This window comes from Stenotrophomonas maltophilia group sp. vghtpe118, assembly GCF_052605195.1.
The window spans coordinates 1,579,715-1,636,666 of record NZ_CP199672.1 but is presented as its reverse complement, the minus strand read 5'-3'; the positions used below and the strand labels follow the sequence as shown (position 1 = coordinate 1,636,666).

The 56,952-nt window shown below is 66.9% G+C and carries 46 protein-coding genes and 1 riboswitch (1 of these 47 running past the window's edge); of the genes, 25 read left to right on the top strand and 21 right to left on the bottom strand.

What is annotated here, in order from left to right; all coding sequences use genetic code 11:
- The 7 genes from acnD to pbpC form a co-directional block, all read left to right on the top strand.
- Positions 1–806 carry the final stretch of a Fe/S-dependent 2-methylisocitrate dehydratase AcnD gene (gene acnD / locus ACUDTM_RS07660; protein WP_088496814.1) on the top strand. 1,813 nt of this gene lie to the left of the window's left edge, so 806 of the gene's 2,619 nt are visible here — the last part of the coding sequence; the start codon falls outside the window, past its left edge; it ends in the stop codon at positions 804–806.
- A 100-nt stretch (positions 807–906) separates the two neighbouring features.
- Positions 907–1,164, top strand: a complete 258-nt coding sequence (locus ACUDTM_RS07655; RefSeq protein ID WP_019338677.1) for a type II toxin-antitoxin system ParD family antitoxin — start codon at positions 907–909, stop codon at positions 1,162–1,164.
- Positions 1,151–1,477, top strand: coding sequence for a type II toxin-antitoxin system RelE/ParE family toxin (locus tag ACUDTM_RS07650; RefSeq protein ID WP_072168582.1), 327 nt, complete (start codon positions 1,151–1,153; stop codon positions 1,475–1,477). The genes ACUDTM_RS07655 and ACUDTM_RS07650 overlap by 14 nt, the downstream gene beginning before the upstream one ends.
- A 23-nt stretch (positions 1,478–1,500) precedes the next feature.
- A complete protein-coding gene (gene prpF, locus ACUDTM_RS07645) occupies positions 1,501–2,679 on the top strand; it encodes a 2-methylaconitate cis-trans isomerase PrpF (protein ID WP_088496825.1) in 1,179 nt (392 codons plus the stop codon).
- 102 nt (positions 2,680–2,781) lie between these two features.
- The gene (locus ACUDTM_RS07640; RefSeq protein WP_088496815.1) at positions 2,782–4,242 is read left to right on the top strand and encodes a bifunctional 2-methylcitrate dehydratase/aconitate hydratase; all 1,461 of its coding nucleotides are present in this window, start codon (positions 2,782–2,784) and stop codon (positions 4,240–4,242) included.
- A 160-nt stretch (positions 4,243–4,402) separates the two neighbouring features.
- Positions 4,403–9,310, top strand: a complete 4,908-nt coding sequence (locus ACUDTM_RS07635; RefSeq protein ID WP_445391237.1) for an alpha-2-macroglobulin family protein — start codon at positions 4,403–4,405, stop codon at positions 9,308–9,310.
- Between the two features lie 49 nt (positions 9,311–9,359).
- Positions 9,360–11,741, top strand: coding sequence for a penicillin-binding protein 1C (gene pbpC / locus ACUDTM_RS07630; RefSeq protein WP_072168585.1), 2,382 nt, complete (start codon positions 9,360–9,362; stop codon positions 11,739–11,741).
- A gap of 120 nt (positions 11,742–11,861) precedes the next feature.
- Here the strand turns inward: pbpC and ACUDTM_RS07625 are convergent, their stop codons facing one another.
- Together ACUDTM_RS07625 and ACUDTM_RS07620 are read right to left on the bottom strand one after the other, a co-directional pair.
- Positions 11,862–12,437, bottom strand: coding sequence for a ferritin-like domain-containing protein (locus tag ACUDTM_RS07625; RefSeq protein WP_072168586.1), 576 nt, complete (start codon positions 12,435–12,437; stop codon positions 11,862–11,864).
- A gap of 29 nt (positions 12,438–12,466) precedes the next feature.
- Positions 12,467–12,949 carry a peroxiredoxin gene (locus ACUDTM_RS07620; protein ID WP_072168587.1) on the bottom strand — a complete coding sequence of 161 codons (483 nt, stop codon included), beginning with the start codon at positions 12,947–12,949 and terminating at the stop codon, positions 12,467–12,469.
- A 262-nt stretch (positions 12,950–13,211) separates the two neighbouring features.
- Between ACUDTM_RS07620 and ACUDTM_RS07615 the strand changes: the two genes are divergently transcribed.
- On the top strand, positions 13,212–14,099 hold the full coding sequence (locus ACUDTM_RS07615; RefSeq protein ID WP_061478849.1) for a DnaJ C-terminal domain-containing protein: 888 nt from the start codon (positions 13,212–13,214) through the stop codon (positions 14,097–14,099).
- A gap of 80 nt (positions 14,100–14,179) precedes the next feature.
- Here ACUDTM_RS07615 and pilH read toward each other — a convergent pair whose 3' ends face one another.
- Positions 14,180–14,551, bottom strand: coding sequence for a twitching motility response regulator PilH (pilH, locus tag ACUDTM_RS07610; protein WP_005410644.1), 372 nt, complete (start codon positions 14,549–14,551; stop codon positions 14,180–14,182).
- An 88-nt stretch (positions 14,552–14,639) separates the two neighbouring features.
- Positions 14,640–15,635, bottom strand: coding sequence for a YhdH/YhfP family quinone oxidoreductase (locus ACUDTM_RS07605; RefSeq protein ID WP_088496826.1), 996 nt, complete (start codon positions 15,633–15,635; stop codon positions 14,640–14,642).
- A 153-nt stretch (positions 15,636–15,788) separates the two neighbouring features.
- Between ACUDTM_RS07605 and hflK the strand changes: the two genes are divergently transcribed.
- From hflK to ACUDTM_RS07580, 5 genes are all read left to right on the top strand, one after another.
- Positions 15,789–16,922, top strand: coding sequence for an FtsH protease activity modulator HflK (gene hflK / locus ACUDTM_RS07600; protein WP_072168589.1), 1,134 nt, complete (start codon positions 15,789–15,791; stop codon positions 16,920–16,922).
- Entirely contained in the window at positions 16,919–17,782 is an 864-nt protein-coding gene (hflC, locus tag ACUDTM_RS07595) for a protease modulator HflC (protein ID WP_019660037.1), read from the top strand. Before hflK ends, hflC begins: the two co-directional genes overlap by 4 nt.
- Before the next feature lie 67 nt (positions 17,783–17,849).
- On the top strand, positions 17,850–18,035 hold the full coding sequence (locus tag ACUDTM_RS07590) for a DUF2065 domain-containing protein (protein ID WP_005410640.1): 186 nt from the start codon (positions 17,850–17,852) through the stop codon (positions 18,033–18,035).
- A gap of 317 nt (positions 18,036–18,352) precedes the next feature.
- Positions 18,353–19,645 (top strand): adenylosuccinate synthase, encoded by a 1,293-nt coding sequence (locus ACUDTM_RS07585; RefSeq protein WP_005418326.1) that lies wholly within the window; start codon positions 18,353–18,355, stop codon positions 19,643–19,645.
- A 132-nt stretch (positions 19,646–19,777) separates the two neighbouring features.
- A complete protein-coding gene (locus ACUDTM_RS07580) occupies positions 19,778–20,446 on the top strand; it encodes a hypothetical protein (protein WP_445391236.1) in 669 nt (222 codons plus the stop codon).
- On the opposite strand, the gene ACUDTM_RS07575 is transcribed toward ACUDTM_RS07580, so the two are convergent.
- Entirely contained in the window at positions 20,376–21,056 is a 681-nt protein-coding gene (locus ACUDTM_RS07575) for a M23 family metallopeptidase (RefSeq protein WP_111007831.1), read from the bottom strand. The two genes, ACUDTM_RS07580 and ACUDTM_RS07575, sit on opposite strands and share 71 nt — an antisense overlap.
- A gap of 4 nt (positions 21,057–21,060) precedes the next feature.
- On the bottom strand, positions 21,061–22,023 hold the full coding sequence (locus tag ACUDTM_RS07570; RefSeq protein WP_088496827.1) for a L,D-transpeptidase family protein: 963 nt from the start codon (positions 22,021–22,023) through the stop codon (positions 21,061–21,063).
- A gap of 233 nt (positions 22,024–22,256) precedes the next feature.
- On the opposite strand from ACUDTM_RS07570, the gene ACUDTM_RS07565 reads away from it, so the two are divergent.
- On the top strand, positions 22,257–24,383 hold the full coding sequence (locus ACUDTM_RS07565) for a methyl-accepting chemotaxis protein (protein ID WP_005418317.1): 2,127 nt from the start codon (positions 22,257–22,259) through the stop codon (positions 24,381–24,383).
- An 88-nt stretch (positions 24,384–24,471) separates the two neighbouring features.
- Here the strand turns inward: ACUDTM_RS07565 and ACUDTM_RS07560 are convergent, their stop codons facing one another.
- On the bottom strand, positions 24,472–24,762 hold the full coding sequence (locus ACUDTM_RS07560; protein ID WP_032954416.1) for a hypothetical protein: 291 nt from the start codon (positions 24,760–24,762) through the stop codon (positions 24,472–24,474).
- Positions 24,763–24,776: 14 nt separating this feature from the next.
- Positions 24,777–25,289: a hypothetical protein gene (locus ACUDTM_RS07555; RefSeq protein WP_242015793.1), complete on the bottom strand. Its 513-nt coding sequence runs from the start codon at positions 25,287–25,289 to the stop codon at positions 24,777–24,779.
- A gap of 168 nt (positions 25,290–25,457) precedes the next feature.
- Between ACUDTM_RS07555 and ACUDTM_RS07550 the strand changes: the two genes are divergently transcribed.
- Positions 25,458–26,198: an alpha/beta fold hydrolase gene (locus ACUDTM_RS07550; RefSeq protein ID WP_072168594.1), complete on the top strand. Its 741-nt coding sequence runs from the start codon at positions 25,458–25,460 to the stop codon at positions 26,196–26,198.
- Positions 26,199–26,207: 9 nt separating this feature from the next.
- On the opposite strand, the gene ACUDTM_RS07545 is transcribed toward ACUDTM_RS07550, so the two are convergent.
- Together ACUDTM_RS07545 and ACUDTM_RS07540 are read right to left on the bottom strand one after the other, a co-directional pair.
- Entirely contained in the window at positions 26,208–26,684 is a 477-nt protein-coding gene (locus tag ACUDTM_RS07545) for a hypothetical protein (protein WP_072168595.1), read from the bottom strand.
- A 22-nt stretch (positions 26,685–26,706) separates the two neighbouring features.
- Entirely contained in the window at positions 26,707–28,788 is a 2,082-nt protein-coding gene (locus ACUDTM_RS07540) for a catalase (RefSeq protein ID WP_088496820.1), read from the bottom strand.
- 114 nt (positions 28,789–28,902) lie between these two features.
- Between ACUDTM_RS07540 and ACUDTM_RS07535 the strand changes: the two genes are divergently transcribed.
- From ACUDTM_RS07535 to ACUDTM_RS07525, 3 genes are all read left to right on the top strand, one after another.
- Entirely contained in the window at positions 28,903–29,625 is a 723-nt protein-coding gene (locus ACUDTM_RS07535) for a helix-turn-helix transcriptional regulator (protein ID WP_005418296.1), read from the top strand.
- An 82-nt stretch (positions 29,626–29,707) separates the two neighbouring features.
- Positions 29,708–31,075, top strand: coding sequence for an amino acid permease (locus ACUDTM_RS07530; protein ID WP_088496821.1), 1,368 nt, complete (start codon positions 29,708–29,710; stop codon positions 31,073–31,075).
- 186 nt (positions 31,076–31,261) lie between these two features.
- On the top strand, positions 31,262–31,672 hold the full coding sequence (locus ACUDTM_RS07525; RefSeq protein ID WP_005418291.1) for a VOC family protein: 411 nt from the start codon (positions 31,262–31,264) through the stop codon (positions 31,670–31,672).
- 93 nt (positions 31,673–31,765) lie between these two features.
- On the opposite strand, the gene gcvP is transcribed toward ACUDTM_RS07525, so the two are convergent.
- On the bottom strand, positions 31,766–34,633 hold the full coding sequence (gene gcvP / locus ACUDTM_RS07520; RefSeq protein WP_072168600.1) for an aminomethyl-transferring glycine dehydrogenase: 2,868 nt from the start codon (positions 34,631–34,633) through the stop codon (positions 31,766–31,768).
- Between the two features lie 62 nt (positions 34,634–34,695).
- Positions 34,696–34,798: riboswitch (glycine riboswitch) on the bottom strand.
- Between the two features lie 299 nt (positions 34,799–35,097).
- On the opposite strand from gcvP, the gene ACUDTM_RS07515 reads away from it, so the two are divergent.
- From ACUDTM_RS07515 to ACUDTM_RS07505, 3 genes are all read left to right on the top strand, one after another.
- Positions 35,098–36,324 (top strand): multidrug effflux MFS transporter, encoded by a 1,227-nt coding sequence (locus tag ACUDTM_RS07515; protein ID WP_072168607.1) that lies wholly within the window; start codon positions 35,098–35,100, stop codon positions 36,322–36,324.
- 141 nt (positions 36,325–36,465) lie between these two features.
- Complete coding sequence (locus ACUDTM_RS07510) at positions 36,466–37,362, top strand: siderophore-interacting protein (protein ID WP_072168601.1); 897 nt, start codon at positions 36,466–36,468, stop codon at positions 37,360–37,362.
- Between the two features lie 68 nt (positions 37,363–37,430).
- Positions 37,431–37,823, top strand: a complete 393-nt coding sequence (locus tag ACUDTM_RS07505; RefSeq protein ID WP_005418286.1) for a hypothetical protein — start codon at positions 37,431–37,433, stop codon at positions 37,821–37,823.
- An 82-nt stretch (positions 37,824–37,905) separates the two neighbouring features.
- Here ACUDTM_RS07505 and ACUDTM_RS07500 read toward each other — a convergent pair whose 3' ends face one another.
- The 4 genes from ACUDTM_RS07500 to ACUDTM_RS07485 form a co-directional block, all read right to left on the bottom strand.
- Positions 37,906–39,870: a M2 family metallopeptidase gene (locus tag ACUDTM_RS07500; RefSeq protein WP_088496823.1), complete on the bottom strand. Its 1,965-nt coding sequence runs from the start codon at positions 39,868–39,870 to the stop codon at positions 37,906–37,908.
- Positions 39,871–40,473: 603 nt separating this feature from the next.
- On the bottom strand, positions 40,474–42,123 hold the full coding sequence (locus ACUDTM_RS07495) for a phosphoethanolamine transferase (protein ID WP_088497634.1): 1,650 nt from the start codon (positions 42,121–42,123) through the stop codon (positions 40,474–40,476).
- The gene (locus ACUDTM_RS07490; protein ID WP_088497635.1) at positions 42,120–42,887 is read right to left on the bottom strand and encodes a phosphatase PAP2 family protein; all 768 of its coding nucleotides are present in this window, start codon (positions 42,885–42,887) and stop codon (positions 42,120–42,122) included. The genes ACUDTM_RS07495 and ACUDTM_RS07490 overlap by 4 nt, the downstream gene beginning before the upstream one ends.
- Positions 42,888–43,000: 113 nt before the next feature.
- Positions 43,001–44,704 (bottom strand): ArnT family glycosyltransferase, encoded by a 1,704-nt coding sequence (locus ACUDTM_RS07485; RefSeq protein WP_227837260.1) that lies wholly within the window; start codon positions 44,702–44,704, stop codon positions 43,001–43,003.
- Between the two features lie 130 nt (positions 44,705–44,834).
- Between ACUDTM_RS07485 and ACUDTM_RS07480 the strand changes: the two genes are divergently transcribed.
- The 3 genes from ACUDTM_RS07480 to ACUDTM_RS07470 all read left to right on the top strand — a co-directional run bounded on the left by ACUDTM_RS07480 (position 44,835) and on the right by ACUDTM_RS07470 (position 48,193).
- Positions 44,835–45,548: a response regulator transcription factor gene (locus tag ACUDTM_RS07480; protein ID WP_072169171.1), complete on the top strand. Its 714-nt coding sequence runs from the start codon at positions 44,835–44,837 to the stop codon at positions 45,546–45,548.
- Positions 45,535–46,821, top strand: a complete 1,287-nt coding sequence (locus ACUDTM_RS07475; RefSeq protein ID WP_088497636.1) for a sensor histidine kinase — start codon at positions 45,535–45,537, stop codon at positions 46,819–46,821. The genes ACUDTM_RS07480 and ACUDTM_RS07475 overlap by 14 nt, the downstream gene beginning before the upstream one ends.
- A gap of 121 nt (positions 46,822–46,942) precedes the next feature.
- The gene (locus tag ACUDTM_RS07470) at positions 46,943–48,193 is read left to right on the top strand and encodes a DUF819 family protein (RefSeq protein WP_072169169.1); all 1,251 of its coding nucleotides are present in this window, start codon (positions 46,943–46,945) and stop codon (positions 48,191–48,193) included.
- Between the two features lie 117 nt (positions 48,194–48,310).
- Here the strand turns inward: ACUDTM_RS07470 and ACUDTM_RS07465 are convergent, their stop codons facing one another.
- Together ACUDTM_RS07465 and ACUDTM_RS07460 are read right to left on the bottom strand one after the other, a co-directional pair.
- Positions 48,311–48,535 carry a YbdD/YjiX family protein gene (locus tag ACUDTM_RS07465; RefSeq protein WP_005410613.1) on the bottom strand — a complete coding sequence of 75 codons (225 nt, stop codon included), beginning with the start codon at positions 48,533–48,535 and terminating at the stop codon, positions 48,311–48,313.
- On the bottom strand, positions 48,535–50,616 hold the full coding sequence (locus ACUDTM_RS07460; protein WP_005418274.1) for a carbon starvation CstA family protein: 2,082 nt from the start codon (positions 50,614–50,616) through the stop codon (positions 48,535–48,537). The genes ACUDTM_RS07465 and ACUDTM_RS07460 overlap by 1 nt, the downstream gene beginning before the upstream one ends.
- A gap of 215 nt (positions 50,617–50,831) precedes the next feature.
- On the opposite strand from ACUDTM_RS07460, the gene ACUDTM_RS07455 reads away from it, so the two are divergent.
- Positions 50,832–51,683, top strand: coding sequence for a pirin family protein (locus ACUDTM_RS07455; protein WP_053499689.1), 852 nt, complete (start codon positions 50,832–50,834; stop codon positions 51,681–51,683).
- Between the two features lie 128 nt (positions 51,684–51,811).
- Here ACUDTM_RS07455 and ACUDTM_RS07450 read toward each other — a convergent pair whose 3' ends face one another.
- From ACUDTM_RS07450 to ACUDTM_RS07435, 4 genes are all read right to left on the bottom strand, one after another.
- Positions 51,812–52,270: a hypothetical protein gene (locus ACUDTM_RS07450; protein WP_049414687.1), complete on the bottom strand. Its 459-nt coding sequence runs from the start codon at positions 52,268–52,270 to the stop codon at positions 51,812–51,814.
- 197 nt (positions 52,271–52,467) lie between these two features.
- On the bottom strand, positions 52,468–53,187 hold the full coding sequence (gene aqpZ, locus ACUDTM_RS07445; protein WP_134972113.1) for an aquaporin Z: 720 nt from the start codon (positions 53,185–53,187) through the stop codon (positions 52,468–52,470).
- 121 nt (positions 53,188–53,308) lie between these two features.
- Entirely contained in the window at positions 53,309–54,172 is an 864-nt protein-coding gene (locus tag ACUDTM_RS07440; RefSeq protein WP_005410608.1) for a pirin family protein, read from the bottom strand.
- A gap of 659 nt (positions 54,173–54,831) precedes the next feature.
- Positions 54,832–56,895, bottom strand: coding sequence for a 3-hydroxyacyl-CoA dehydrogenase NAD-binding domain-containing protein (locus ACUDTM_RS07435; RefSeq protein ID WP_445391235.1), 2,064 nt, complete (start codon positions 56,893–56,895; stop codon positions 54,832–54,834).
- Positions 56,896–56,952: the final 57 nt, after the last annotated feature.

Here is a 56,952-nt window from a genome sequence, read left to right as displayed (position 1 = left end):
CCCTGTACGACTGGCGCCCGCAGAGCACCTACATCCGCCGTCCGCCGTACTGGGAGGGCGCACTGGCCGGTGAGCGCACGCTGTCGGGCATGCGCGCGCTGGCGGTGCTGCCGGACAACATCACCACCGACCACCTGTCGCCGTCCAACGCGATCCTGGCCTCCAGTGCCGCCGGTGAATACCTGGCGAAAATGGGCCTGCCCGAAGAGGACTTCAATTCCTACGCGACCCACCGCGGCGACCACCTGACCGCGCAGCGCGCCACCTTCGCCAACCCGAAGCTGTTCAACGAGATGGTGCGCAACGACGACGGCAGCGTGAAGCAGGGTTCGCTGGCGCGCGTGGAGCCGGAAGGCAAGGTGATGCGCATGTGGGAAGCCATCGAGACTTACATGGAGCGCAAGCAGCCACTGATCATCATTGCCGGTGCCGACTACGGCCAGGGCAGCTCGCGTGACTGGGCCGCCAAGGGCGTGCGCCTGGCTGGTGTGGAGGCGATCGTGGCCGAGGGCTTCGAACGGATTCACCGTACCAACCTGATCGGCATGGGCGTGCTGCCGCTGGAGTTCAAGCCGGGCACCACCCGCCTGACCCTGGGCATTGATGGCACCGAAACCTTCGATGTGGTCGGCGAGCGCACCCCGCGCGCCGAGCTGACCCTGGTCATCCACCGCCGCGACGGCCAGGACGTGATCGTGCCGGTCACCTGCCGCCTGGACAGCGACGAGGAAGTGGCGATCTACGAAGCCGGTGGCGTGTTGCAGCGCTTCGCCCAGGACTTCCTGGAAGGCGCCAAGGTGGCGTGATACCGGCCTGAATGCCTGCCCCCGGAGGCCGGGGGCGGGCTTGTCCGACACCTGGGCAGGGCGCACACTGACTTGGCAAAAACTGCCATTGGAGAGTCTCATGGCCACCATGAACATTTCGCTGACCGACCCGCTCAAGCAGTTCGTGGACGAGGAAGTGCGTGAAGGCGGCTATTCCAGTACGTCGGACTACGTGCGTGACCTGATCCGCCAGCGCCAGCGCAGCAAGGCCGAAGAACTGCTCAAGCAGCTGATTGCCGAGGGTCTGGCTTCTGGGCCTGGCGTCCCGGTGACGGCCGACACATTCGAGCGCATGCGTCGTGAACTGACCGAAAGGATGGAGCGTGAGGGCGATTGAATGGCGACCCAGGGCCGAAGCCGACGCAGCCGATGCCGCACTGTGGTTCGCACGGCAGGGTGGGCTGATACTGGGTCGGCGCTTTCTCGCCGAGTTGGAGGCCACGCTTCAACGCATCGCGGTATTTCCAGGCTCGGGTTCCACCCGGCACGCCGACCTCGCAGCACAGCTACCGGTGCCGTTGCGGTTCATGCTGGTTCCGGGCTTCGAACGCTACCTCGTCTATTACCTCGATCTACCGGACCGCGTGGACATCATGCGCGTGTGGTGCGTTGATCGTGGTCTTGACGCACTGATGCAAGACATTTCCTGAAATTCAAACGCGTGGATTCGACCATGACCTTCCTCCCGCAACTCCGTATTCCCGCCACCTACATGCGCGGTGGCACCAGCAAGGGCGTGTTCTTCCGCCTGCAGGACCTGCCCGACGCCGCGCAAGTGCCGGGCGCCGCACGCGACGCGCTTTTGATGCGCGTGATCGGCTCGCCCGATCCGTATGGCAAGCAGACCGACGGCATGGGCGGTGCAACGTCCAGCACCAGCAAGTGCGTGATCATCTCCGCCGCCTCGGTGCCGGACCACGATGTGGACTACCTGTACGGCCAGGTCTCGATCGACACCGCCTTCGTCGACTGGAGCGGCAACTGCGGCAACCTCAGCACCGCGGTGGGTCCGTTTGCGATCGCCAATGGATTGATCGATCCGGCCCGCGTGCCGCGCGATGGCCTGTGCACCGTGCGCATCTGGCAGGCCAACATCGGCAAGACCATCATCGCCCATGTGCCGATGCGCGATGGCGAAGTGCAGGAGATCGGCGATTTCGAGCTGGACGGCGTGACCTTCCCGGCGGCCGAGATCCAACTGGAATTCATCGATCCGTCCGATGACGGCGATGCGGGCGCGATGTTCCCGACCGGCAACCTGGTCGACACCCTGGACGTGCCGGGCGTGGGCAGTTTCGAGGTGACCATGATCACCGCCGGCATTCCGACCATCTTCCTCAATGCGGCCGACCTGGGCTACACCGGCACCGAACTGCAGCCTGCGATCAACGAGGACAAGGGGGCGCTGGAGCGCTTCGAGAAGATCCGCGCCTACGGCGCCTTGCGCATGGGGCTGATCAAGAACCTGGAAGATGCGGCGACCCGCCAGCACACGCCGAAGGTGGCCTTCGTGGCACCGGCGCAGGACTACGTGTCGTCCAGTGGCAAGGCCATTCCGGCCTCGGCGATCGACCTGCATGCGCGTGCGTTGTCGATGGGAAAGCTGCACCACGCGATGATGGGTACCGCTGCCGTGGCGATCGGCACCGCGGCAGCGATTCCGGGCACGCTGGTCAATCGCGCTGCTGGAGGCGGCGAACGCGAAGCGGTGACCTTCGGCCATCCCTCCGGCACGTTGCGCGTGGGTGCGCAGGCCGGTCTCGTTGACGGACAGTGGACGGTTACCAAGGCCATCATGAGCCGCAGCGCCCGTGTGCTGATGGAAGGCAAGGTGCGGGTGCCGGCCGAATAGTGCTCTGGTAGATGCCAACCTTGGTTGGCATGCAAGCGCCAACCAAGGTTGGCGACTACCGGGACACGCGGCCTGACCTGCTTTCCGGCGAGGAGATCGACGATGTCCGACAGCCACACCCCATCCAACGAGCCTGCAGCGTGGGATGCGCTGCTGGTGGGCATCGTCGACTACGTGCGCGACGCGCGCATCGACTCACCGCTGGCGTTCCAGACCGCGCACCACTGCCTGCTCGACACGCTGGGCTGCGGCCTGGAAGCGCTGTCCTTCCCGGCCTGCAGCAAGCTGCTTGGTCCCCTGGTGCCGGGCATCAGCGTGGTCAACGGCGCCCGCGTTCCGGGTACGCATTACGTCCTGGACCCGGTGCAGGCCGCCTTCAACATCGGCGCGATGGTGCGCTGGCTGGATTTCAACGATACCTGGCTGGCGGCCGAATGGGGGCACCCTTCGGACAACCTGGGTGGCATCCTTGCCGTCTGCGATTGGCTGGGGCGCAACGCGCAGGCTCTGCGACGCCCACCGCCGACCGTGCGCGACGTGCTGCTGGCGATGATCAAGGCGCACGAGATCCAGGGCGTGCTGGCGCTGGAGAATTCCTTCAACCGGGTCGGGCTGGACCACGTGTTGCTGGTCAAAGTGGCCACCACCGCCGTGGTTGCGCAGCTGCTCGGCCTGGATCGCGAGCGCATGCTCAATGCGTTGTCGCTGGCCTGGGTCGATGGCCAGTCCCTGCGCACCTACCGGCACGCACCCAACACCGGCTCGCGCAAGAGCTGGGCCGCCGGCGACGCGACCAGCCGTGGCGTGCGCCTGGCGCTGATGGCGGCCAGTGGCGAGATGGGCTACCCCAGCGTGCTCAGCGCGCCGACCTGGGGCTTTGAAGCGGTGTCGATGCATGGCAAGGCACTGACGCTGGGGCGACCGCTGGGCAGCTACGTGATGGAGAACGTGCTGTTCAAGATCAGCTACCCGGCCGAGTTCCATGGCCAGACCGCGGTGGAGGCGGCCATCACGCTGCACCAGCAGTTGCGCGCGATGGGGCGGCGGGTCGAGGACATCGCGCATATCGCGATCCGGACCCAGGAAGCCTGCATCCGCATCATCGACAAGCAGGGCCCGCTGCATAACCCGGCCGACCGCGACCACTGCGTGCAGTACATGGTCGCCATCGCGCTGCTGCACGGGCGGCTGGTGGCCGAGGATTACGAGGACGACGTTGCAGCTGATCCGCGCATCGATGCCCTGCGGGCGAAGATGGCCTGCCATGAGGATCCGCAACTCAGCGCCGACTACCTGGACCCGGACAAGCGCAGCATCGCCAATGGCCTGGGCGTGCGCTTCAGCGACGGTACTGAGCTGCCCGAGGTACTGGTGGAGTACCCGCTCGGCCATGCCCGGCGCCGGGCGGAAGGCATTCCGCTGCTGATGGACAAGTTCCGCCGGCACCTGGCCCACCGCTTCCCGACCGTCCAGCAGCAGCGCATCCTGGCGGCCTCGCTGGACCCGGTGGCGCTGGCGGCAATGCCGGTGACCGACTATGTGGACCTGTACCTGCCGGGGTAGGGCCGCTCTGGTAGAGGCCAACCTTGGTTGGCAAGTGGGGGGGCGCCAACCAAGGTTGGCGGCTACCGGGTCCCGGGCGGGACCGGGTTTCCGACCGCCGGGGCGCCAACGCCTTGACGCGGCCTGCCTATAATGACCACCTCGATCAAGGAGTGACGACATGAGCGGTCCGGCACGGCGGAAGCGGTGGGGATGGGCGGCGGCGGTACTGGCAGGAGGCCTGTTGCTGGGCCTGGCCGGCTGCCGCAACGACAGCGGGCAGTTGCCCAAGGCCAGTGGCGAGGCGATCACCACCAAGGCCGAGCAGGTGAAGGAATTCACCCTGCTGCGCGCCTACCCGGACCAGAAGAATGACGGCCTGTCGCTGGCGCTGGAGTTCTCGCGCCCGCTGGTCGGCACCCAGGATTTCGACACGCTGGTGCGCTTCGAGGAGAAGGTCGGCACCGAGGACAGCAGCTGGACGCTGTCCGATGACGGCCTGACCCTGCGCTACCCGTTCGTCGAGGCCGGCAAGGAGTTCAGCCTGGTGGTCTCGCCGGACCTGCTGGCCGCCGATGGCAGCCGCCTGGGCAAGGAACTGAAGCAGAAGGTGTTCAGCGGCGAGCTGAAGCCGGTGGTTGGCTTCGCCTCGCAGGGCAGCGTGCTGCCTGCCAAGGACAGCCGTGGCCTGCCGGTGGTCTCGGTGAACGTGCCGGAAGTCGACGTCGAATTCCTGCGCGTGCGCGAGAAGGATCTTCCGACCTTCTTCAGCCAGTACCAGCGCGGCGGCCGCCGTGGCAGCTGGGAGCTGAGCAGCGACTACGAGCGCAGCCCGATCAACAAGCTGGCCGAGCCGGTGTACGTCAACCGTTTCATCCTGGGGGGCAAGAAGAACGAGCGGGTGCTGACCTACCTGCCGACCCAGGACATCAAGGAACTGCAGGAGCCGGGCCTGTACTTCGCCCTGCTCAAGCGCACCGGTGACTACGAAGGCGAGTTCGACACCGCGTTCTTCTCGGTCAGCGACATCGGCCTGCATACCCGCGCCTACAAGGACAAGCTGTTCGTCCATACCGCCGGCCTCAAGGACGGCGCGCCGCTGAAGGGCATCGACCTGCGCGTGCTCGACGCCAAGGGTGAGGTGGTGCTGAAGGGCAGCACCGACGGCAACGGCAATGCGCTGCTGAACTACACCCTGGATGCCACCCACGTGCTGGTCGCCAGCAGTGGCAAGGACACCAGCTTCCTGCCGTTCAACCAGCCGGCGCTGGACCTGAGCGAGTTCGCTGTGGCCGGCCGCGACAACGCGTGGTTCGACGTCTACGCCTGGTCCGGCCGCGACCTGTACCGCCCGGGCGAGACCGTGCGCCTGTCCGCGCTGCTGCGCGACAACGACGGCAAGCCGGTCAAGGCACAACCGGTGTTCCTGCGCCTGAAGCAGCCCGACGGCAAGACCTTCCGCGAGACCCGCCTGCAGCCGGGCGACCAGGGCTACATCAATTTCGAGCAGGTGATCCCCGCCGAGGCGCCGACCGGCCGCTGGCAGGTCGAGTTCCGCACCGACCCGGCCAGCAAGGAAGCGATCCAGGGCATGACCCTGCGCATCGAGGAGTTCCTGCCCGAACGCATGAAGCTGGACCTGGACAGCGCGCAGAAGACGCTGAAGCCGGGTGAGGACCTGCGCCTGCAGGCCAATGGTGCCTACCTGTATGGCGCACCGGCCGATGGCAACCGCTTCACCGCACGCATGGCGGTTGCCGCCGAACAGAAGCCCGTGGAAGGCCTGCCGGGCTATTTCTTCGGTGACCCGACCCTGCAGCTGCCGCGCGAGGCCAAGGACGTGATCGATACCACGCTGCCGGCCAATGGCCAGCTGCGTGAGGATGTGGCGCTGCCGGAAGAGGCGGCCAAGGCCAAGGCGCCGATCGCCGTGGTGCTGTCCGGCAGCCTGTATGAAACCGGTGGCCGCACGGTCACCCGCACCCTGAAGCGGGTGATGTGGCCGGCCAACGCGCTGGTCGGCGTGCGCCCGCTGTTCAACCAGGACGATGGTGCCGATGCCAACGGCAACGCACGCTTCGAGCTGATGCGCGTGGATGCCGCTGGTACGCCACAGCCGGCCAAGGGCCTGAAGATCACCCTGGTGCGCGAGCTGCGCGACTATCACTGGACCTTCAACGACAACCGCTGGGATTACGATTTCACCCGCCGTTTCGAGAACAAGGAAACCCGCACCGTCGATGCCGGCAACAGCGCGGTCGCCTTTGATTTCCCGGTGGAGTGGGGCGAGTACCGGGTGGACGTGTTCGATCCGTCCACCGGCCTGACCAGCCGCTACCCGTTCCGTGCCGGCTGGAGCTGGGGCGATGACAACCGTGGCCTGGATGCACGCCCGGACAAGGTCAAGCTGGGGCTGGACAAGACCGGCTACAAGGCCGGTGACACCCTGGAAGTGACGGTGACCCCGCCGCACGCCGGCAAGGGCATCCTGATGGTCGAGACCGACCGCATGCTGTATGTGCAGGACATCGAGGCCAAGCCGGGTTCGACCTTCAAGATCCCGGTCACCGCCGACTGGGAACGCCACGACGTCTATATCACTGCGCTGGTGTTCCGTGGCGGCAGTGCGCCGAGCAAGATCACCCCGGCCCGTGCCGTGGGCGTGGTGCATGTGCCGATGGACCGCAAGGGCCGCACCGTGGCCGTCGGCCTGGTCGCGCCCAAGCAGATGCGGCCCGAGCAGGACCTGCCGGTAACCGTCAGTGCGCCGCAGCTGGCCGGCAAGACCGCGCACGTCACCGTTTCGGCGGTGGACGTGGGCATCCTCAACATCACCCGTTTCCCGGTGCCCGACGCCGGTGCACACTTCTTCGCCCAGCGTCGCCTCGGTATCGATGCCTACGACATCTACAGCCGGGTGATCGAGAGCTTCGATGGCGGCAGCGGCAAGCTGAAGTTCGGCGGCGACATGGCGCTGCAGGCATTGCCGCAGGCCAAGCGCCCGACCGCGCGCGTGCAGACCGTGGACCTGTTCTCCGGCCCGGTGCAGCTCGATGCCAAGGGCAATGCCCGCATCCGCCTGAAGGTGCCGGACTTCAACGGCACCCTGCGCGTGTCGGCGCTGGTCTACAGCGATGACCAGTACGGCAAGCGTGACGTGGAAACCATTGTGCGCGCCCCGATCCTGGCCGAAGCCAGCATGCCGCGCGTGCTGGCCCCGGGCGACCGCAGCACGGTGACTCTGGACGTGCAGAACTTCACCGGCAAGCCGGGGCAGTTCAACGTGAAGGTGGAGAGCGAAGGCCCGCTGAACCTGGGTGAGGGCAGCCGCAGCGTGCAGTTGAATGCCGATGCCAAGACCACGCTGAGCTTCCCGTTGTCGGCTCGCGAGGGCCACAGCGTGGCCAAGGTGCGGGTGCGGGTGGACGGCAACGGCTTCAAGGCTGATCGCCGCTACGACCTGCCGGTGCGTGCGGCGTGGCCGCAGGTGCTGCGTTCGCAGGTGCGCACGCTCGATCCGCTGGCCGCAGTCAGCCTCGACAACAGCCTGACCGATGGCCTGATGTCCGAGTCGGTCAATGCCCGCCTGCTGGTCAGCCCGCTGCCGCCGATCCCGTTCGCCAGTGCACTGCAGGGCGCGCTGAACTATCCATATGGCTGCGCCGAGCAGACCACCAGCAAGGGTTACGCCGCGCTGATCCTGGACCAGGCCACCTCGTCGATGCTCGGCGCCGATGGCCTGGATGCCAAGACCCGTCGCGAGCGCATGGAAGGTGCGTTCGGTCGCCTGGCGTCGATGCAGGTGGCCAATGGCAACTTCTCGATGTGGGGTGACGATGGCTACGTGAACCCATGGCTGACCCCGTACATCACCGAGTTCCTGCTTGATGCCAAGGACGCCGGTTTTGCAGTGCCCGACAACGTGCTGCAGAAGGCGCTCAACCGGCTCAGCGAGGATCTGCTGTCCGGCGGCAATCAGTTCTATGGCCAGGAGGATCGCGAGAAGCTGAAGTTCGCCAACCAGGCGTATTCGGGCTACGTGCTGGCTCGGGTCAATCGTGCACCGCTGGGTACCCTGCGCACGCTGTACGACAACGAACGCAGCAAGGCGGTCGGTGGCCTGTCGCTGGTCCACCTGGGCGTGGCGCTGTCGCTGCAGGGTGATGCCAAGCGTGGCCAGGCCGCGCTGGCGGCGGCCTTCGCCAAGTCCAGCAGCGAGCGCCCGTCGTACTTCGGCGACTACGGCAGCGCGATCCGCGATGATGCACTGATGATCGCGCTGACCCACGAGAACAAGCTGGCCAAGCCCGCCTGGGATGCGCGTGCGGTGGATCTTGGCCGTGGCCTGGATGCGCGCCGCAATGCCGGCTGGATGTGGCTGAGCACGCAGGAGCAGGTGGCGATTGCCCGCCTCGGCAAGGCGCTCGCCGCCAACCAGAAGGCACTGGTAGCGGGTGAGCTGGTGATCGGTGGCAGCACCGAAGCGATTGGCGAGCGCAAGCTGTTCGGACGCAACTTCAGCGCCAGCGAGCTGGCCAGTGGCGTGCGCTTCACCCCGCAGGGGCAACCGCCGATGTTCGCCAGCATCGACGTGGCCGGTATCCCGCGCAGTGCACCCGCACCAGACAACAGCGTAGTGGGTATTGAACGCAGCTACTTCGGTACCGATGGCAAGCCGTGGTCGCCGCGCCCGCTGAAGGAAGGCGAAGCGCTGATCGTGCGCGTCACCGTCACCGCCGACACCACGATGCCCGATGCACTGCTGACCGACCTGCTGCCGGCGGGTCTGGAGATCGAGAACTTCAACCTGGGCGATGCCAAGCAGTGGGCCGACGTGGTGGTCGATGGCATCACCATCAGCGACCGGGGTGAGGCCGCCGATACCAAGCACGAGGAGTTCCGCGACGACCGCTACGTGGCTGCGCTGAAGCTCTCGCGTGGCAGCAAGGCCAACGTGTTCTACCTGGTGCGCGCGGTGACCCCGGGTACCTACTCGGTGCCGCCGCCGCTGGTGGAGGACATGTACCGGCCGCAGCTGCGCGGTGTCGGCCGCAGCAACCCGACCACGATCACGGTGGTACAGCCGTGACCGCGCGGACGGGCCGCGACGGCGCGGCCCGTCCTGCTGGCAACCCGCAATGAAGAACACGATGACGACCCGGCTGGCGACCCTGCGCCGCCGGTGGCGGCCGCTGTGGCCGTGGCTGCGCTGGGGCATGGCCGCTGCGCTGGCGCTGCTGCTGGTGCTGGATTTCGCCTTCCCGCCGCCGCTGCCGAAGCAGCGTGATACCAGCACCCTGGTGGTGGCTGCCGACGGCACGCCATTGCGGGCGTTTGCCGATGCCGAGGGCGTGTGGCGGTATCCGGCCTCGGTCGACAGCGTCTCGCCGCTGTACCTGCAAGCGTTGCTGACCTACGAAGACCGCTGGTTCTGGCGCCATCCGGGCATCAACCCGCTGGCGATCCTGCGGGCCAGCGGCCAGCTGCTGCGCGGCGGCCGCATCGTGTCCGGTGGCTCGACCCTGACCATGCAGGTCGCGCGCATTCTCGATCCGCACTCACGCACCCCGTGGGGCAAGCTGAAGCAGATGCTGCGTGCAGTGCAGCTTGAGGTGCACCTGAGCAAGCAGCAGATCCTGGCCCTGTACCTGGAGCGTGCACCCTACGGCGGCACCATCGAAGGCGTGGAAGCGGCCAGCTGGGCCTATCTGGGCAAGCCGGCGGCGCAGCTGTCGCATGCCGAGGCTGCGCTGCTGGCGGTGCTGCCACAGGCGCCCAGCCGGCTGCGCCCGGACCGCCATCCGGAAGCTGCGCAGAAAGCGCGCGACAAGGTGCTGTCACGCATGGCCGAGCTGGGCGCGTGGACACCGGAAGAAGTGGAGGATGCGCGCATCGAGAACGTGGTGGCGCGTTCGCTGCGCCCTCCCTTGCACGCCGCGCTGCTGGCGCAGCGCCTGCACTCGGCGCATCCGGGCCAGGCACGCATCCAGAGCAGCATCGACATCGGCCTGCAGCGCACGCTGGAAGAGCGCGTGGCCAGCTATTTCTCGACGCTGCCCGAGCGTACCTCGGCGGCCCTGCTGGTGGTCGACAACCGGACCCTGCAGGCACGCGCTTATGTCGGCACATTGTCCTTCGGTGACCGCCAGCGGCTGGGTCACGTGGACATGGTGCAGGCCTGGCGTTCGCCAGGCTCCACGCTCAAGCCGTTCCTGTACGCGATGGCGCTGGACGATGGCCTGATCCATTCGGAAAGCCTGCTGGTCGATGCACCGCAGAGTTTCGGCAGCTACCGCCCCGGCAACTTCGACATGGCCTTCAATGGGCCCATCGGTGCCTCTGCCGCATTGCGGCTGTCGCTCAACGTACCGTCGGTGGACCTGCTGCAGCGGGTCGGCGCCGCGCGCTTCGCTGCCCGGCTGTCGCACGCGGGCATCCAGCTGCGCTTCCCGCCGGGCAGTACGCCCAACCTGTCGCTGATCCTGGGCGGCACCGGCGCGCGCCTGGAAGACCTGGTCGGCGCCTTCGCCGCGCTCAACCGGAGCGGTATCGCCGGCCGCGTGCGTTACACCGACGACGAGCCGATGATCGAGCGGCGCCTGGCCTCGCCGGGCGCCAGCTGGATCGTGCGCGAGATGCTCGAATCAAACCCGCGCCCGGGATACAGCGCCGGGACGTTCGATGTCGGTGGCCGCCCGCGCGTGGCGTGGAAGACCGGCACCAGTTACGGGTACCGCGATGCGTGGGCGATCGGCAGTACCCGCCACTACACGGTGGGCGTGTGGGTGGGCCGGCCGGACGGTACTCCGTTGCCGGGCCAGTACGGCGCGGTCACCGCGCTGCCGCTGATGTTCGAAGTGGTGGACAGCCTGCCGCGCCAGCGTGGTGATTCGGCGGCCGCGCCGATGCCGGCCAGTGTCAGCCAGGAAGACATCTGCTGGCCCACTGGCGAACGTGCCGAGGGGCTGCCGGCGGCACTGTGCCAGCGCAGGATGCCAGCCTACCTGCTCGATGGCGCCGCACCGCCGACCTTCCCGGAGCGCGAGGCGCGGCGCTGGCAGCCGGGGCGGCAGCGCTACCTTGCCGACGCGCGCACCGGCTTGCGTGTATCCGCCGATTGCCGCTTGCCGCACGAAGAAGTCGCGCGTGAGATCGCGCGCTGGCCGGCGCTGTTGTCGCCGTGGCTGCCCAAGGCCACACGCGACGCCTCGCAGCTGCCGGCGCTGTCGCCGGACTGCCGTGATGATGGCCGGGAGGCCAGCGTCGCGCTGCACATCGATGGCCTCAATGATGGCGCCGCACTGGCGCGTGCGCCCAACGCCGAACATGGCGTACGCCTGCAGCTGCGCGCGCTGGGCAGCGAGCAGGCGGTGGACTGGTTGCTGGATGGACGCTGGATCGCGCAGACCCGCGGAGCACAGTTGATGCAGCGTGAGTTCGCCGATCCCGGGGCGCATACCCTGACCGCCTTGGCCGCGGACGGCGCGTGGACGCAGGTACGGTTCACTGTCCTCCGGTAGGTGCCGGGCCATGCGCGGCGGGATGGCATTGCTCCGCTTTGGTGGGTGCCAACCTTGGTTGGCACGCGAACGGCAAAGCGCCCACCAAGGTGGGCATCTACCAGAGCATCCGCAGCGCAATCATTCCCCGATCCACCCATCCAGCAGATCGGCGAACTCGTCGGCGTGTTCCTCTTCCTGCGCCAGGATCTCTTCGAGGATGCGCTTGGTGGTGGTATCGCGGTCGCCGATGAAGTTGATCATCTCGCGGTAGCTGTCGATGGCGATGCGTTCGGCCACCAGGTTCTCGCGGACCATGTCGCGCAGGTCGCTGCCTTCCTTGTATTCGGCATGCGAGCGCGCGGTCAGCGTATCCGGGTTGAAGTCGGGCTCGCCGCCGAGCTGCACGATGCGCTCGGCCAGCTTGCCGGCATGCGCCTGTTCCTGCTGTGCATGTTCAAGGAATTCGGCTTTCACCGCGTCGGCCAGCATGCCCTTGGCCATGAAGTAGTGCCGGTAGTAGCGCAACACGCACACGTACTCGGTGGCCAGTGCGTCGTTGAGCAGCTTGATCACCACCTTGCGGTCGGCGCTGTAGCTGTCGGTGATCGCACCATCCTCGATGTTGCGCCGGGCGCGCTCGCGCAGGGCCGTGCGCTCGCTGATGCCGGGAATCTGCGCGGCGGGCCTGGGGGCTTTGGCTGGCTTGCTGGACATGGCTGGCCGTTTCCTCTTGCGGTGGGAGATCAGGTGGGCAGGTGCTCCAGCACGTAGTCGGCCGAAGACACTTCGAATTGACCGGGCTGTTCAACCCAGGCGGCGCGGACCACGCCGTCGACCACGTACAGGGCGAAACGGCGCGAGCGGATGCCCATGCCCGAGGCACTGGCGTCGAGCTCCAGGCCGAGCGCGCGGGTCAGTTCGGCATTGCCGTCGGACAGCATCAGCAGGCCGTCGGGCACGTGCTGATCGGTGGCCCAGGCCTTCATCACGAACGGGTCGTTGACGGCCATGCAGTAGACATCGATGCCGCGCTGGCGGAAGGCCTCGAATTTCTCGACGTAGCCGGGCAGGTGGCGGGCCGAGCACGTCGGCGTGAACGCGCCGGGCACGGCGAACAGCACCACCTTGCGCGCGTCGAACAGCGAATGCGTATCGAGCGTTTCAATGCCCTCGCGGATGCGCTTGAGGGTCACTTCCGGAATGCGGTCGCCGACATGGATGGTCATGGGGGAACTCCTTGCTGGGGCAGCGTAGTGGGCCGGATGGGACAGGGACGTCAAGACATTGGAAAACCGGCGTGCAGGCCCCATCTTCAGGCTTTGCGGAGCGGGCTTCCAGCCATAGCCTGGGGCAGGGCGATGGCAACCGCATTGCGCAGGATCAGTCGGCCTCACCGGCGCCGCACGAGGGGCGGCGTAGCATCGCCGGCGCGTAGAATGAACCCGGGGCGGCGCCACCGGCGCGGCCGAAGCAGATCGAGGTAGCTGGATGGAATTCAAGGATTACTACGCCACCCTGGGGGTGGAACCGAGCGCGGGCGAGGCGGAGATCAAGACCGCCTACCGGCGGCTGGCACGCAAGTACCACCCGGACGTCAGCAAGGAAGCCGGGGCGGAGGACAAGTTCAAGGCGGTCAACGAGGCCTACGAGGCGCTGCGCGATCCGGAAAAGCGTGCAGCCTACGACCAGCTGCGCGCGCAGGGCTATCGCCCGGGCGAGGAGTTCAACGTGCCGCCGAACTACGGCGGCGCCGGTGGTTTCAACTTCGAGGAAGTGTTCGGGGGTGGTGGCGCCAACGGCGGCTTCAGCGACTTCTTCGAAAGCCTGTTCGCGCGCCAGCGCGGCGGTGCCGGTCCTGGCCCGGGGTTCAGCAGCCAGGGCCATGCCCCCAACCGCGACACCCGTGCCAAGCTGTCGGTCCCGCTGGAAGCGGCCTACAGCGGCGACAGCCTGCGCATCACCGTCAACGGCAAGCAGCTGGACGTGCGCGTGCCCAAGGGCATCCGTCCGGGGCAGGTGATCCGCCTGGCGGGGCAGGGCAACCATGGTGGCAACCTGCTGCTGGAAGTGGAGTACGCCGCACACCCGCAGTTCGAGGTCGATGGCCGCAACATCCTCTACACCTTGCCGGTCACGCCGTGGCAGGCCGCGCTGGGTACCAGCATCAGCGTGCCGACCCTGGGCGGCGCGGTGGAACTGAAGATCCCGGCCGACTCCGATGCCGGGCGCAAGCTGCGCCTGCGCGGGCGGGGCCTGCCGGGCAACCCGGAGGGCGACCAGATCGTCGAGATCGAGATCGTGGCCCCGGCCGCGACCGACGAGGCGCAGAAGAAGGCCTACCGGAACCTGGCCAAGGCGTTTGGCGAGACGATCTGAGCACGCCTTCCGGTAGTGCCGGCCGCTGGCCGGCAATGAGCTGTGATTGCCGGCCAGCGGCCGGCACTACCGCGCGCGTCTCAACCCTGCCCGGCGAACACGCGCTCCAGCACTTCGGACAGCTCGTCTTCCGAGAACGGCTTGGTGATGTAGGCCTTGGCGCCCTGGCGCATGCCCCACATGCGGTCGGTGTCCTGGTCCTTGGTGGTCACCAGGATCACCGGGATATGCCGGGTCGCCTCGTCGCGGGCGAGGGTGCGGGTGGCCTGGAAGCCGTTGAGATTGGGCATCACCACGTCCATCAGGACCAGGTCGGGCAGCTCGGCCTTGGCGGTTTCGACCCCGGCCGCGCCATCGGTGGCGGTCAGGATCTGGTGCCCGAGCTTCTCGACGATGCGCTGTATCCCCAACAGCTGCGACGGTGAGTCGTCGACGATCAGAATGCGTGCCATGTTGTTCCCCATGTAATGCCCGCAGTGTAGTGCGGGCTCATTACCGGCGGGAGGGGCGCATCTGCCGTCTGTCGCCTGCCTGCGACGTTCAGTCGATCCGCACCACGGTGCGGCCCAGCGATCCGCCCGCCAGCATCCGCTCGAACACGGCCGGCAGGCCATCAAGGCCGACCTCGGCGGTACAGATGCGGTCCAGGTGCTGCGGTTTCCATTCGTTGCCCAGCCGCGCCCAGACGTCCTCGCGCAGCCCGCGTGGCGCATTGGCCGACGACACGCCCAGCAGCGACACACCACGCAGGATGAACGGCATCACCGTCATCTCCAGGGTCGGGCTGGCCGCCAGGCCGGCACTGACCACGCTGCCGTAGGGCGCGGTCTGCGCCAGCAGGCTGGCGAGCATGGCGCCGCCGGCATTGTCCAGGCCCCCACCGAAACGCGCCGATTGCAGTGGGCCGGTGTCGGCCAGGGCCTCACGCGGCAGCACCTCGGTGGCGCCGATGGCGTGCAGGAAACCGGTCTGGTCGGGTTTGCCGCTGATCGCATGCACCGTGTAGCCGGCGCGGCTGAAGATCGACAGTGCCAGCGCGCCGACGCCGCCACTGGCGCCGGTGACCGCCAGCGGTCCAAGTTCCGGGCTCTGCCGGTTGTCCTGCATGCGCAGCAGCGCCAACGCCGCGGTGAAGCCGGCGGTGCCCAGCACCATCGCCTCGCGTGGGCTCAGCCCGGCCGGTTGGGCGATCACCGCACGCGATTCCAGCCGCACATACTGGCTGTAGCCGCCGTCGCGGGTCTCGCTGAGGCCGCAGCCGGTGGCCAGCACCGCGTCGCCTTCACGCCATTCCGGATCGGTGCTGGCGACCACGGTGCCGGCTACGTCCATGCCCCCCACCAGCGGGAAGCGGCGCAGGATCTTTCCCTTGCCGGTGCCGGCCAGAGCGTCCTTGTAGTTGACCGAGGACCAGCTGGCGCGGATCAGAACCTGGCCGGGGCTGAGGTCTTCGACCTTGAGCTGGGCCAGGCCGCTGCGGTAACCGGCGTCGTCGTTTTCGATGCGGAAGGCGGTGAACGGGGTGGTGGGGGCCATCGGCATTGCCTGACTTCGAGGAAAACGCCACCTTACCCCGTTGCCCCCCTTTCGATCCTGCCAATCCGCCCCATCTTGTATGATCAGTAATGGTTTCACGGCTGGCGCCGCGGGAAGGGCCCGCGCCGCAGCCCACATCTTGATGGAGCGTGCATGGCCTGGAATACACCCGGCGGCAACAAGGGCGGACAAGGCCCCGAGGACAATCGACGCGGGCCGTTCGGGTCGCGCGGCGGTGGCAATGGTGGTGGCTGGGGCGGATTGCCCGGGCCGCTGAAGGACCTGTTCGACGGCGGCATCGTGCGTTGGGTGGTGGCGGCCGTGGTGCTGCTGGTGCTGTTCTCCAGCTTCCAGCTGATCGGTGAACAGCAGCGTGGCGTGGTCCTGCGCTTCGGCCAGTTCTCGCGCATCCTGCAGCCCGGCCCGAACTTCAAGTTGCCGTGGCCGATCGAATCGGTCACCAAGGTCAACGCCACCGAGATCAAGACGTTCTCGATCCAGGTGCCGGTGCTGACCCGGGACGAGAACATCGTCAACGTCTCGCTGAACGTCCAGTACCGCATCGACGACCCGCAGCAGTACCTGTTCGGCACCGTCGATGCCAACCAGGTGTTGGAGCAGTCGGCGCAGAGCGCGGTGCGCGAGGAAGTCGGCCGTGCCGACCTCAACGCTGTGCTGAACAACCGCGGCCCGCTGGCCGTGGCTGCCGAGGAGCGCCTGCAGGCGCTGCTGAAGGCGTTCAAGACCGGCCTGACCGTGACCGGCCTGACCCTGCAGGACGCCCGTCCGCCGGAAGAAGTGAAGCCGGCCTTCGACGAAGTCAACGGTGCCCAGCAGGTCAAGGAACGCCTGATCAACGAAGCCCAGGCCTACGCTGCCAAGGTCGTGCCGGAAGCCCGAGGCCAGGCCTCGCGCGCCCGTACCACCGCCGAAGGCTACAAGCAGGCCGCGGTGTCCAAGGCCGAGGGTGACGCGCAGCGCTTCAGCCTGTTGCAGGCCCAGTACAAGGACGCCCCGGAAGTGACCCGCAAGCGCCTGTGGCTGGAAACCGTGCAGCAGGTGCTGAGCGAGAACCGCAAGGTGATCGGCGGCGATGGCCGCCAGCTGATCTACGTGCCGATGACCGGCGATACCCGTCCCACCACCTCGGCCCCGGCCGCAGTGGCGAACCCGGACGTGGTGATGCCGTCGCTGCCGGGTGCAGCGGTGGAAGCTTCCCGTGATCCGGGCCGGCCGGTGGGCCGCCCGACCGGGCGACCGAGCGGCCGTGAGGAGGGCAGCCGATGAAGAGTCCTATCTGGATCGCCGTGATCGTGGCGGTGGTGCTGGGCCTGCTCGGCTCGGTGTACGTGGTTCGTGAGGACCAGACCGCCATGGTGCTGAACCTGGGCAAGGTGGTGCGTTCGGACATCAAGCCGGGCCTGCACTTCAAGGTGCCGGTGGTGGAAACGGTGAAGGTCTTCGACCGCCGCTTCCAGGTGCTCGACACTGCGCCTGCGCGCTACTTCACCGCCGAGCAGAAGGATGTCAGCGTCGACTTCTTCGCCATCGGCTACATCTCCAACGTAGGTGACTACTTCCGTGCCACCGGCGGCGACCCGCGTGTGGCCAACGCCCGCCTGGCGCCGATCATCACCGACTCGCTGCGCAACCAGATCAACTCGCGCACCCTGCAGCAGCTGGTGTCCGGCGACCGCAGCGAGCTGATCGCCGAGCAGCTGAAGGGGATCAACGAGGCGGTGGCCGGCCTCGGCATGCAGATGATCGACCTGCGCATCAAGCAGGTGGACCTGCCGACTGACAGCCAGGTGATCAACGACGTGTACGAGCGCATGCGCGCCCAGCGCAAGCAGGAAGCGGCCAAGCTGCGTGCGGAGGGCGAGGAGCAGTCGCTGACCATCCGTGCCCAGGCCGACCGCGACAGCACCGTGCTGATCGCCGAGGCCGAGCGCGATGCACAGCGCCTGCGCGGTGAAGGCGATGCCGAGGCGGCCCGCATCTACGGCAAGGCTGGCTCGGCTGATCCGTCGTTCTATGCGTTCTACCGCAGCCTGGAGGCTTACCGTGGCTCCATGACCGACGGCAATGGCGTGATTGTGCTCGACAAGAACGACCCGTTCCTGCAGTACCTGAAGAACGACCGCTGAGGTCGCAGGGCACTACCCCACGGGGCCCGGCCAGACGCCGGGCCCCGTGCTTTTTCCGGAGTTCCCCATGAAAGATCTGTTCGCCGCCGTCTGCCTGGTCGCGGTGCTGGAAGGCCTCTTCCTGTTCGTGGCGCCGTTCGCCTGGAAGCGCATGGCCGAGCGCCTGCTGGACCTGCCCAGCCCGGCCCTGCGCAGCTTCGGCGGGCTGGTGCTGCTGGCCGGCCTGAGCCTGCTGTGGTGGGCACGGCACTGACCCCGCCCTGTAGCGTCCGAGACCATGCTCGGGCGGCGCCGCGCAGCGGCGGGAAGGCAGCCGAGCATGGGCTCGGCTCTACATGAGACGCCGGCCTGACCGGTGGGTGAAGCCGCCGGTCGGAAAGGTGGCAGCGGACCCCGGAAACCCGGATAATGCACAAAAGCCGGACGGGCCTCCCCGTTCGGCTTTTTCCGTGTCTGGGCCTTCCATCGCCGGCCGCTCCCCGTCTGGAGCCGCCCTCCAGGTGCTGGCCAGCCCCGCCACGGTTTACCCGTCCGCGGCCCCGATGGCCGCAACAAATCGAGGAGCCCGTCATGGGTCAGTCTGTCGTAGTGTTGGGTGCCCAGTGGGGCGATGAAGGCAAGGGCAAGATCGTCGATCTGCTCACTGAGGAAATCGGCGCCGTCGTGCGCTTCCAGGGTGGCCACAATGCCGGCCACACCCTGGTCATCAACGGCAAGAAGACCGTCCTGCACCTGATCCCGTCGGGCATCCTGCGTGACGACGCGCTGTGCCTGATCGGCAACGGCGTGGTGATCTCGCCGGCCGCGCTGCAGAAGGAAATCGCCGAGCTGGAAGCCTCCGGCGTGGAAGTGCGTTCGCGCCTGAAGATTTCCCCGGCCGCGCCGCTGATCATGCCGTACCACATCGCCCTGGACCAGGCGCGCGAGCGCGCTGCCGGTGGCAAGGCGATCGGCACCACCGGCCGTGGCATCGGCCCGGCCTACGAAGACAAGGTGGCGCGTCGCGGCATCCGCATCGCCGACCTGCATTACCCGAAGCAGCTGGAAGAACTGCTGCGCACCGCGCTGGATTACCACAACTTCGTGCTGACCAAGTATCTGAACACCGATGCGGTCGACTTCCAGAAGACCTTCGACGAGGCGCTGGCCTTCGGCGAATACGTGCAGCCGATGAAGTCCGACGTGGCGGGCATCCTGCACGACCTGCGCAAGCAGGGTAAGCGCGTGCTGTTCGAAGGCGCGCAGGGTGCGCTGCTGGACATCGACCACGGCACCTACCCGTATGTCACCAGCTCCAACACCACCGTCGGTGGTGCGCTGGCCGGTTCCGGCGTCGGCGCCGATTCGATCGACTACGTGCTGGGCATCGCCAAGGCCTACGCCACCCGCGTCGGCGGCGGCCCGTTCCCGACCGAACTGGACGACGAAGTCGGCCAGGGCATCCGTGACCGCGGCGCCGAATACGGCGCATCGACCGGCCGCCCGCGTCGTTGCGGCTGGATGGACATCGTCGCGCTGAAGCGCGCCGTGGCCATCAACGGCATCAGCGGCCTGTGCATCACCAAGCTGGACGTGCTCGATGGCATGGAAAAGCTGAAGGTCTGCATCGCCTACGAATACAACGGCAAGCGCACTGAATATGCTCCGCTGGATGCGCAGGGCTGGGAAGAGTGCACCCCGGTATACCTGGAGTTCCCGGGCTGGAGCGAGAACACCCACGGCATCACCCAGTGGGACGAACTGCCGCCGGCGGCACGCGCCTACCTGCGTTCGTTGGAAGAACTGGCCGGCTGCCCGATCAGCATCGTTTCGACCGGCCCGGACCGCGACCACACCATGGTCCTGCAGGATCCGTTTGCCTGAGTGAGAGACCGGTAGCGCTGGGCCCTGCCTGGTGTTGCTGAAGGAAAAGCCCCGCGCAAGCGGGGCTTTTTCGTTTTCGGTACTGTGGCGGCACAGCCGGCAGGGCAGCGCAGCGATGACGGAGACTTCGGCATGAAGGGCGAGACGGTCGCACGGGTGACTCTGTGGCTGCTGTGGAGCCTGTGGACGCTGGCCGGCATCGTGCTGGTGCTGGGCGCGCTCGCCAATTACCTGGCTTCGCGCACGCAGACCCTGCCGCTGGTGCTGCAGCCGGGCGCGACCGCCGAGATCACGGTGTACCGCTTCATCGACGACCCGCTGCGACTGCGTCTGCGTTATGCGGATGACGGCGCCGATCCGGCGGTCGATCCCGAGCTGCGCCTGCGCGCGGAAACCCCAACCGATCGCACCGAGTTCCGCGCGGACAGCCGCTCGGCGGTGACCGATCCGGAGATCCACCGCGCACTGGAATCGGTCGAGCGAGACCGGTTCGCCGCCTCGTACTTCGGCTACGGCCGCAGTGACGCACTGCGGCGAGGCCGTTCCTCGCTGCGGCTGACCGTGCTGGAGGTCGATCCGGTGTTGGCCGGCCGTGCGGCCTCGGTGGACCTGCTGCCGCCGATGGACGTGCTGAAGCTGACCGACCTCGACTACCTCTGGCTGTGGCCGTTCTTCTTCTGGAAGATGGCGGCGCTGTTGCTGATGATTCCAGGAGCTGCGTTGGCCGTCTTTACTGTGGCATTGCGACGCTGGCAGCGCCGGGCATCATCGCTGCCGACTTCAGCAGCGGATAGGGATTGATCGACTCTCCCTTCCACCACTGCTTCTCCGGCCCCAGCACATGCACCTCGAAATGCAGGTGTGGGGCCTCGGCGCTGGCATTGCCCGTGCTGCCGACGTAGCCGATCACCTCGCCGCGCCTGATCACCTGCTTCTCGGCCAGGCCATCGGCGTAGCGTTGCAGGTGCGCGTAGTAGTAGCACCAGCGCCTGCTGGGCTCGAACTGGTAGATCGTCAGCCCGCCGCGCTCACTGTCGAACAGTTTCTCCACCGTGCCATCGGCCACCGCCAGCACCGGCGTACCTGCATCGGCCATGATGTCGATGGCATCGTGTACGCGGCCCTCGCTGCGTGCATCGGTGAAGGTATCGCGCAGCTGCGAGAACAGGATGCCCTGCACCGGCAGCAGCAGGCCGGACGGGGCATCCGGAGCCTGCGCGGCCGGCGGCGCAGTGGAGGCGGGTGGGGCTGTTGCACCTGGCGCTACCGGTTCCGTCACCGGCGCGGCGGCCACCGTCGATGGCGCTTCCGGCAGCGCTTCGGCCACCGGCTCATCCATATCGCGGTGCAGCCGCCAACCTGCACCCAATCCCAGCAGAACACCGAGCACAATCAGTTGCGGAAGACGCATCGACTCACTCCTGCATCACGACAGGCACCGAGGTGTCTACTGCGTCGGCCACGCGCAGCGCATCCCAGTTGGTCATGCGTACGCAGCCATGCGACTCGGTCTTGCCCACGTGGCCGGGTTCAGGCGTGCCATGCAGGCCGTAATGCGGCTTGGACAGATCGATCCAGACCCGGCCGACCGGATTGTTCGGGCCGGGCGGCAGCGTGGCCTTCTTTTCACCTTTTCGGGCATCCCAGAACAGCTTCGGGTTGTAGTGGAACGGCGGGTCGCGGTATACACCCAGGATCTTCCATTCGCCGATCGGCAACGGGTCGTGCTGGCTGCCGGACGACACCGGCACCTGCGCGATCAGCTTGCCCTGTGCGTCCAGTAGCTGCAGCGTGGAGTCGGATTTGTCGACCACGATCCTGGCGGCCTTCGGCAATGCGGCCGGGGCGATGTTGGGGACCTGGATACGGTTGCCAGCCCTGGTCAGATCCACGCCGGGATTGAGCATCTTCATCAGCTCTGGCGACGCGTGGAAGCGCTCGCCCAGGGCTTCTTCCACACTACCGTAGCCCAGCGATTTCAGCTTGGCCTGGGCGGCGGGTCCTTTCGGTATCGGCTGGAACGGGCCGACGACATCCTCAGCAGTCAGCGTGTAGCTGGCCAGCGGCGTGATCGTATCGGCCTGCAGAGCCTTCCAGGTGGCGTCGTCCAGCTCACCCGTTACGGTCAGCCCGTGCGCCGCCTGGAAGCCTGACACCGCCCGCCGCTGGTTGCTGCCTACCTCACCATCAATCTGGCCCGGAGAGAAGTTCGCACGATCCAGCAGCACCTGGGCATGCAGTGCGGAGCGCACTGCGGTGTCCGGGCCAGCCTTCTCGGCAATGGGGGCGGGCAGGTTGGGCGGCGGCACCTGCGCGAAGGCCGGCGACGCCAGCAGCGAGATTGCGAGCAGGGTGGATCGGGACACAGATGAGCGCATTGGGATCTCCAGCAGGTACGCCGCCACCTTGCCCGCAGACGGTGCGGAACCGCCGTGAAAGGGATCTGATACCCGCATGAGCAGGCATGTCATTGCGGCCGGCTGGCACCGGCAGGTGCCGCTGGGACGGGGACTCACCAAGGTGAACGGTGGCCGACGCCGTCGATGGGCGGCGATCAAGATTGCCTGCCGTGCCGCCGATAAGCCCACATCCCCCCGTTTTGGATACCCCCATGAACTACTTGAGGAACGTCAGGGTTGCCTGGCGTCTTGGGCTGGGCTTTGGCCTGTTGCTGCTGCTGGTTGCCGCCGTAGTGGCCACCGGCGCCACCGCCAGCGTCGTGCAGAAGCGCGCGATGCAGCAGGTGGTCGACGTCAGCGTGGCCAAGGTGCGCCTGTTGTCGCAGATGCTCGACGCCAACAACCAGATGATGGTGGTGCGGCGCGAAATGCTGATCCGCCAGGGCGAAGACCGCGGCAGCGATGAGAAGCGCATTGCCGATCTGGTCAAGCGCTATGAGGCCAGCTGGGCCGCCTACCAGGCGCTGCCAGGCGATGCGGAGGGCAAGGCCATCGCGGAAACCATCGCGGCCAAGCGTGCCATCGCGCGCCCGCTCAACAAGCAGACCAGCGAACTGATGGAGCAGGGCGACTACCCGGGTGCCGTGGCACTGACCCTGGGCCCGGTGCAGGAAGCGGCCAACGGCTGGAACAAGGCACTGTCCGATGGCGTGGATTTCGAAGAGAAGGAAAGCCGTGAGGCAGCCGCCGAGGCCATCCGCCTGGGCGAGCGCAGCCTGCTGCAGCTGCTGGTGCTGGGCGGCGTCGCGCTGCTGGTGGGCATCGGTGCCTCGGTGATGATCGGCCGCAGCCTGACCGGTCCGCTGGCGCGCGCGGTGAACCTGGCCGAGCGCCTGTCCAAGGGACAGCTGGACCAGGAGTTCCGCCTCGGTGGCCGCGACGAGCTGACCCAGCTGGGCGAGGCGATGGCCAGCGTGCGCCAGAGTGTGCAGGCGGCGATCGGCGCGCAGTTGCAGATGGCCGAGCAGCACGAGGCCGGTGCAATCCGCTATCGCATGGACGCCAGTGCGTTCCCCGGTGATTTCGGCCGCATGGTGCAGGCCACCAACAGCCTGGTGGAGTCACACGTGCAGGTGGAACTGCTGATGGCCGAGGTGATGCAGCGTTACGCCATGGGTGACCTCAGCCGCGACCTGCCGGACTACCCGGGCGAGAAGGGCACGCTGACCCGCACCCTGGCAGCGGTGAAGCAGAGCCTGATGGCGATCAACGCGCAGATCGATGAACTGGCCCGCGCCGCACGCGCCGGCGATTTCAGCATGCGTGGCGATGCCGCTGCGTTCCAGTACCAGTTCAAGACGATGGTCGAGCACCTCAACGGCATGATGGCCAGTTCGCAGGCCAGCATCGCCGATGTTTCCGACGTGCTGCGCGCGATCTCGCATGGCGACCTGACCGCACGCATGGAGGGCGAGTACGACGGCGTGTTTGCGCGCATGCGCGACGATGCCAACACCACCACCGCGCAGCTGACCGGCATTGTCCGCGGCATCCAAGTGGCTGCCGACAGCATCAACAACGCGGCCCAGGAACTGGCCGCCGGCAACAACGACCTGTCGCGCCGCACCGAGCAGCAGGCTGCGAATCTGGAAGAAGCGGCCGCGTCGATGGAGGAGCTGACCTCCACCGTACGCCAGAACGCCGAACTGGCGCGTCAGGCCGACAGCGAAGCGCATGCCGCCGGTGCCGCCGTGCGCGAGACCGAGCAGGCGATGGCACAGATGGCATCGGTGATGGGCGAAATCGATCAGTCCTCGGCACGCATCTCGGAAATCTCCACGGTGATCGACGGCATCGCGTTCCAGACCAACATCCTGGCGCTGAATGCGGCAGTGGAAGCTGCGCGCGCAGGCGAGCAGGGCCGTGGCTTTGCCGTGGTCGCCAGCGAAGTGCGCACGCTCGCACAGCGTGCCGGTGTCGCCGCCAAGGAGATCAAGGAACTGATCGAGGACGCCGCTTCCAAGGTGAAGAGTGGCCTGGCGGTGACCGTTGAATCGGAAGCCGCGATCGCACGCGTGGCGCAGGCCAGTTCGCGCACCACCCAGCTGATGAGCGACATCGCAGCGGCCAGCAAGGAGCAGGCCGCCGGCATCGAGCAGGTCAACCAGGTGGTGGTGCAGATGGACCAGGTGACCCAGCAGAACGCCGCGCTTGTGGAAGAAGCCACTGCCGCGAGCCGCGCGCTGGAAGAACAGGCGCATGCACTGACCACGTCAGTGGCGGTATTCCAGCTGGAGCAGGGGCCGCGCATGCCGGTCATGCCGGCGCGGGCGGCGTAAGCGACCTGTAACTGGATACTGGATGGCGCCCTGCCTGCGATGTCCCGCATGCAGGGCGTCGATGCACCCACCGGAACGATGCCGCGGGCTAGCGCCCGCGGGCTGAGCGTTCGATCAGCCAGCCGGCTGCGTACAGCAACAGCAGTGTTGGCGGAACCAGCACTGCATATGCGGTCGACCAGGGCTTGCCACGCAGCAGGCCGCCTGCGCCGATGGCATCGAGTGCGGCAGACTGCAGGGTGATGGGGAGCGCCATCAGGATATAGGTACCCTTCGGGTCCCCCTCCGACTGCGCGCCGTGAACCAGCCATGCGGTCAACAGCAGGTAGACCACGCAAAGCGCAAGACCGGTCCAGCTCAGGAGTCGCCGCATCTTCATCCGCATGCCCCGGTTCAACGGACGTCGAAGCGGGCCTGCAGCGGCAGGCTCACCTTCCGCAGCAGATCCCGGACCACCACCTGCGCAGTCCACGTGCCTTTGGGATCACCGGCCTCGGCGACGAACTTCAGGTGCAGGTTGGTCATGTACAGCAGGTTTGGCGGGCCGGTCAGGGCGGCGGTGAAACAGGGAACATCGCGTTCGTCGATACTGGTGCTGCCGTCCGGGCGCAGCATGCGCAGATCGCAGTGCACCTTGGGTACGCGGTTTTCGTCCAGTTGCGGGTTGGAGAGGAACGTCAGCAGGAACAACTCACCGCCCGGGTGGACTTCGTCGGCCTCGTTGAAGCGGGGAGTGGTCTCCGGCGGGGTCGCCCACTTGGCCCGCCAGTCGGCATCGGAAGTGACCAGCAGCGATGCCGCGAAGCCGCCGCTGGATTTCATGGCATCGGTCTCCGTCAACGCCTTGCCATCCCCATTTATCCAACCATCGCTGGCGGAGCTGTTCAGTGGCAGCATCATGGCCATCATGGTCAGCGCGCAGGTCCATCGCATCAACGGCTCTCCCGGGTAGCCGCGTCCCGCGGCAGAGCGGGTAGTATTGCCCAACATTGGCCGGCAAAGCAGCAGGACAGCCGGAGCAGGGGTTCCGTTGCCTGCCGATGTGGGTGGATGCTTGCCAGCAAAGGAGGTGGCATGGGAATCGGGAGCGAGGAAACGCCGATCTGTTTCCCTGCATCGGCCGCGCCGCAGCACGTGCTGATGCTGCCCGGTCTGGATGGCTCCAGCAGGCTGTCGCCCCCGTTCCTGTCGGCACTCCAGGCTTACGGTCTGTCAACGCAGGCGATCACGCTGCCCGCGCAGGGACCGCAGGATCACGCCACGCTTGCCCAACGGCTGTGGTCGCAGCTGCCCAGTCGTCCCTTCATCCTGCTCGCCGAGTCTTTCTCGGGCCCGTTGGCTGTTGAACTGGCCACGCGCCATCCCACCGGGCTGCGCGGACTGGTGCTTGCAGCGACCTTTGCGCGTCGGCCGGTGCTACTGCCGGCAGCCAGCGCAGCCCTGCTGTCGCCGGCCTGGCCGCTGCCTCCCGTGGCATTGCTGGCGCGCCTGTTGCTGGGGCCGTGGTACACCCGCGGGCACACGTCGATGCTGCGCGAAGCGTTGGCCAGGACTCCGACGAGCACGTTGCGGCAACGCGCCGCAGCGACCCTGCGGGTCGACGTGCGTGCATTGCTGCCGGCAATCCAGGTGCCGACGCTGTGCTTGCACGCGTGCCACGACCGCCTGCTGTGGCCGCCCAGCGTGGCCGAGCTGCAGGCCCTGTTGCCCGATGCCCGCCATGTGTCGTTGGAGGGGCCACATCTGCTGCTGCAGGCGCGTGCCGACGCAGCTGCAGCCGAAGTGGCCGCGTGGATGAGGACGTTGCCGCGTTGAACGATGCGCTCAGCTGCGGGCGCGGGTACGTGCCGCCTTCCTGGCCGCCACCTTGCGCACGGTCTTCTTCGCCGCACGGGTCTTGGCCGCCTTCTTCGCTGCAGCACTGCGCGAGGCGGCTGTACCGGCCTTCTTGACCGCTGTCTTCTTTGCGGCCTTCTTGGTGGCGGTCTTACGAGCCGGTGCCTTCTTTGCCGCCGCCTTCTTCGCAGGCGCCTTCTTCGCGGCCGTCGCCTTGGTCGTGGCCTTCTTTGCGGCTGACTTCCTGGCAGGCGCCTTGCTGGCCGCCTTCTTGCTCGCCGCCTTCTTCGTACCCTTGCGTGCGCTGCCGCTACGTTTGCCGCCACCGTCCTGCTTGTTCACGGTGGCCCAGGCGATGCGCTCGGCAGTCCCTTCACTTGCGCCACGCTCGCGCTCGCTGTCCTCGATGTGCTCGGCCTGGCGCTTCTGTTTCTCGGTATAAGCGGATTTGTCACCACGGGGCATGACGGTTCTCCTGTTGTAGTAGTCAGGCCAGCAGGCGCAGCTTGGGTTCACGCGCCCACTGGCGGGTGGCGGCCGCCGCCAGGAAGGCCTTGGCGTCTTCCGCTTCGACGATGCCGGCATCGTTGCCGACGCGCGCCGCCTTCAGCAGCGCCTGGCCGCCTGCGTCGCTGGCGATGGCCTTCAGGTGCGCCCACGCCTGGCTGACGAACTCGATGGCTGCACTCTCTTTCGACAAGGCCTTCGCGGCTTCCGGACTGAGCACCACGGCTACCGCATCGAACACGGCCGATGGTGTGCCCGCCAGTTGCCCATCTGCCGCCTGCATCGCCCCATCGCTCAGCGTGGCGCCGCCTACTTTGGGCGCGACCAGCTTCACGTCTGCACCTGCCTTCCGCGCCGCTTTGCTCAGGCTGGCCATCACGCGCGCGTCGGAGCCCTCATCAAACAGGATGCCGATGCTGCGTCCTTGCAGGGTGGGCTTGTTGCGCCCGATCACGCGCACCTCGGGAGCGGCAGGCATGTCCTGCGCCGGCGTGGCGGTCGGCGCGGGGTCGGGCAGTGCAGGCAGTGCGAGCCCATCGGCTACGCGCTGCGCCAGTGATTCGTCGATGTTGCGCAGGTGGCTGACGGTACGCACCCGCACCTTGAGTGTTTCCACCTTGGACAATTCGAACACGAGTGCCGATGCCAGATGCGCCTGTTCCGGCTTCTCAAGGCTACGGAAGAACATGCGGGCCTGGCTGTAGTGGTCGGCGAAGCTCTCCGCGCGGGTGCGGCCCTTGCGGCCATCGTCGGCGCTGGCATGGCTGCGGAAACCTGCGGGCGTCTCGCGCGGCGAGTCCTCCTGCAGCGAGCTGGGATCATAGGCGACGCGGCCCTTGGGCACCTGCATCTGCATGTGGCCGTCGCGCTGGTGATTGGCGAACGGGCACTTCGGGGCATTCACCGGGATCTGATGGAAGTTCGGGCCGCCAAGCCGCAGCAGCTGGGTGTCCAGGTAGGAGAACAGGCGGCCCTGCAGCAGTGGATCGTTGCTGAAGTCGATACCCGGCGGCACGTTGGCCGGGCAGAACGCCACCTGTTCGGTCTCGGCGAAGAAGTTGTCGGGCCAGCGGTCCAGCACCATCCGCCCGATCACCTGCAGCGGCACAAGCGATTCGGGAATGATCTTGGTCGGGTCCAGGTGATCGAACGGGAACGCGTCGGCTTCTTCTTCGGTGAACAGCTGCACCGCCAGTTCCCACTCGGGGAAATCACCGCGCTGGATGGCCTCGAACAGGTCACGGCGATGGAAGTCATTGTCAGCCGATTGCAGTTTCAACGCTTCGTCCCAGACCGTTGACTGGATGCCCAGCTTGGGTCGCCAGTGGAATTTGACGAACGTCGACTCGCCCGCCTCGTTCAGCAGGCGGAAGCTGTGCACCCCGAAGCCTTCGATCATGCGCAGCGAACGCGGAATGGCGCGGTCGCTCATCGCCCACATGATCATGTGCATCGACTCGGGCATCAGCGAAATGAAGTCCCAGAAGGTGTCATGGGCCGAAGCCGCCTGCGGGAACGCACGGTCTGGTTCCATCTTCACCGCATGCACCAGGTCCGGGAATTTCATGGCGTCCTGGATGAAGAACACCGGGATGTTGTTGCCGACCAGATCCCAGTTGCCTTCCTTGGTATAGAACTTGACCGCGAAGCCGCGCACGTCGCGCGGAGTGTCCACCGACCCTGCGCCACCGGCCACGGTCGAGAAGCGGGTGAACACGGGCGTCTTCACGCCTACCTCGGTCAGGATGCGCGCCCGGGTGTGGGTGGCCAGAGACCGGGTCAACTCGAAGTAGCCATGTGCCGCGCTGCCACGTGCGTGCACGATGCGCTCGGGAATGCGTTCGTGATCGAAGTGGGTGATCTTCTCGCGAAGGATGAAGTCTTCCAGCAGCGTGGGTCCTCGAGGTCCCTGCCGCAGGGAGTTCTGGTTGTCTGCCACCGGGATGCCCTGATCGGTGGTCATCGCCGGGTGGCTGCCGCCGGCGCGCGGGTGCAGTTCATCGCCGTTGCCGCGGGGGTGGTTTTCGGTTGCGCGCTTGCCGGTCGGCTTGCTGGCGGCCATGGGGGGGAGGCTCCGGATCATCAAGGGAACCACGACACTGGAACCGAACCCGTTAAACCCAGGTCCGGCAAAGGTGAACGTACGGGCAAAAGCAGGCTCGGGTATGCTTGCCCCATGCGAGTCGAGCCCGCCGACATCGAAGCCCTGTTCGACGCCATCCCGGACGTGCTGTTCTTCATCAAGGACCGCCAGGGGCGGTACACCCACGTCAACCAGACCATGCTGCGACGGCTGGGCCTGCGCGCGCGCAAGGACGTGATCGGGCGCACAGCGGCCGAGATCTACCCGACCGGCCTCAGCGCGGACTATGTCGACCAGGACGCCCGCGTGCTGTCCGGCGAGGTGATCGAGAACCTGATGGAGCTGCACCTGTTCGCCAACCGCGAACCGGGCTGGTGCCTGACCTGCAAGCGCCCGTTGCTGGTCGATGGCGCCATCGAGGGCCTGATCGGCATTTCCCGCGACCTGGGCCAGAAGGACAGCCTGGGCGCCCAGTACGAGCAGCTGCGGCTGGCCCTGGCCCACCTCAACGCGCACTACGCCGAGAACGTGCGCATGCAGACCCTGCTGGACATCACCGGCTTTTCGCTGTCCAAGCTGGAGCGCAGTTTCCGCAAGGTGTTCCAGATGACCCCGCAGCAGGTGCTGACCCGGCTGCGGATCCAGATGGCCATGCACTTGCTGCATGGCGACGACAGCATTGCCTGCATCGGGCAGGCCTGCGGTTTCAGCGACCAGAGCGCCTTCACCCGCAAGTTCAAGGCTGAAACCGGTTTCTCGCCGCGCGCCTATCGCGCCCGGATCGGCGGCAACGTCGGCGAGCCCGCACTGGCCTGAGCCCCCTGCTGCGCTGTGCCTATCCCCGCGGGCCTGGGACAGGGTAAGGTGTCGCCCCTGTAGCCCGCCGCCAGCCCCGCCGATGCCCAATTCGATTCCGACCGCTTCGTCGTCCCGCCTCGGACATTCGCTCAAGCCCCGCCAGCTGATCATGATGGGCCTGGGCAGTGCCATCGGCGCCGGCCTGTTCCTCGGCTCGGGCGTGGGTGTGCAGGCGGCCGGTCCGGCCGTTCTGGTCTCGTATCTGGTCGCTGGCGCGCTGGTGATCATCGTGATGAACGCACTGGGCGAGATGGCGGCGGCCAAACCGACCAGCGGCGCGTTCTCGGTGTACGCCGCCGATGCCATGGGCGCCACCGCTGGCGCCACGGTCGGCTGGTTGTGGTGGGTGCAGCTGGTGATCGTGATCGCCGCCGAGGCGGTCGGTGCGGCCGGGTTGCTTGCCACGGTCTGGCCGGTGGTGCCGGTGCCGATGGCTGCGTTGGCCTTCATGCTGTTCTTCACTGCGATCAACCTGCTCGGGGTGAAGAACTTCGGCGAGTTCGAATTCTGGTTCGCCATCCTGAAAGTGGCGGCGATCCTGGCCTTCATTGCCATCGGCGTGGCACTGCTGATGGGCTGGCTGCCGCAGGTCACCTCACCTGGCCTGAGCAACTTCACCGGACACGGCGGTTTCGCACCGAAGGGCCTGGCCGGGATCGGTGCGGCGCTGCTGGTTGTCGTTTTTGCCTTCGGCGGCACCGAAATCGTCGCCGTTGCGGCGGCCGAAACCGAAGATCCCGAACGCAGCATCGCCCGTGCCATCCGTACCGTGGCCTGGCGCATCCTGGTGTTCTACATCGGCTCGCTGAGCGTGATCATCGCCGTGGTGCCCTGGACCAGCGAAGCACTGAAGTCGCCGTTCGCCGCCGTGCTGGACATAGCGCGCATTCCGGGCGCCGGCACTGCGATCACCCTGATCGCGGTGATCGCGCTGCTGTCGGCACTCAATGCCAACCTCTACGGCGCCTCGCGCATGATGTATTCGCTCGCGCAGCGCCGCGAAGCACCGGCCGTGCTGGGCTGGACCGATCCGCGGCAGGTGCCGGTCATCGCCGTGCTGGCCAGCGTGCTGTTCGGCTTTGCGGCCACGGTGATGGAACTGCTGTTCCCGGACCGGGTGCTGCCGGTGCTGCTGAACATCGTCGGTTCCACCTGCCTGCTGGTGTGGACGCTGTCGCTGGTTTCGCAGCTGGTACTGCGCCGCCGCGCCGATCGCCTGGGTACCCGGCTGCCGTTCCGCATGGCCGGTTTCCCGTGGCTGACCTGCTGCGCGCTGGCGATCCTGGCGCTGATCTTCGGCCTGCTGTTGAGCGAGGCGCACACCCGCCTGCAGTTCCTGTCGATGGTGGCGCTGACCGCCACCATCGCCGCCGGCAGCGCCATCGCCCGGCGCATGCGCGAGGCGTGACTGAAGCTGTAGAGCCGACCCTACGGTCGGCTGCGGTTGCTGTAGTTTCTGTAGAGCCGACCCTGTGGTCGGCTGCTGTTCGCGTAGTCGCCAGCCGAGCGCGGGCTCGGCTCTACAGCCGGCATACATCCGCCGTGCCATCCTGATCGTGTGGGCCGCCAGCGGCCCGTCGACCAGGAGTACCGCATGCTGCGCAGCCGTCCCTTCCTGATGTTCACCGGCCAGGCCGAGGCCGCGCTGGCCCTGTACGCCGAAGCCTTTGCCGATTTCCGCCTGCTGGCCCTGCAACGCCACCCCGAGGGGGCCGGCGCCGGCGTACCCGGACAGGTCCGCCAGGCCATCTTCCTGCTCGGTGGCACCCATTACCTGTGCTTCGACAGCCTGGATGTGCACGACTTCACCTTCAGCCCGTCGATCTCGCTGTTCGTCGAGTGTTCCGGTGCCGAGCAGTTCGAGCGTGCGGCACGCGTGCTGGGCGAGGGCGGCCATTGGTTGATGCCGGTGGGTGATTACGACTTCAGCAACCGCTATGGCTGGGTGCAGGACCGCTTCGGCGTATCGTGGCAGTTGAGCCTGGGACAGATGCCGGACCCGTGATCGGGTAACTGTGGGTGTGGACCCTGGTTCACACGCCCTCATGAAAACGGCCCGCTTGCGCGGGCCGTTTTTCTTTATCGATGCAGTGAGGAATCAAGCCTCGACTTCATCATCCTTGTAGGCATCGACCGGGATGCAGGCGCACATCACGTTCTTGTCACCGTACACGTTGTCGACGCGTGCCACCGGCGGCCAGTACTTGCTCTGCTTCAGGCTGGCCAGCGGGAAGGCGGCCAGTTCGCGCGGGTAGGCGTGGGTCCACTCGCTGGCGGTCACCGCGGTGGCGGTGTGCGGCGCGTTCTTCAGCGGGTTGTCCTCGCGGTCCAGGCGGCCGTCTTCGATCGCGCTGATTTCCTCTCGGATCTGGATCATCGCGTTGATGAAGCGATCCAGCTCGTGCAGCGACTCGCTCTCGGTCGGTTCGACCATCAGCGTGCCCGCGACCGGGAAGCTCAGGGTCGGGGCGTGGAAGCCGAAGTCGATCAGGCGCTTGGCGACGTCCTCGGCGCCGATGCCGCTGGTCTTCTCCAGCGGGCGCACGTCCAGGATGCACTCGTGCGCCACCAGGCCGTTACGGCCGGTGTACAGGGTCTTGAAGTGCGGGGCCAGGCGCTTGGCAATGTAGTTGGCGTTGAGCTGCGCGACCTGGGTGGCCTTGCGCAGGCCTTCGCGGCCCATCATCGCGATGTACATCCAGCTGATCGGCAGGATCGAAGCACTGCCGAAGCTGGCCGCGCTGACCATGCCGACCGGGCCGTTGTCACCCAGCTTGCCCGGCAGGAACGGGGCCAGGTGCTCCTTGACCGCGCATGGGCCCACGCCCGGGCCACCACCGCCGTGCGGGATGCAGAAGGTTTTGTGCAGGTTCAGGTGCGAAACGTCCGAACCCCACTTGCCCGGCTTGGCCACGCCGACCAGGGCGTTCATGTTGGCGCCGTCGGTGTACACCTGGCCGCCGTGCTTGTGGATGATCTCGCAGATCTCGACCACCTCTTCCTCGAACACGCCGTGCGTGGACGGGTAGGTCATCATGATCGCGGCCAGGCGGTCGCTGTACTTCTCGGCGTTGAGGCGGATGTCCTCGACGTCGACGTTGCCGTTGGCATCGGTCTTGGTCACCACGACCTTCATGCCGCACATCTGCGCCGAGGCCGGGTTGGTGCCGTGTGCCGAGTCCGGGATCAGGCAGATGTCGCGGTGGCCTTCGCCGCGCGAGCGGTGGTAGGCACGGATCGCCAGCAGGCCGGCGTACTCGCCCTGCGCGCCGGAGTTCGGCTGCAGGCTGACCGCGTCGTAGCCGGTGCATTCGACCAGCATCGCTTCCAGCGTGTCGATCAGTTCCTTGTAGCCCAGCGCCTGGTCGGCCGGCACCAGCGGGTGGATCTGCGAGAACTCCGGCCAGGTCACCGGGATCATCTCGGCGGTGGCGTTGAGCTTCATGGTGCACGAGCCCAGCGGGATCATCGTGCGGTCCATCGCCAGGTCCTTGTCGGCCAGCGAACGCAGGTAGCGCAGCAGTTCGTGCTCGCTGTGGTGGGTGTTGAACACCGGGTGGGTCAGGAACGCGGACTGGCGCAGCAGGCCGGCCGGCAGCGCGTCGGCGGTGCTGGCGTCCAGCGCCTCGACGTCAGCCTGCGCGCCGAACACGGTGGCCAGCGCGACCACGTCGGCGCGGGTGGCGGTCTCGTCCAGGCTGATGCCGACCGAGTCGCTGTCGATCGCGCGCAGGTTGTAACCGGCGGCGCGTGCCTTGGCGTGGATCTCATCGGCATGCACGCCGGTGATGTGCAGGGTGTCGAAGAAGTCGCCACCGACCTGCACGCCGGCGTTGCGCAGTGCCGCAGCCAGGATCGAAGCCAGGCGGTGGGTGCGCCGGGCGATGCGGGTCAGGCCTTCCGGACCGTGGTAGACCGCATACATCGAGGCCATCACCGCCAGCAGCACCTGTGCGGTACAGATGTTCGACGTCGCCTTCTCGCGGCGGATGTGCTGCTCACGGGTCTGCAGGGTCAGGCGATAGGCCGGGTTGCCCTGGGCATCGATGGAGACACCGATCAGGCGGCCCGGCATCGAGCGCTTGTAGGCGTCACGGCAGGCCATGAACGCGGCGTGCGGGCCGCCGAAGCCGAACGGCACGCCGAAACGCTGGCTGTTGCCGACCACGATGTCCGCGCCCCATTCGCCCGGTGCGGCCAGCAGGGTCAGCGCCAGCAGGTCGGTGGCCACGGCCACCAAGCCGCCGCGTGCGTGCACGGCCTCGACCAGGGCCTTGTAATCGCCGATCTGGCCGAAGGTGTCCGGGTACTGCAGCAGCAGGCCGAAGGCTTCCGCTTCCAGTGCTTCGGCGGGGGTGCCGACGCGCAGCACGATGCCCATCGGTTCTGCGCGGGTGCGCAGCAGTTCCAGGGTCTGCGGGTGCACGGCGTCGTGCACGAAGAAGGTGTCCGACTTCGACTTGGCCGAACGCTTGGCCAGGGTCATCGCTTCGGCGGCGGCAGTGGCTTCGTCCAGCAGCGAGGCGTTGGCGATCTCCATGCCGGTGAGGTCGGCGCACAGGGTCTGGAAGTTGATCAGCGCTTCCATGCGGCCCTGCGAGATCTCGGCCTGGTACGGGGTGTAAGCGGTGTACCAGGCCGGGTTTTCCAGGATGTTGCGCAGGATCACGTTCGGGGTGTGGGTACCGTAGTAGCCCTGGCCGATGAAGCTGCGCAGCACGGTGTTCTTGTCGGCGATCGCGCGGATCTTCGCCAGTGCCTGCACTTCGGTCATCGACTCCGGCAGCGCCAGCGGCGCCGGCGACTTGATCTTGGCCGGCACGATGGCATCGGTCATCGCATCCAGCGACGCGTGGCCGACGACGTCGAGCATCTGCGCGATCTCGGCATCGTTGGGGCCGATGTGGCGCTCGACGAACGCATTGTGGTGCTCGAGCTCACGCAGGGAAGGGGTGTTCTGGGACATGGCGAAGGATCCGTCAGGAAAGGGCACACGCACGGGCACAAGCCGCCGGTCGGCGGTCTGCGGGGCGCCCCTCTGTCCTTTTGCCTGAGAGTTTGGAAGCGCGGAAAACCGCAGCTTCGTGCCCCTTCGGCGCCGGATCGAACCGGTCTCTCCAGAGTTCTGTTACGGGTGGTATCGGGCCTGAGCGATTACGGGCGTTGCGCCTTCGGCAGCGGTGTTCCGCTTCTCCCACCGTGTTGCCCGCCGATTATAGCCCGTTGCGGGCCCGCTGGCCGTCTACGGGCCTGGCCGCTGCGCCTGAATGGCCGATGGCCCGGACGTGCGTTTTGTGCATCGCTGCATGGCATCAGGCGCAATCCCCACCTATGATGGCCAGATACCCGAATTCATCTGGCGCCCTCCCTGCAGACAGGGACCGGCGCCCGCCGTGCGTGCCGCGCATGGCCCTGCCGGACGCCTTTCCCATGACCGCCGCTGTTGCTCCCTCCACCCGCCGCATGGCCCTGCTGCTTGCCGGCCTGGCCATGTTCGGCCCGTTCTCGATCGACACCATCTTCCCGGCCTTCCCGCAGCTGGCCCAGCGCCTGGCGGTGGACGAGGTGGCGGTGCAGCAGACCATCAGCGTCTACCTGCTGTTCTACGGCCTGATGAGCCTGGCGCACGGTCCGCTGTCCGACGCCTGGGGCCGCAAGCGGGTGATCCTCGGTGGCCTGGTGGTGTTCGTCGGCGCCTCGGTGGGCTGCGCACTGTCCACCGACCTGACCACGCTGCTGGCGTTCCGTGCGCTGCAGGGCCTGTCGGCGGGTGTCGGCATGATCGTCGGCCGCGCGGTGATCCGCGATCTGTACCACGGCCATGACGCGCAGCGGCTGATGAGCCAGGTGTCCATGCTGTTCGGCATCGCCCCGGCCATCGCGCCGATCATCGGTGGCTGGATCCTGCTCAGTGGCGCGGGGTGGCCGCTGATCTTCTGGTTCCTGGTGGTGTTCGGGCTGGTCCTGCTGGCGGCCACTGCACGCTACCTGCCCGAGACCCATCCCGTCGAAGCGCGCGTGCCGTTGTCGCCGCGCGTGCTGCTGCGTGATTACGTGCGCATCGGTTTCAATCCACGCTTCCTGCGCCTGGCGCTGGCCGGCAGCATCGGCTTTGGTGGAATCTTCCTGTACATCTCCTCGGCGCCGGTGTTCGTGATGCAGCACCTGCACCTGGGCGAGGGCGGTTTCGCCTGGTTGTTCATCCCGACCATCGGCGGCATGACCACCGGCTCATTCCTGTCCGGGCGCATGGCCGGGCACACCACGCCCACCCGCCAGGTCTCCATTGGTTTCGGCCTTTGCGCATTGTCAGTGCTGTTGAACGTTGGCTACGTGGTGCTGTCGCCACAGTTCGTGCTGCCATGGGCGGTACTGCCGATCTTCCTGGGTGGCATGGGCATGGCGCTGATCTTCCCGATCCTGGCGCTGGCGGTGCTGGACATGTACCCGCATCAGCGCGGCCTGGCCTCGTCGCTGCAGGCCTTCGTGCAGCTGATGATCAGCACCGTGGTGGCCGGCGTGGTGTCACCACTGCTGAGCGGCAGCCCGCTGCACCTGGCACTGGGCCAGGCGGCGTTCTTCGGCGCCGGTTTCGTGTTCTGGTACTGGGAACACCAGCGCGAGCGCGCGGCGCAGGCAGCCTGCACGGGTCACTGAGCAGCGCGCAGGGGTAGGGTGGGCCGCGATGCCCGAAACACTTGCGGCAGGGAACGGCCGGACTAGGCTGGGCATTCCAGCCAGCCGGTGCGTGGGTGCACGACAGCCAGCCGACCCAATGTCGTTGCATGAGGTTTCGCCATGGCTGCGCAGCAGACCTACCGCCTGTTCGAGGTGGCGCTGAAGGAGCGCCGCGTTCTTTCCCCTTCCCTGGACCGCATGGTGTTCACCGGCGCCGACGTGGCGCGGATGAAGACCGAAGGCCCGGACCAGCGCATCAAGGTATTCTTCCCCTTGCCCGGGCAGGACCTGCCACAGGTGCCCAGCGGCGAGGACTGGTATCCCCGCTACCGGGCGCTGCCGGACGATCAGCGCCCGCCGATGCGCACCTATACCATCCGCCAGCTGCGTGCAGAGCTGGGCGAAGTCGATGTTGATTTCGTGCTGCATGGCGAGACCGGGCCGGCCTCGCGCTGGGCCATCCATGCACGCCCCGGCGACCGTGTGGTGTTGCTGGCTCCCGATGCCGACTGTGCCGACAGCAGCGAAGGTTGGGAATGGAAGCCGCCGGCCGGCGTCGGCCAGGTGCTGCTGGTGGCCGATGAAACCGCGTTACCGGCGGTGGCCGGCATTCTTGAGGAACTGGCGGCCATGGTGGATCCGCCGCGTACGCTGGCGCTGCTGGAAGTGGCGCAGGCCGGCGACGCGGTGCCGCTGAAGGCACCGGCTTCCGCCGAGCTGGTCTGGCTGCCGCGCGGGCGCGCGGCGTACGGGGCGCCTCTGTTGCAGGCGGTGCAGGCGCGGCTGGCAGCGGCCTCGGGCGTGGCTGCCGGCGATGCGCCGGAGGAGATCGACGTCGATACGCAGATCCTCTGGGAACAGGCCGATACCCGCGTGGTCGGGCCGCTGTATGCCTGGGTGGCAGGCGAGGCAGCGGCGGTGATGGCGATCCGTCGTCATCTGGTCCGCGACTGCGGGCTGGATCGCCGCGCGATCAGCTTCATGGGCTACTGGCGGCACGGCAAAGTGCTGGATTGAGGGGGTGTGAAGCGGCGTGGCGGGTGGGGTGCGCTATCCTTGCGCCCCCCTCGCAGCGGTATTGCACCATGTCCACCAGCTCCAAGACCCGCCGCGACCAGCGCCGTCGCCAGGAAAAGCAGGCCGCCAACAAGGCCGCTGCCCAGGCCTCGCCGGTGGAGCCGCATGCCGAACTGCGCGACGCGCAGCGCACCCTGCTGGCCGGTGTCGTGCGCCGCGACGGCGAATGGGTGCTGGGCATGGACGGCCGTATCGCCGGCCACAGTGACTCCGCCGCACAGGTACTGGCGCTGATCATGCAGGCCGGTGAACTGCACGAGCGCAACGGCACGCCGGTGCGCCTGATGTACTCCGATGCGCTGCGCGACGCCGCGCACGCCGAAGCGAAAGAGAAGGGCCAGACCTTCGAGGAATTCAAGGCGGAACTGGCCGCGGCGATGGCGGCGAAGAAGGACAGCTGATCGCGCCGAATCTGTAGAGCCGAGCATGGCTCGGCTCTACAACACGGAGAAGGGGCGGATCCTTGCGGATCCGCCCCTTTTCTCATTTCGCCGCCGGGGCCGCGTTGGCCTGCCAGCCACACATCTGGCCTTCGTTCTGCTGCTTCAGCCACTCGTTGACCGGAGTGAAGTACTCGATCATCGGGCCGGCATCGAGCTTGTCGGTGCCGGTCAGCTCCTTCAGCGTGGCCTGCCACGGCTGGCTGGCACCCTTGCTCAGCATCGCCCAGTATTTCTGGCCGGCTTCCTTGTTGCCGTAGAAGGTGCACTCGTGCAGCGGGCCCTTGTAGCCGGCTGCATCGCACAGGCCCTTGTAGAACTGGAACTGCAGGATGCGGGCCAGGAAGTAGCGGGTGTAGGGGGTGTTGCCCGGCACGTGGTACTTCGCGCCCGGATCGAAGAATTCCTCGCCACGGGGGCTGGCCGGGGCCACGCCCTGGTACTTGGCCTTCAGGTCCCACCACGCCTTGTTGTAGTTGTCGGCGGTGATCGAACCATCGAACACGCCCCAGCGCCAGCGGTCGATCATCAGCCCGAACGGCAGGAACGACACGCCCGACAGCGCCATGCGCATCTGGTTGTTGATGACCGCTTCGCGGCTCTCGGTCGGTGCATCGACCAGGCCGATCGAGCTGAGGTACTTGGGCGTCATCGCCAGCACGATGGTGTCGCCGATCGCCTCATGGAAGCCATCGTTGGCACCGCCCTGGAACAGCGGTGGCAGCGGGTTGTAGGCCAGGTCGTAATAGATATGGCCCAGCTCGTGGTAGATGGTGGTGAAGTTCTCTTCGTTCGGCTTGATGCACATCTTGGTGCGCACATCGCCTTCCATGTTCATGTCCCAGGCGCTGGCGTGGCAGACCACATCGCGGTCGTCGGGCTTGATGAACTGGGTGCGTTCCCAGTACGACTGCGGCAGCGACGGCATGCCCAGCGACACATAGAAGTCCTGTGCGCGTTCGGTCATCTGCTTGGCGGTACGCAGTTCGGCTTCGCGCTGGGCCTTGTACTGGGCCGCCACGTTGGCGTCCTTGCCGGCCTTGGCCAGCGCCGCGCTCAGGTTGGCCTGGTACTGCTTTTCCAGTGCAGCGGTGATGTCCAGGCTGCCGGCACCCGGGTACGGTTCCAGCTGGTCCCACAGGTTCGACCAGTCCTGCTGCCACATGTTGCCCAGCAGGTGCGCGGCAATCAGGCCGTTGCCCACTTCGGCCTTGTCCTTGCCGTAGGTCTTGTCCAGCTTGCCGCGTGCATAGCAGTGCAGCTGCTCGTACATCGGCTTGACCTGTTCCCAGAGCCGGTCGGTTTCCGGGCCGATCTGCTCCGGCGGCATGTCGTAGCCGCTGCGCCACATCTGGCCGGCGTCGGCAAAGCCCATGCCCTTGGCGCCTTCGTTCACCAGGCCGACGAACTTCTGGTAGTCGCCGCGCATGCTCTTGGTGGTGCTGTGCCAGCCCTGCCAGGCGTCGAGCTGCTTGTCATAGTCGCGGCTGCGCGCCAGCACCTGTTCCAGCTCGCCCAGCTGGCGGCAGGAGTTCGGATCATTGGCATCGGTGCAGTACTTGCCGGCACCGTAGCTGCCTTCCATGCGCGTGGCGATCTGGGTCAGCTCGGCCAGCTTGGCCGGGTCGCGCGGTGCAGGCATCGAGGACATCAGCTTCAGCAGGTGGATCGCGCGCTTGCTGTCCTCGCTCATCGGCTTGCCGTCGAACTTGGCGGCCTGTTCGATCCAGCTGTTGAGCTGCGTCAGCGAACGCTCGTTGGCCTTGGCCGCAATGCGTTCCGAATCACCGTTGATGTAGGTGGAGGACAGCCACTGCGCCGAGGTCATCTCCGGGTAAGCGGCCTTGAATTCGGCATTGATGCGGGCCACGAACTGGTCGGCGGTTTCACCGGCCGGAGCGCTGCTGCTGGCGGTATCGGTGCCTGGGGCAGCTTCCTTCTTGCAGGCGGCCAGGGCCAGCGTGGCGGCGGCGATTGCCGAGGCCAGCAGGAGATGACGGTGTTTCACGGGCGGTCCTTGGGTGGTGAACGACGGCCGAAGGCTAGTGGGCCGTCGCTGCCACCGCAAGTGGCGGAAGTCGGCCGGGCGGCGCCCGGCACCCGCAGAGGCCAGAGCACAAGCAACAGCAACCGCCGAAGCAACCGCAACAGCGGGGTATCCGTGGGATGGCGCGGCGGTGTGGGCTTGCAGGACACGCTGTAAACCCATCCATGGGGGCTCGATGGCGCCATCCATGGCGCCAACGGTCCTGCAAGCCCACACCGCCCCACGTCTGACAGATCGTGGCGGCTGTTGGTAGGTGTCGACCTTGGTCGACACATCTGTCAGGTATCGACAATCAAAATGGGGTCAGATCCGTTTTCTTCCGGAAAACGGATCTGACCCCAAGATCGTTCCAACAGATCGCGGAAAACTGTCGAAGGCGGGGTGGGGCCGGTTGCGGGGGCGTGAGCCGCATGGATGCGGCGACCGAGCTTACATGGACGTACTTGCAGCGTCCCCCGCAACCGGACCCACCCCGCCACCCCTCAGGAAACCCGCTTCTGCTGTTGCTTCGGCCGTTGCCGTTGCCCCTGCAGGTGCAGGGCTGCAAGCCCTGCCAAACACCCCTCAACCTTCGCAGTTGGCGAACACGTCGCGGTCGCGCTCGTACAGCGCCGTCTTAACCTGCATCAGGCCCAGCACCGACGGGAACAGGTTGTCGTGGTCTGTATAGGCCGCCGAACGCTTGCGCACGCACTGCAGGTCCAACCCACGGCTGCTGGCGAAGCCCGGCGAGAACCACATCGTCATCGGTACGCGGGTCTGCTCGGCCGGTGCGATCGCATACGGCACGCCATGCAGGAACAGGCCCTTCTCGCCCAGCGATTCACCATGGTCGGACAGGTAGATCATCGCCGTGTCGTAGTCCTGCATGCCCTGCAGCGTGCCGATGGTCTTGGTCAGGAAGTGATCGGTGTACAGCACGGCGTTGTCATAGCTGTTGGTGATCTCGTCGCGCGAGCAGCGGCCGATGTCACGGGTGTCGCAGGTCGGGGTGAAGCGGCGGAACGCGGGCGGATAGCGCTCGAAATAGGCCGGGCCGTGGTTGCCCAGCTGGTGCAGCACCACGACCCGGTCGCCGGGCTTGGCCCGCACCTGGGTGGCCAGGTCCTGCAGCAGGATCTCGTCCATGCAGCGGCCATCGGCGCACAGGCCGGGTGTGGTGGCGTCGGACAATGACTGGAAGTCCAGGCCCTCGCACACGCCCTTGCAGCCGGACTGGTTGTCACGCCACAGCGGCGCGATGCCGGCGCGGTTCAGTACGTGCAGCAGCGACTGGTGCGCACGGATCTTCTTCTCGTCGTAGTCGTGGCGGCCCCACGGCGAGAACAGGCACGGCAGCGAGACCTCCGTGCTGGTGCCGCACGAATGCATGTCCGGGAAATTGATCACGCTGGCCTGCGCCAGTTCCGGAGTGGTGTTGCGGCCACCGTTGAGGCCCCAGTTCTGCGCACGCACGGTCTCGCCCATGACGATCACCAGCAGGCGCGGCTTGCTGGCCGGCGCTCGCGGAGTGGCCTTGGCGTCGGTGCCGATCGGCAGCTTCGGTGCGCGCTGCACCGGGTTGTCGCCACGCAGCGCACGCGGCATGCCCAGCAGCACGTTGGCCGGGGTGGCGAGGTAACGCACTTCGCGCTGGTTGCGCATCAGTGCTGAAACATCCTGGAACGAGATCAACGCGCCGCCGACGGCGGTTACCGCGGCCACCAGCAGGAAGCCCAGCCGCCACAGCAGGGTGCGGCCCCAGCTGCGGCGACGCAGCTGCACGCGCCACAACACCGCCATCGGCAACACGGCCAGCAACAGTACCGGCCACAGCAGCGACACGGTCATCAGCTCGCGGCTTTCCTTGGGGTCCGTCGCCAGCACGTTGCGCAGCATGTCCGCATCCAGGTAGATGTGGTAGCGACTCATGTAGTGCGCGGCGAATGCGGTCACCAGCAGCAACAGGCTGATCACCACCTTGGCGTTCCAGCGCCAGACCAGGATGCCCAGCAGCACGCCGTGAGCACCCAGCAGCAACAGCAGCAGCGAAAGCGCGTAGCGCAGGCTGCCTGGATGGCTGGCCATCGCGCTGTGCCAGAACAGGCCATTGCCGGCCACCGCGAAGAACAGGCTGGTCAGCGCGATCAGCGCTTCGGTGGACAGCTGCGGCCGCCAGTGGCGCAGACCCGCAAGGGCGGGGAGGCGGGCGGGCCGTTGGACCGATGCGCTCATGCGTTTGCCTCCTGGCGGTTGGCATGGTTCAGTTGACGGTGTGTCAGGACGCGCTTGGCGATCAGATAGAGGCCGAGCGAAAGCAGCCAGCAGATCAATGCAGTGGCGACGTCATGCGAAAGGAAATGCGCACCGCGCAGCTGCTGGCCGATGCCGAACACCAAACCGGCGCCGAGGCCGATCCACAACCCGGCCCAGCGCCACGACGGGCGCCATAGGAGGGCGAAATAGTACAGGCACAGCCAGGCGTAGCCGGCACTGGCGTGCCCGGCCGGGAAGCAGGCCTGCGCGGCCATGCCAGCGGGGCGTGCGGTGAAAAGCCCGATAAATGGCTGGTGGCCGCCGTAGCGCAGCAAGTCCCAAGGGCATTCCATCGGCACCAGTGACTTCAGCAGGGAGATCACGCCGGTGCCCAGCGCCAGGGCAAGTACGACATAAAGCAGCGCCCACCGCAGGGTGTGATCGCGTCCTTTACGCCAGTGGTGGAAGCACAGCAGGATCGCGACCAAGGCCGCTGACGTGCTCAGCCATTTGCCGGCCTTGTGCACCACCGTGCGGGTGATCCAGGCGTCCTGTAGCACCCATCGGCTGCCCTCAAGGCGGAACAGGTGATCGGCCACCCACTGGTCGCCGCCGAACCCCATCAGCAGCGCAAACACGGGCAGACCGATTGCGACAGGCAGCCAAAAGTGAGTTACGGCGAATCTTGACGCCAGTGGCGATGTCGCAAGCGGCGCGATCGAATCAAGGGGACGAACGGGCATGCTGAGGGAAGGCGGGTTCGGGAATCCGCAGCCATGCTCGTCACCTGCATGTCGGAGAAGGGTCGGACGCTCGTTCGCGCCGAGTTAATGATTTCCCCGGCACGAGTCAACGTTCAGTCTTCTTCGGCGGTCGAGCCGGCCCGTTCGGCGTGGCATTGCGGGTCCCAGGCCGTACCGGGAAGCAGTTGCCAACGATTCCTGTTGGCCATGCCGATGTCGATCACCTTGGCCCGGTCTACGCAGGGACTCATCGCCTCGTCCAGCACCAGCAACCAGCGCTTGTCCGGCGCTTCGGCGAGCCAGGGGCCGGCATCGTGCCATTGCTCGGCCCAGGGCCGCTTGAAGCCGAACTCGCGTACCGGGCGGTCAGCCTGCAGCAGGTTCTGCTCGCGCCAGGCGACCAGCGCCAATTCGGCGTCCGGACCGATCCGCGCGCCGACGCGGCGCATCAGCGCCGATGCCGATGCGTAGGGATCCAGTGCCGGGATCAGCACCAGGCCGTAGAGCATCCACAGCATGCCGTGGGTCAGCAGCACCAGGGTCGTGGCGCGGCGCACCCGCAACCAGACGGCCAACGTGGCCAGCGCGATGGCGAAGGTCAGCAGGCCATCACCCAGCACCGGCAGCAGCGTATCGGGCATGGCCCGGCGCTCCAGTTGCGCCAAGGCCCACGGGTGCTCGGTCATCAGCATCACGCCGAGCACGCCGGTGGCCAGCATCAGCACCACGCTGTAGCCGAACAGATACCGGCGCACGCACAGCCGGCGCAGCAAGCCCGGCAACAACGGCGCAACCGCCAGTGCCATCGCAGGCAGCATCGGCAGCACATAGACCTCGCGCTTGCCCGGGCTGGCGCTGAAGAACACCAGCACCAGCAGCGCCCAACCCAGCAGCAGCCACTGCCGGCGGTCGCCCCGGCGGATGCGGCGCCACCACGGCTTGAACAGCAGCGGCAGCAGCAGGCTGCCCGGCAGCCACAGGGTCAGGATCACCTGCAGGTAGTACCAGGCCGGTTGGCGATGGTGCCAGGCGTTGGCATAGCGGGTACCGGTCTGCTTGAACAACAGCTCATGCGCGTAGGCCTGCAGTTCGGCGCTGGGCGTGTGCAGCAGGGCCCAGCCCAGCGGCGCAAGCCACACCGACACGCCCAGCAGGAAGGCCGGGATCAGCCACAGCAGCGTTGCCGGGTGGGGGCCGTCAACGCTGCGCCCGCGGCGACGCTGGTACAGCCACCAGCCGAACCACGGCAGGACCATCAGCAGCGGCAGGAAACCCACGCCTTTGGTCACCGTGCCGAGGCCAGCGGCGAACCCCGCCAGCCACAAGGCAGCCAGGTTGCGGCGTTCGCACAGGTGGCGCATCAAGCCCCACAGGGCCACCGTGGTCATGCCGACCAGCACCATGTCGATCTGCGCGCGCTTGGCCATCAGGCCAAACTGCAGGGTGCAGAACAGCGCCGCCAGGGCGTACAGGGAATGCCGCGGTGACCACAGTCGGCGTGCCAGATCCGACACCAACCACAGGCTGAGCAGGGCGCCCAGCAGCGATGGCAGCAGGAACGACCACTGCCAGCTGCCGACGATCTCGTAGGCCGCCGCCTGCAGCCACATGAAGACCGGTGGCTTCTCCGCATACAGCTCCACGCCCCGGTGCGGCAGCAGCCATTGCCCACTCTCGACCATGGTGCGGGCCGCCAGCACGAAGCGCGGCTCGTCCGGTGGCTGCGGCTGCCGAAGGCCGATCCCCGCTGCCAGCGCAGCAACGATCAACAGCCACAACAGGGGCAGGCGCCAACGGCGGGGCAGGACTACGGGCACGGCAGGCTCCGGGAGCAAAACGGCCATTCTGAGGTGGCGGGGGTTGGAAAAGCGTCAGAGGAGGCCGGGGCGACCGCATTCCGACATGGGCAGCGCTACCATGGTACGAAGTTCCGTGGATGTTTCGTGCATGCGTCTGTTGGTGATCGAGGACAACCGCCAGCTGGTGGCCAACCTGTTCGACTACTTCGAGTCGCGCGGGCACGTGCTCGACGTGGCCCCGGACGGCATCACCGGCCTGCACCTGGCCGGCAGCCATCCCTACGACGCGGTGATCCTGGACTGGATGCTGCCGCGCATGGAGGGGCCGGAGGTGCTGCGTCGCCTGCGCGCCGAGCAGGCTTCGGAGGTGCCGGTGATCATGCTGACCGCGCGCGACGAACTGCCGGACAAGATCACCGGCTTCCGCGCGGGTGCCGACGATTACCTGACCAAGCCGTTCGCCCTGCCCGAGCTGGAAGTTCGGCTGGAGGCGCTGCTGCTGCGTGCGCAGGGCCGGAACCCGCGCAAGCGCCTGCAGGTGGGCGACCTGGTGCTGGACCTGGCGACCCTCGAAGCCCAGCGGGGTGGTCAGGTGCTCCACCTCTACCCGGCCTGCCGGAAGCTGCTGGAGGTGCTGATGCGCGCCAGCCCCGGTGCGGTCACCCGCCAACAGCTGGAGTTCGCCCTGTGGGGCGACGAGCCACCGGATGGTGACCTGCTGCGCTCGCATGTCTATGAGCTGCGCCGCAGCGTCGATGGTCCGTTTGCCGACAAGCTGATCCACACCCTGCCGCGGGTTGGTTACCGCCTTGCGGTGACCGCGGCCGCCGATGCAGGCAAGGATGATGATGAAGGCGCGTAGGCCGGGCCCGCTGTACCGGCGCGTGGTGTGGTGGTTGCTGGGCTACCTGGCCCTGCTGTCGATCGCTGTGTTCAGCGTCGGCAACTACGTGCACGAACACGCCGAACATGCCGCCTGGCGTGCGCTGCTCAACTCCGAACTGGACAGCATCGTCGAGCACGTCGAGCATGAACCGCACTATCGCTGGCAGGATTCGGACACGCTCAGCCTGTACCGCTTCGATGCAGTCAACCTGCCTGACAGCCTGCGTACGCTGCATCCGGGCCTTCACGACGGCGTGATGATCAAAGGCCGGGAGACGGCGGTGATGGTGCGCGAGACCCGGTCGATGGGACGGGTCGCGCTGGCGCTGGACATCTCCGACTTCCATGACCTGGAGCAGTTCGCCACGCGCTGGGTGATGCTGGCCGGGGTGATCATGATCTTCGTCACCGTGCTGATGGCGTCCTTCGGCATGGAACGCATGGTGCGCCCGTTGAGCCTGCTGGCCCAGCACATCGGCGCATTGCGGCCGGGCGTTCAGGGCCAGCGCATCGAGGTCGACCCGCGCGGCAGTTCCGAGCTGCACACCATCGCCGATGCGCTGAACGACTACCTGGACCGCAACGAGCAGTTCGTCGAGCGTGAGCGGGTCTTCATCAGTACCGCCAGCCACGAACTGCGCACGCCGATCGCAGTGATGACCGGTGCAGCCGAGCTGGCGCTGGAGCAACCGGGCCTGCCCGAACGTGCCCGCCAACAGATGCAGCGGGTCCTGCGCACGGCACAGAGCGTGGAGCAGCTGATCGAGCTGCTGCTGGTGCTGGCGCGTGATCCTGCGCGCCTGGCCGCGCGTGCCGAGCGCATCGCACTGGACCAGCTGCTGCCGGAGATCGTCGACGACCATCGCCACCTGCTCGGCGACAAGGACCTGAGCATCGGCATCCAGGCTGCGCCGGTGGATATCGTCGCGCCGCTGGCGGTGGTGCAGGCGGCGATCGGCAACCTGCTGCGCAATGCCATCGAAAACAGCGGCCGCGGCCATATCGAGCTGCAGCTGAGTTCGTCGGCGGTACTGACCCTGCAGGACCCCGGGCATGGGATGAGCCCGGAGGAGATCGCGGCGATCCACGCGCGCATGGCCCGCGGCGAGCGTGCCGATCGAGGCAGTGGCATCGGCCTGGACCTGATCGCGCGGCTGTGCGAGCACCTGGGCTGGACGCTGCAGTTGCAGCCCCGCCAACCGCGCGGGACGCGTGTCACCCTGGACTTCGGCGCTTCGCGCCCCGCTTGATCGGACGGCCGACCTGCTCCGCGCTGCGGCATGACCCGACGTGAAGACAATGTTAATCTCGACCTGCGCCGCTTCATGCGGCGCTTTTTTTTCCCCGCTCCTTCGATCGACAGAGGATCCCATGCCGACCGAACCCGCTACTGCCCTGATCAGCAACGATATCGTTGGACTGGGCCTGATTGCCGCCACCCTGGCCCTGATCTTCTGGGCCGCCAGTGGTCCGACCCCGCTGTTGAAGAAGATCTTCGCCTGGGTGCCGGCACTGCTGCTGTGCTACTTCATCCCCGCCATCTACAACACCGCCGGTGTCATCGATGGCCACAACACCTCGCTGTACAACCCGGTCGCGCGTGACGTGCTGCTGCCGGCCGCGCTGGTCCTGCTGACGCTGTCGATCGACCTCAAGGGCGTCATCAAGCTGGGGCCGAAGCTGTTGCTTGTGTTCTGTGCCGGTACCGCTGGCATCATGCTCGGTGCGATCGTCTCCTTCCAGCTGATGAAGCTGATCCATCCGGAAACGGTGGCCGGTGATACCTGGGCCGGCATGGCCGCGCTGGCCGGCAGCTGGATCGGTGGCGGCGCCAACATGGTCGCCATGCGCGAAGTGTTCGGCACCGATGCCACCACCTTCGGGCAGTTCGCCGTGGTCGACGTGGCCTGCGCCAGCCTGTGGATGGCGATCCTGCTGTTCCTGGCCAACCGCGCGCAGCAGATCGACACCCGCAACGGGGCCGATACGCGTGCCATCGACGAGATGAAGGCACGCATCAGCGCCTACGAGGCACAGAACGCGCGCATTCCCAGCATGACCGACCTGATGGTGATCGTCGGCGTGGCACTGGGTGGCGTCGGCCTGGCCCACGCCATCGCCGCACCGCTGTCGGGCTGGTTCAAGGCCAACGTCAGCTGGGCCAGCCAGTTCAGCCTGGACAGCCAGTTCGTGTGGGTGATCCTGCTGTCCACGGCGATGGGCCTGGGCCTGAGCTTCACCCGTGCGCGCCGGCTGGAAGCCGCAGGCGCTTCGCGGTTGGGCACGGTGTTCCTGTACTTCCTGATCGCCTGCATCGGCATGCAGATGAACCTGCTGTCGCTGCTGGATCGGCCTTGGCTGTTCCTGCTCGGCGCGATCTGGATGGCCACGCATGTGCTGGTGCTGTGGGGGGTGGCCAAGCTGCTGCGCGCGCCGTTGTTCTTTTTCGCGATCGGTTCGCAGGGCAACATCGGGGCGGCCGCCTCGGCTCCCGTGGTGGCCGCGGCCTTCCATCCGACGCTGGCGCCTGTGGGGGTGCTGCTGGGGACGGTGGGCTATGCCACCGGTACCGGGTTGGCCTATGTCACCGGCCTGATCCTGAAGTGGATGGCCGGCGCCTGAGTTCTGACCGGACGTTCCTGTTGCGGGTTCGCGGCGTGCGCCGCGAACCCGCTCTGCCCGCGCAGGGCCGAGCACGCGCTCGGCCTTCTTTTGCCTGCGAAAAGACCGTCCCGGCCCTCAACAGCAGCGGCCACCATTGCGTCCGCCGTAGCGCGCTTCCTGGCGCTCGCGGAAGAACGTCTTGTAGTCCATCGGCTCCTGGTCCGGATGCTTTTCCAGCATATGCCGGACGTAGTTGTCGTAATCAGGAATGCCACAGCACAGTCGTGCGGTCTGCACCAGGCGCCGCCAGATGCGGCGGTGCGCCTGGTACTGGCCGGCGGGAACCAGTTGCGTACTCATCACAGATCCACCATTTCATGTGGCTTCAGCGCCACGTAAGGGGTCTCGCGGTCGCTGCGCTGCGGATTGCGGCGTGCCGCCAGGATGGTCTTGATCGAATACACCAGGACTGCGCCCACCACCAGCAGGAACAGCGCGGTCAGGCCGGTATTGACGTAGGCGTTGACCACGATCTGCTTCATCTGCGCCACCGACTTGGCCGGCGCCGTGATCGTGTCGCTGGCGAGTGCGGCCTGGAACTTGTGTGCCTGTGCCAGGAAACCCTGCGCCGGGTTGCTGTCGAAGATCTTGATGAAGCCGGCATAGGTGGTGCAGATCAGCAGCCACACCGCCGGTACCGCAGTGACCCACGCATAGCGGTCGCGCTTCATCTTGAACAGCACTACCGTGCCCAGCATCAGCGCGATACCGGCCAGCATCTGGTTGGAGATGCCGAACAACGGCCACAGGGTCTGGATGCCGCCGAACGGATCGACCACACCGGTGTAGAGCAGGTAGCCCCACAGCGCCACGCAGCCGGCGGTACCGATGATGTTGGCGGTCCACGACTCGGTCTTCTTCAGCGCCGGGACGAAGTTGCCCAGCAGGTCCTGCAGCATGAAGCGTCCGGCACGGGTGCCAGCGTCCACCGCGGTCAGGATGAACAATGCTTCGAACAGGATCGCGAAGTGGTACCAGAACGCCATCATTGCGTCGCTGCCACTGGGGATCGCTTCGTGCAGGATCTGCGCGATGCCCACCGCGAGTGTCGGTGCGCCACCTGCACGATGCAGGATGGTCGGCTCGCCGATCGCCGCCGCGGTCGCGGTCAGCTGCTCCGGCGTGATGGTGAAGCCCCAGGTGTTGGTGATGTAGTGCGCCGCCGACGCCGCATCGGCGCCGATCACCGCCGCCGGGCTGTTCATCGCGAAGTAGATGCCCGGATCGATGATCGAGGCCGCGACCAGCGCCATCACCGCCACGAACGATTCCATCAGCATGCCGCCGTAGCCGATGTAGCGCATGTGCGCTTCATTGGCCAGCAGCTTCGGCGTGGTGCCGGAGGAGATCAGCGCATGGAAACCAGATACCGCACCGCAGGCGATGGTGATGAACAGGAACGGGAACATGCCGCCTTTCCACACCGGGCCGTCGCCACTGGCGGCGAACTGGGTCAGCGCCGGCATCTTCAGTTCCGGCATCACGATCAGGATGCCGACGGCCAGCGCGATGATCGTGCCGATCTTGAGGAAGGTCGACAGGTAGTCGCGCGGGGCCAGCAACAGCCACACCGGCAGCACCGATGCGACGAAGCCGTAGCCGATCAGCATCCAGGTGATCTGGGTGCCGGTGAACGTGAACGCCGGGCCCCACACCGGGTCGGCGGCGACCTTGCCGCCGTACCAGATCGCGGCCAGCAGCAGGATCAGGCCGACCACCGAGATCTCGCCGATCTTGCCGGGGCGGATATAGCGCATGTACACGCCCATCAGGATGGCGATAGGCATCGTCGCGATCACCGTGAACATGCCCCACGGGCTTTCAGCCAGCGCCTTGACCACCACCATCGCCAGCACCGCCAGGATGATGATCATGATCAGGAACGCACCGAACAACGCGATGGTGCCAGGTACCTGGCCCATCTCTTCTCTTACCAGGTCGCCCAGCGAACGGCCGTTGCGACGGCTGGACAGGAACAGCACCATGAAGTCCTGCACCGCACCGGCCAGCACCACGCCCACCACCAGCCACAGCAGTCCAGGCAGGTAGCCCATCTGCGCGGCCAGGACCGGGCCGACCAGCGGGCCGGCGCCGGCGATGGCGGCGAAGTGGTGGCCGAACAATACGTGCTTGTTGGTCGGCACGTAGTCCAGGCCATCGTTGTTGATCACCGCCGGCGTGGCCCGGGTCGGATCCAGCTGCATCACCTTGTTGGCGATGAACAGGCTGTAGAAGCGGTACGCCACCAGGTACAGCGAAACCGCGGCGACGACGATCCACAGCGCATTGATGTGTTCGCCGCGGCGCAGGGCCACGGTGCCCAGACAGAAGGCGCCGAGCAGGGCGAGGACCGCCCAGCCTATTTTGGAAAACCCTTTCATGAGGTGCTCTCTCCCGGAAAGACAGTCAAAGAGTCCCGCGTGCCCTCGACAGGGTCAATTGGCACAGGACGAATCGGCGGTAGTACTTTGGTCGTACGCTTGTTGTGCTGACGTGCAGCGAACATCAGGGATGGAACAATCGGTTGCGGCGCCGTCCATTGGCGTGTGGCCGTGCGGCGTCCATCTTCAGTGGCATCCATCCAACAGGAGTCGCCATGAGCTTTCCCGAACCGGTCCGCGTGCTGCGGACCATCCGTGGCATGCCCACCTCCGACGGTGCCGGCGTGCGCCTGACCCGCGTCATCGGTGGCCCGACGCTGCCCGACCTCGATCCGTTCCTGCTGCTCGATGAATTCGGCACCGACCGCGCCGAGGACTACATCGCCGGTTTCCCGGAGCATCCGCACCGCGGATTCGAGACCGTCACCTACATGCTCGACGGGCGCATGCGGCATCGCGACAACCATGGCAACGAAGGCCTGCTGACCCCGGGCAGCGTGCAGTGGATGACCGCTGGCCGCGGCCTGGTGCACTCGGAGATGCCCGAGCAGGAAAGCGGGCAGATGCGTGGCTTCCAGCTGTGGGTGAACCTGCCGGCGAAGGAGAAGATGACCGAGCCGAAGTACCAGGAGTTCGCGCCTGAGCGGATTCCCGTGGTGCACCCGGAAGCGGGCGTGGAGGTGAAGGTGATCGCTGGCACGGTCGATGGCACCCGCGGCCCGATCGTGCAACCGGCCACCGACCCGCTCTACCTCGACATCACGTTGGCGCCCGACCGTGCCTGGACCTATGCGCTGCCGGAAGGGCACAACGCCTTTGCGTACGTGTTCGAAGGTGGCGTGACCGTGGGTGAGCAGGACGCCGCGCGCGACGTCGCTCGCCAGGAACTGGCGGTGCTGGGCGGTGGCGAGCAGTTGCACATCTCGGCCGGCAATGAAGGCGCGCGCCTGATCCTGGTGGCCGGCCGTCCGCTGCGCGAACCGGTGATGCGCCACGGGCCGTTCGTGATGAACACGCGGCAGGAACTGATGCAGGCCTTCGTCGATTTCCAGGAAGGCAAGTTCTGACGTAGTACCGGCCGCTGGCCGGCAACTGCCTCGCCTGGAGGCGGATCGGGGTGCCGGCCAGCGGCCGGCACTACCGTTGGATCGGGTCGCGCTGCGGGGATGCTGCCAAGCAGTCATCCCCGTCATCCTCAGCGCCCGGCGGCCACGGCCGACGGGGTCAGGCTCATGCCCTGCGCCAGCTGTTGCAGTGACCCCAGCTCCTGCGCGCTGTCCGGATACAGCGAAATCTGCGCGTAACGCCCCTTGTCGAGCTTGACCACGCTGATGCGCCGTTCGGCATACCCCGGCGGTTGCTGGCCGCCCAGGTCGGGCTGGTACCAGTACAGCGATTCACCGCCGAAGCTGCCTTTTTCCTGCCGCAGCGAGCGGTTCAGCGGAATGGACGGATCACGCGCGCTGAGCATCAGGCTCAGCACTTCGCGGCCATCAGGGGTGCTGGCGCGGCAGACCAGGAAATCGGCCTGCACCTGCTGCTGCCACTGCAGACCGCTGCTGGCCGGCAGCGAAGGACATTCGGACGGCGCCTGCGCGGCGGCCTGGGCCGCAGCGAAAAGCAGGCTCGACAACATGACAGGCACGAACTTCATGCATCCCCCAAGGTGATGAATTGGTTGGCTTCGCCAGCGGAGCCGGCGACCATGGCATCCCATCCCCGGACGCCACCCCATCCGGCATGTGCACGGACGGTCAACTCAACCTTAACGGAACGTGAGCAATCGCACAATTCGCGGTTGCAAGCGCAACCATTGCGGCCGACTGTCGGCCGCAATGGTTGCTGCGGGGATCAGCGGTCGTTGCCGATCCACTTGTAGATCAGGCCGCCAATCGCGCCGCCCAGCAACGGGGCGACCCAGAACAGCCACAACTGGCTGACCGCACCGCTGCCGGCGAAGAAGGCCACGGCCGTGGAGCGGGCCGGGTTCACCGACGTGTTGGTGACCGGGATGCTGATCAGGTGGATCAGGGTCAGCGACAGGCCGATCGCCAGCGGGGCGAACCCGGCCGGTGCCTTGCCGTGGGTGGTACCCATGATCACGATCAGGAACACCGCCGTCAGTACCACTTCGCACAGGAAGGCCGCAGCCACGCTGTAACCACCGGGCGACAGCGCGCCATAGCCATTGCTGGCGAACGCTCCGGCCTGGCTGCCGTCGATGGCGAAGCCACTGGCGCCGGAGGCGATCTGCAGCAGGATGAAGCCGGCCAGCAGGCCGCCCGCAACCTGGGCGATGATGTACGGCACCAGGTCCTTGGTCGGGAAGCGACCACCCGCCCACAGGCCGACGCTGACCGCCGGATTGAAGTGCGCACCGGAGATATGGCCGAACGCATAGGCGCCGGTCACCACGGTCAGGCCGAAGGCGAGCGCCACGCCGAGGAAGCCAATACCCAGCGGATTGCCGTCACCACCGAACTTGGCGGCCAGCACCGCACTGCCACAGCCACCCAGAACCAGCCAGAACGTGCCGAGGAATTCGGCGGACAAGCGTTTACCCATGCTCATGTGTTGCACTCCTTTGACGGTCGAAAGTGTGATTTATGTCACATTTCAATGATCAGCGGGTGACTGTAGCGTCAACGCCGGGTGCAGGAATACACCCTCGGCTGTGTGCAACACGCGATGCTCAGTACTGCGGCAGCGGGATGAACTCCTTGTCGTCGCCGGGGATGGTGCCGAAGCGACCGGCTTCCCAATCGTGCTTGGCCTGCTCGATACGCTCCTTCGAGCTGGACACGAAGTTCCACCACAGGTGGCGCGGGCCATCCAGCGGCTCGCCACCGAACAGCATCGCCTTTACCGGTGTCTTTGCGCGCAGGCGGCCGCGTGCGCCGGCTTCGGGGATGACCAGGTGCTGTGCGGGGATGTCCACGCCATCCAACTGCGCGTCGCCCTCAAGGATGTACAACGCGCGCTCGCGGTGGCCGTCGTCGATGTCGATTTCCGCGTCCGGGTCCAGATCGATCGCCACATTGAGCGTATCGGCGAACACTTTCACCGGCGATTCCTCGCCATAGGCGCGGCCAGCGATCACCCGCAGCCAGGCGCCGTTGCGGCGCTGCTCGGGCAGGGTGGCCGCGGCATGGTGATAGAACGCCGGCTCGATTTCCTCATGCGACTTCGGCAGCGCGACCCAGGTCTGCATGCCGTGGATCGGGTTGTCATGGTCGCGGTCCGGTTGCGGTGTTCGCTCGGAATGGGCAATGCCGCGACCAGCGGTCATCCAGTTGACGTCACCGGGACGGATCACCTGGTCCGATCCAAGGGTGTCGCGGTGGCCGATCGCGCCCGACCACAGGTAGGTGACCGTGGCCAGGCCGATATGCGGATGCGGGCGCACGTCGATGGCGGTGCCGGGGTGCATCAGTGCCGGGCCCATCTGGTCGACGAACACGAACGAACCGATGCTGCGCGCCTGCAGGGTGGGAACGGCGCGGCGGACTTCGAGGCCGCCGATGTCGTGCACGCGCGGGGCGATGATGGTGGTCATGCGGGCGTTCTCGCTGGCAGGGATCAGGTGGTCAGCATCGCATGCGGCTGTGACGGGGACATGCCTCGTATGGGTAACAGGGTGTTCCAGCCAACGGCGCAGCCCCTCGTGGCTGGTCGCTTGGTCGCTGACGGCACAAGCACAAGCCGTGCTTGGCCGGGCGGGGTGGGTTCGCGGGGGACGCCGTGAATCCGTCCGTGGAAGCTTGGCCGCGGCATCCATGCCGCGGACACCCCCGCGAACCCACCCCGCCCGGCCCCAGACAGTTTCCGTGTGCGTCCAGCCACGGAGAAGAAAAAGAAAATCAAAATCAAACGCCGGTCGCTTCGCTCTTGGTGTCGACCAAGGTCGACACCCGCCAGTTCGTAATGATCCGTGCTGAACAAGGTCGACACCTACAGCCATCGCAGTTCACCCACCGTCACCGGGAAACTGTCAGGGGTGGGGCGGTGTCGGGTTGCGGGGTGTCCGCGGCATGGATGCCGCGGCCAAGCCCCCAAGGACGGGTTTACGGCGTCCCCGCAACCCGACACCGCCCCGCCCAGCAAACAGAAAAGCCAGAGCCGGCTGTTGCTCCGGCTCCGGTTCTGGCTCCGGCTCTGGCTTTTGCTTCGGCGGTTGCCTCTGCGGGTGCCGGGCCGCAGGCCCGGCCGATGAACTCAGACCACTGGTTCGCGCAGGGCGGGGTTGTCCCAGCCCGGGCGCGGGGCGAAACGGTCGCCGTGGCGCTGCTGCAGCGCCTTCAACCGCTCGACGATCGCATCGGCACCGACCGCACGGATGTGCTGGATCGGACCGCCGCGGAACGGGGCGAAACCGGTGCCGAAGATCACGCCGGCATCCAGCAGGTCCGCATCGGCCACCACGCCTTCGTGCAGGCACGCCACTGCCTCGTTCAACAGCGGCAGGATCAGGCGGTCTTCCAGGTCGGCCGGGGCCTGGTAGTCGCTGGCCACGTCCGGCTTCTTCGGCTTGCCGTTTTCCCAGGTGTAGATGCCCTGGCCATCCTTCTTGCCACGCTTGTCCGGTTCCACCGTCTGCAGCGCGGCCGGAATCTGCAGGCCCAGGAACGGCGCCAGTTCGCGGCCGACACCGGCGGCCACGTCCAGGCCGACGGTATCGATCAGTTCGATCGGACCCATCGGCATGCCGAACTTCACTGCGGCCTTGTCGATCACCGGGCCCGGGATGCCTTCGGCGTACGCGGTGGCGGCTTCCAGCATGTACGGGAACAGCACGCGGTTGACCAGGAAGCCCGGACTGCCGGCCACCGGCACCGGGAACTTGCCCAGCGCCTTGCAGAGCGCGGCCAGGCGGCGCTCGGTCTCCGGCGCCATGCCATCGTGGTGGATGATTTCCACCAGCGGCATCTGTGCTACCGGGTTGAAGTAGTGCAGGCCGGCGAACTGCGCCGGGCGCTGGATGTGATCGCGCAGTTCCACCAGTGGAATCGACGAGGTATTGGTGGTCAGCAGGGCGTCCTGCTTCATCTTCGGTTCCAGCGTCTGGTACAGCGCACGCTTGGCTTCCGGGTTCTCGATGATCGCCTCGATCACCAGATCCGCTTCGGCAACCCCATTGCCTTCCAGGTCGGCACGCAGGCGTGCGGCCACGGCGGGGCGCTTGCTTTCGTCGCGCACCTTCTTGGCAAACAGCGCCTGCGCGCGTTCCATGGCCGGGTCGATGAAGCGCTGCTCGCGGTCCTGCAGGGTCACCTCGAAGCCCTTGTAAGCGGCCCACGCGGCGATGTCGCCGCCCATCACGCCGGCGCCGACCACGTGCACGTGACGGATGCCGGAATCACCACTGCCCAGGCCCTTCAGTCGCTCGGTGAGGAAGAAGATACGGATCAGGTTGCGCGCGGTCGGTGTACTGGCCAGCTTCACCACGGCGCGCCGCTCGGCGTCCAGGCGGGCCTGGATCGGCTTGCCGCCACTGCGTTGCCAGGTGCTGATCAGCGCGTACGGCGCCGGGTAATGGTCCTTCTTCGCCTTGCGTGCGACCTGCTTGACCATCTGCGGCGCCAGCAGCCTGCGTGCCAGCCAGGTGTTGGTGGCCCATGCCGTCGCGCGCTGCTTGAACGGGCGGGTGGTACCGGACAGCGCCAGCGCGACGGCGGTGTCGAGCACCACCGCTGGCGCCACCACCTTGTCGACCAGGCCGATGCCACGCGCGGCCGAGGCCGACAGGGTGCGGCCGGTCAGCATCATGTCCATCGCCGCCGGCGCGCCCACCAACTGCGGCAGGCGGGCGCTGCCGCCCCAGCCCGGGAAGATGCCCAGCTGGGTTTCCGGCAGGCCGATGCGGGTGCTGCTGTCATTGGACGCCACGCGGTAGCGGCAGGCCAGCGCCAGTTCGGTGCCGCCGCCCAGGCAGTGGCCGTGGATCGCCGCCACGGTGGGGCAGGGCAGCTCGGCCAGCTTCTGATAGGTGGCCTGGCCACGACGGATCGCGTCGTTGACAGTGCCGCGACGGTCGAATTCCTGGAACTCCTTCAGGTCGGCACCGGCAATGAAGCCGGCCTTCTTCAGCGACTGGACCACCACGCCCCTGGGTAGGTCCAGCGCGATGCGCTCAAGCAGGTCGCCCAGCTCCAGCAGCACGTCCTGCGACATCGCGTTGACGCTGCTGTCCTGACGATCCAGGGAGAGAACCACCACGCCGTCGTCGCGGATCTCGGGGTGCCAGTGGCTGAAGCGGAGACCATCGAAGCCTGAGAGCATGGACGTTCCATCCGGTTGTGTATGGAGAAGCGGCTATGATCCAGAGGTTGTTTCCCT

What these genes read in the sequence shown, in the direction of transcription:
- pilH (WP_005410644.1), bottom strand. Translation starts at nt 14,551, where the DNA reads ATGGCACGCATTCTGATCGTCGACGACTCACCGTCGCAGCTGTTGGGG.
- ACUDTM_RS07585 (WP_005418326.1), top strand. Translation starts at nt 18,353, where the DNA reads ATGGGTCAGTCTGTCGTAGTGTTGGGTGCCCAGTGGGGCGATGAAGGC.
- ACUDTM_RS07530 (WP_088496821.1), top strand. Translation starts at nt 29,708, where the DNA reads ATGCCCAATTCGATTCCGACCGCTTCGTCGTCCCGCCTCGGACATTCG.
- ACUDTM_RS07565 (WP_005418317.1), top strand. Translation starts at nt 22,257, where the DNA reads ATGAACTACTTGAGGAACGTCAGGGTTGCCTGGCGTCTTGGGCTGGGC.
- ACUDTM_RS07560 (WP_032954416.1), bottom strand. Translation starts at nt 24,762, where the DNA reads ATGAAGATGCGGCGACTCCTGAGCTGGACCGGTCTTGCGCTTTGCGTG.
- ACUDTM_RS07570 (WP_088496827.1), bottom strand. Translation starts at nt 22,023, where the DNA reads ATGCGCTCATCTGTGTCCCGATCCACCCTGCTCGCAATCTCGCTGCTG.
- ACUDTM_RS07550 (WP_072168594.1), top strand. Translation starts at nt 25,458, where the DNA reads ATGGGAATCGGGAGCGAGGAAACGCCGATCTGTTTCCCTGCATCGGCC.
- ACUDTM_RS07440 (WP_005410608.1), bottom strand. Translation starts at nt 54,172, where the DNA reads ATGACCACCATCATCGCCCCGCGCGTGCACGACATCGGCGGCCTCGAA.
- ACUDTM_RS07450 (WP_049414687.1), bottom strand. Translation starts at nt 52,270, where the DNA reads ATGAAGTTCGTGCCTGTCATGTTGTCGAGCCTGCTTTTCGCTGCGGCC.
- ACUDTM_RS07435 (WP_445391235.1), bottom strand. Translation starts at nt 56,895, where the DNA reads ATGCTCTCAGGCTTCGATGGTCTCCGCTTCAGCCACTGGCACCCCGAG.
- hflK (WP_072168589.1), top strand. Translation starts at nt 15,789, where the DNA reads ATGGCCTGGAATACACCCGGCGGCAACAAGGGCGGACAAGGCCCCGAG.
- ACUDTM_RS07575 (WP_111007831.1), bottom strand. Translation starts at nt 21,056, where the DNA reads ATGCGTCTTCCGCAACTGATTGTGCTCGGTGTTCTGCTGGGATTGGGT.
- ACUDTM_RS07505 (WP_005418286.1), top strand. Translation starts at nt 37,431, where the DNA reads ATGTCCACCAGCTCCAAGACCCGCCGCGACCAGCGCCGTCGCCAGGAA.
- ACUDTM_RS07655 (WP_019338677.1), top strand. Translation starts at nt 907, where the DNA reads ATGGCCACCATGAACATTTCGCTGACCGACCCGCTCAAGCAGTTCGTG.
- ACUDTM_RS07625 (WP_072168586.1), bottom strand. Translation starts at nt 12,437, where the DNA reads ATGTCCAGCAAGCCAGCCAAAGCCCCCAGGCCCGCCGCGCAGATTCCC.
- ACUDTM_RS07470 (WP_072169169.1), top strand. Translation starts at nt 46,943, where the DNA reads ATGCCGACCGAACCCGCTACTGCCCTGATCAGCAACGATATCGTTGGA.
- ACUDTM_RS07540 (WP_088496820.1), bottom strand. Translation starts at nt 28,788, where the DNA reads ATGGCCGCCAGCAAGCCGACCGGCAAGCGCGCAACCGAAAACCACCCC.
- ACUDTM_RS07635 (WP_445391237.1), top strand. Translation starts at nt 4,403, where the DNA reads ATGAGCGGTCCGGCACGGCGGAAGCGGTGGGGATGGGCGGCGGCGGTA.
- hflC (WP_019660037.1), top strand. Translation starts at nt 16,919, where the DNA reads ATGAAGAGTCCTATCTGGATCGCCGTGATCGTGGCGGTGGTGCTGGGC.
- ACUDTM_RS07490 (WP_088497635.1), bottom strand. Translation starts at nt 42,887, where the DNA reads ATGCCCGTTCGTCCCCTTGATTCGATCGCGCCGCTTGCGACATCGCCA.
- gcvP (WP_072168600.1), bottom strand. Translation starts at nt 34,633, where the DNA reads ATGTCCCAGAACACCCCTTCCCTGCGTGAGCTCGAGCACCACAATGCG.
- ACUDTM_RS07580 (WP_445391236.1), top strand. Translation starts at nt 19,778, where the DNA reads ATGAAGGGCGAGACGGTCGCACGGGTGACTCTGTGGCTGCTGTGGAGC.
- ACUDTM_RS07495 (WP_088497634.1), bottom strand. Translation starts at nt 42,123, where the DNA reads ATGAGCGCATCGGTCCAACGGCCCGCCCGCCTCCCCGCCCTTGCGGGT.
- pbpC (WP_072168585.1), top strand. Translation starts at nt 9,360, where the DNA reads ATGAAGAACACGATGACGACCCGGCTGGCGACCCTGCGCCGCCGGTGG.
- ACUDTM_RS07620 (WP_072168587.1), bottom strand. Translation starts at nt 12,949, where the DNA reads ATGACCATCCATGTCGGCGACCGCATTCCGGAAGTGACCCTCAAGCGC.
- ACUDTM_RS07525 (WP_005418291.1), top strand. Translation starts at nt 31,262, where the DNA reads ATGCTGCGCAGCCGTCCCTTCCTGATGTTCACCGGCCAGGCCGAGGCC.
- ACUDTM_RS07465 (WP_005410613.1), bottom strand. Translation starts at nt 48,535, where the DNA reads ATGAGTACGCAACTGGTTCCCGCCGGCCAGTACCAGGCGCACCGCCGC.
- ACUDTM_RS07605 (WP_088496826.1), bottom strand. Translation starts at nt 15,635, where the DNA reads ATGGCCCCCACCACCCCGTTCACCGCCTTCCGCATCGAAAACGACGAC.
- ACUDTM_RS07590 (WP_005410640.1), top strand. Translation starts at nt 17,850, where the DNA reads ATGAAAGATCTGTTCGCCGCCGTCTGCCTGGTCGCGGTGCTGGAAGGC.
- ACUDTM_RS07515 (WP_072168607.1), top strand. Translation starts at nt 35,098, where the DNA reads ATGACCGCCGCTGTTGCTCCCTCCACCCGCCGCATGGCCCTGCTGCTT.
- ACUDTM_RS07640 (WP_088496815.1), top strand. Translation starts at nt 2,782, where the DNA reads ATGTCCGACAGCCACACCCCATCCAACGAGCCTGCAGCGTGGGATGCG.
- ACUDTM_RS07615 (WP_061478849.1), top strand. Translation starts at nt 13,212, where the DNA reads ATGGAATTCAAGGATTACTACGCCACCCTGGGGGTGGAACCGAGCGCG.
- ACUDTM_RS07480 (WP_072169171.1), top strand. Translation starts at nt 44,835, where the DNA reads ATGCGTCTGTTGGTGATCGAGGACAACCGCCAGCTGGTGGCCAACCTG.
- ACUDTM_RS07535 (WP_005418296.1), top strand. Translation starts at nt 28,903, where the DNA reads ATGCGAGTCGAGCCCGCCGACATCGAAGCCCTGTTCGACGCCATCCCG.
- ACUDTM_RS07455 (WP_053499689.1), top strand. Translation starts at nt 50,832, where the DNA reads ATGAGCTTTCCCGAACCGGTCCGCGTGCTGCGGACCATCCGTGGCATG.
- ACUDTM_RS07555 (WP_242015793.1), bottom strand. Translation starts at nt 25,289, where the DNA reads ATGGCCATGATGCTGCCACTGAACAGCTCCGCCAGCGATGGTTGGATA.
- ACUDTM_RS07510 (WP_072168601.1), top strand. Translation starts at nt 36,466, where the DNA reads ATGGCTGCGCAGCAGACCTACCGCCTGTTCGAGGTGGCGCTGAAGGAG.
- prpF (WP_088496825.1), top strand. Translation starts at nt 1,501, where the DNA reads ATGACCTTCCTCCCGCAACTCCGTATTCCCGCCACCTACATGCGCGGT.
- ACUDTM_RS07475 (WP_088497636.1), top strand. Translation starts at nt 45,535, where the DNA reads ATGAAGGCGCGTAGGCCGGGCCCGCTGTACCGGCGCGTGGTGTGGTGG.
- aqpZ (WP_134972113.1), bottom strand. Translation starts at nt 53,187, where the DNA reads ATGAGCATGGGTAAACGCTTGTCCGCCGAATTCCTCGGCACGTTCTGG.
- ACUDTM_RS07545 (WP_072168595.1), bottom strand. Translation starts at nt 26,684, where the DNA reads ATGCCCCGTGGTGACAAATCCGCTTATACCGAGAAACAGAAGCGCCAG.
- ACUDTM_RS07460 (WP_005418274.1), bottom strand. Translation starts at nt 50,616, where the DNA reads ATGAAAGGGTTTTCCAAAATAGGCTGGGCGGTCCTCGCCCTGCTCGGC.